Annotated in this window: 55 protein-coding genes (2 of these 55 cut by a window edge); 28 read left to right on the top strand and 27 right to left on the bottom strand. The window is 43.5% G+C overall.

What is annotated here, in order from left to right; genetic code table 11:
- The 3 genes in view from APB76_RS02870 to APB76_RS02860 are tightly spaced (at most 17 nt apart) and all read left to right on the top strand, a layout consistent with a single transcriptional unit that may run on beyond the window.
- Positions 1 to 324: the 3' portion of a YeeE/YedE family protein gene (locus tag APB76_RS02870; protein WP_049846267.1), read on the top strand. The gene continues 135 nt to the left of window position 1, outside the view; the window shows 324 of its 459 coding nt (coding positions 136–459); its start codon lies beyond the left edge, outside the window; its stop codon occupies positions 322 to 324.
- Between the two features lie 17 nt (positions 325 to 341).
- Entirely contained in the window at positions 342 to 3683 is a 3342-nt protein-coding gene (locus APB76_RS02865) for an efflux RND transporter permease subunit (protein WP_054962829.1), read from the top strand.
- On the top strand, positions 3676 to 4722 hold the full coding sequence (locus APB76_RS02860) for an efflux RND transporter periplasmic adaptor subunit (protein WP_049846265.1): 1047 nt from the start codon (positions 3676 to 3678) through the stop codon (positions 4720 to 4722). Before APB76_RS02865 ends, APB76_RS02860 begins: the two co-directional genes overlap by 8 nt.
- A 20-nt stretch (positions 4723 to 4742) precedes the next feature.
- Here the strand turns inward: APB76_RS02860 and APB76_RS02855 are convergent, their stop codons facing one another.
- Entirely contained in the window at positions 4743 to 5630 is an 888-nt protein-coding gene (locus tag APB76_RS02855; RefSeq protein ID WP_054962830.1) for an endonuclease/exonuclease/phosphatase family protein, read from the bottom strand.
- Positions 5631 to 5923: 293 nt separating this feature from the next.
- Between APB76_RS02855 and nrdD the strand changes: the two genes are divergently transcribed.
- The 5 genes from nrdD (at position 5924) to APB76_RS02830 (ending at position 11263) form a co-directional block, all read left to right on the top strand.
- Positions 5924 to 8044: an anaerobic ribonucleoside-triphosphate reductase gene (nrdD, locus tag APB76_RS02850; protein ID WP_054962831.1), complete on the top strand. Its 2121-nt coding sequence runs from the start codon at positions 5924 to 5926 to the stop codon at positions 8042 to 8044.
- Positions 8045 to 8113: 69 nt separating this feature from the next.
- Entirely contained in the window at positions 8114 to 8581 is a 468-nt protein-coding gene (nrdG, locus tag APB76_RS02845) for an anaerobic ribonucleoside-triphosphate reductase-activating protein (protein ID WP_054962832.1), read from the top strand.
- A gap of 174 nt (positions 8582 to 8755) precedes the next feature.
- Positions 8756 to 9937 (top strand): amino acid aminotransferase, encoded by a 1182-nt coding sequence (locus APB76_RS02840; protein ID WP_054962833.1) that lies wholly within the window; start codon positions 8756 to 8758, stop codon positions 9935 to 9937.
- 61 nt (positions 9938 to 9998) lie between these two features.
- On the top strand, positions 9999 to 10655 hold the full coding sequence (locus tag APB76_RS02835; protein WP_049846260.1) for an ATP-dependent zinc protease family protein: 657 nt from the start codon (positions 9999 to 10001) through the stop codon (positions 10653 to 10655).
- Between the two features lie 215 nt (positions 10656 to 10870).
- The gene (locus APB76_RS02830; RefSeq protein WP_049846259.1) at positions 10871 to 11263 is read left to right on the top strand and encodes an NUDIX hydrolase; all 393 of its coding nucleotides are present in this window, start codon (positions 10871 to 10873) and stop codon (positions 11261 to 11263) included.
- Between the two features lie 83 nt (positions 11264 to 11346).
- Here the strand turns inward: APB76_RS02830 and APB76_RS02825 are convergent, their stop codons facing one another.
- Entirely contained in the window at positions 11347 to 11820 is a 474-nt protein-coding gene (locus APB76_RS02825) for an FKBP-type peptidyl-prolyl cis-trans isomerase (RefSeq protein WP_049846258.1), read from the bottom strand.
- A 17-nt stretch (positions 11821 to 11837) separates the two neighbouring features.
- Complete coding sequence (locus APB76_RS02820) at positions 11838 to 12458, bottom strand: thiol:disulfide interchange protein DsbA/DsbL (protein WP_049846257.1); 621 nt, start codon at positions 12456 to 12458, stop codon at positions 11838 to 11840.
- A 277-nt stretch (positions 12459 to 12735) separates the two neighbouring features.
- Between APB76_RS02820 and APB76_RS02815 the strand changes: the two genes are divergently transcribed.
- Complete coding sequence (locus tag APB76_RS02815; RefSeq protein ID WP_049846256.1) at positions 12736 to 13353, top strand: OmpA family protein; 618 nt, start codon at positions 12736 to 12738, stop codon at positions 13351 to 13353.
- Positions 13354 to 13523: 170 nt separating this feature from the next.
- Here APB76_RS02815 and APB76_RS02810 read toward each other — a convergent pair whose 3' ends face one another.
- Both APB76_RS02810 and APB76_RS02805 read right to left on the bottom strand, forming a co-directional pair.
- Positions 13524 to 13769, bottom strand: a complete 246-nt coding sequence (locus APB76_RS02810; RefSeq protein WP_004749658.1) for a YgjV family protein — start codon at positions 13767 to 13769, stop codon at positions 13524 to 13526.
- A 299-nt stretch (positions 13770 to 14068) separates the two neighbouring features.
- Positions 14069 to 14386: a DUF496 family protein gene (locus tag APB76_RS02805; RefSeq protein ID WP_049846255.1), complete on the bottom strand. Its 318-nt coding sequence runs from the start codon at positions 14384 to 14386 to the stop codon at positions 14069 to 14071.
- A 184-nt stretch (positions 14387 to 14570) separates the two neighbouring features.
- Here APB76_RS02805 and APB76_RS02800 point away from each other — a divergent pair, with 184 nt between their 5' ends.
- The 6 genes from APB76_RS02800 (at position 14571) to luxQ (ending at position 20790) form a co-directional block, all read left to right on the top strand.
- The gene (locus APB76_RS02800; protein ID WP_054962834.1) at positions 14571 to 14765 is read left to right on the top strand and encodes a hypothetical protein; all 195 of its coding nucleotides are present in this window, start codon (positions 14571 to 14573) and stop codon (positions 14763 to 14765) included.
- A gap of 33 nt (positions 14766 to 14798) precedes the next feature.
- Positions 14799 to 15452: a YceH family protein gene (locus APB76_RS02795; RefSeq protein WP_049846253.1), complete on the top strand. Its 654-nt coding sequence runs from the start codon at positions 14799 to 14801 to the stop codon at positions 15450 to 15452.
- Positions 15452 to 15754 (top strand): GIY-YIG nuclease family protein, encoded by a 303-nt coding sequence (locus APB76_RS02790; RefSeq protein WP_049846252.1) that lies wholly within the window; start codon positions 15452 to 15454, stop codon positions 15752 to 15754. Before APB76_RS02795 ends, APB76_RS02790 begins: the two co-directional genes overlap by 1 nt.
- Before the next feature lie 85 nt (positions 15755 to 15839).
- On the top strand, positions 15840 to 16997 hold the full coding sequence (gene traF, locus APB76_RS02785) for a conjugal transfer protein TraF (protein WP_054962835.1): 1158 nt from the start codon (positions 15840 to 15842) through the stop codon (positions 16995 to 16997).
- 149 nt (positions 16998 to 17146) lie between these two features.
- A complete protein-coding gene (locus tag APB76_RS02780) occupies positions 17147 to 18244 on the top strand; it encodes an autoinducer 2-binding periplasmic protein LuxP (RefSeq protein ID WP_054962836.1) in 1098 nt (365 codons plus the stop codon).
- Entirely contained in the window at positions 18244 to 20790 is a 2547-nt protein-coding gene (luxQ, locus tag APB76_RS02775; protein ID WP_054962837.1) for a quorum-sensing autoinducer 2 sensor kinase/phosphatase LuxQ, read from the top strand. The genes APB76_RS02780 and luxQ overlap by 1 nt, the downstream gene beginning before the upstream one ends.
- A 61-nt stretch (positions 20791 to 20851) precedes the next feature.
- Here the strand turns inward: luxQ and APB76_RS02770 are convergent, their stop codons facing one another.
- From APB76_RS02770 to yccS, 4 genes are all read right to left on the bottom strand, one after another.
- A complete protein-coding gene (locus APB76_RS02770; RefSeq protein WP_049846326.1) occupies positions 20852 to 22111 on the bottom strand; it encodes a hydroxymethylglutaryl-CoA reductase in 1260 nt (419 codons plus the stop codon).
- A 91-nt stretch (positions 22112 to 22202) separates the two neighbouring features.
- The gene (locus tag APB76_RS02765; protein ID WP_054962838.1) at positions 22203 to 22484 is read right to left on the bottom strand and encodes a hypothetical protein; all 282 of its coding nucleotides are present in this window, start codon (positions 22482 to 22484) and stop codon (positions 22203 to 22205) included.
- 54 nt (positions 22485 to 22538) lie between these two features.
- Positions 22539 to 22700: a hypothetical protein gene (locus APB76_RS23070; protein ID WP_167350311.1), complete on the bottom strand. Its 162-nt coding sequence runs from the start codon at positions 22698 to 22700 to the stop codon at positions 22539 to 22541.
- Positions 22701 to 22904: 204 nt separating this feature from the next.
- Positions 22905 to 25070: a YccS family putative transporter gene (yccS, locus tag APB76_RS02760; RefSeq protein WP_054962839.1), complete on the bottom strand. Its 2166-nt coding sequence runs from the start codon at positions 25068 to 25070 to the stop codon at positions 22905 to 22907.
- Positions 25071 to 25324: 254 nt separating this feature from the next.
- On the opposite strand from yccS, the gene helD reads away from it, so the two are divergent.
- The 4 genes from helD (at position 25325) to APB76_RS02740 (ending at position 29510) form a co-directional block, all read left to right on the top strand.
- Positions 25325 to 27385, top strand: a complete 2061-nt coding sequence (gene helD / locus APB76_RS02755) for a DNA helicase IV (protein ID WP_049846247.1) — start codon at positions 25325 to 25327, stop codon at positions 27383 to 27385.
- A 9-nt stretch (positions 27386 to 27394) separates the two neighbouring features.
- Positions 27395 to 27715, top strand: coding sequence for a divalent-cation tolerance protein CutA (cutA, locus tag APB76_RS02750; protein ID WP_054962840.1), 321 nt, complete (start codon positions 27395 to 27397; stop codon positions 27713 to 27715).
- A gap of 210 nt (positions 27716 to 27925) precedes the next feature.
- The gene (locus tag APB76_RS02745; protein WP_049846245.1) at positions 27926 to 28765 is read left to right on the top strand and encodes an isopenicillin N synthase family dioxygenase; all 840 of its coding nucleotides are present in this window, start codon (positions 27926 to 27928) and stop codon (positions 28763 to 28765) included.
- Between the two features lie 127 nt (positions 28766 to 28892).
- Entirely contained in the window at positions 28893 to 29510 is a 618-nt protein-coding gene (locus APB76_RS02740; RefSeq protein ID WP_049846244.1) for a DNA-J related domain-containing protein, read from the top strand.
- Here the strand turns inward: APB76_RS02740 and APB76_RS02735 are convergent.
- The 5 genes from APB76_RS02735 to APB76_RS02715 all read right to left on the bottom strand — a co-directional run bounded on the left by APB76_RS02735 (position 29507) and on the right by APB76_RS02715 (position 35840).
- A complete protein-coding gene (locus tag APB76_RS02735) occupies positions 29507 to 30040 on the bottom strand; it encodes a GNAT family N-acetyltransferase (protein ID WP_054962841.1) in 534 nt (177 codons plus the stop codon). The two genes, APB76_RS02740 and APB76_RS02735, sit on opposite strands and share 4 nt — an antisense overlap.
- 62 nt (positions 30041 to 30102) lie before the next feature.
- The gene (locus APB76_RS02730) at positions 30103 to 31758 is read right to left on the bottom strand and encodes an ABC-ATPase domain-containing protein (RefSeq protein WP_054962842.1); all 1656 of its coding nucleotides are present in this window, start codon (positions 31756 to 31758) and stop codon (positions 30103 to 30105) included.
- Positions 31759 to 31836: 78 nt separating this feature from the next.
- Positions 31837 to 33759: a sensor domain-containing phosphodiesterase gene (locus APB76_RS02725; RefSeq protein ID WP_054962843.1), complete on the bottom strand. Its 1923-nt coding sequence runs from the start codon at positions 33757 to 33759 to the stop codon at positions 31837 to 31839.
- Positions 33760 to 33973: 214 nt separating this feature from the next.
- Entirely contained in the window at positions 33974 to 35164 is a 1191-nt protein-coding gene (gene fabV, locus APB76_RS02720) for an enoyl-ACP reductase FabV (protein WP_054962844.1), read from the bottom strand.
- A gap of 76 nt (positions 35165 to 35240) precedes the next feature.
- Positions 35241 to 35840, bottom strand: a complete 600-nt coding sequence (locus APB76_RS02715) for an arylesterase (RefSeq protein WP_054962845.1) — start codon at positions 35838 to 35840, stop codon at positions 35241 to 35243.
- Here APB76_RS02715 and APB76_RS02710 point away from each other — a divergent pair.
- The 3 genes from APB76_RS02710 (at position 35839) to APB76_RS02700 (ending at position 40688) form a co-directional block, all read left to right on the top strand.
- Positions 35839 to 36510 (top strand): ABC transporter ATP-binding protein, encoded by a 672-nt coding sequence (locus APB76_RS02710; protein ID WP_049846238.1) that lies wholly within the window; start codon positions 35839 to 35841, stop codon positions 36508 to 36510. The two genes, APB76_RS02715 and APB76_RS02710, sit on opposite strands and share 2 nt — an antisense overlap.
- A 2-nt stretch (positions 36511 to 36512) precedes the next feature.
- The gene (locus APB76_RS02705; RefSeq protein WP_054962846.1) at positions 36513 to 38954 is read left to right on the top strand and encodes an ABC transporter permease; all 2442 of its coding nucleotides are present in this window, start codon (positions 36513 to 36515) and stop codon (positions 38952 to 38954) included.
- A 288-nt stretch (positions 38955 to 39242) separates the two neighbouring features.
- On the top strand, positions 39243 to 40688 hold the full coding sequence (locus APB76_RS02700) for an FAD-dependent oxidoreductase (RefSeq protein ID WP_054962847.1): 1446 nt from the start codon (positions 39243 to 39245) through the stop codon (positions 40686 to 40688).
- Between the two features lie 19 nt (positions 40689 to 40707).
- Here APB76_RS02700 and APB76_RS02695 read toward each other — a convergent pair whose 3' ends face one another.
- From APB76_RS02695 to APB76_RS02685, 3 genes are read right to left on the bottom strand one after another with little or no spacing between them, the layout of a single operon-like run.
- Positions 40708 to 41640 carry a 5-oxoprolinase subunit C family protein gene (locus APB76_RS02695; protein WP_049846235.1) on the bottom strand — a complete coding sequence of 311 codons (933 nt, stop codon included), beginning with the start codon at positions 41638 to 41640 and terminating at the stop codon, positions 40708 to 40710.
- Positions 41637 to 42344, bottom strand: a complete 708-nt coding sequence (locus tag APB76_RS02690) for a 5-oxoprolinase subunit B family protein (protein WP_054962848.1) — start codon at positions 42342 to 42344, stop codon at positions 41637 to 41639. Before APB76_RS02690 ends, APB76_RS02695 begins: the two co-directional genes overlap by 4 nt.
- Entirely contained in the window at positions 42344 to 43096 is a 753-nt protein-coding gene (locus tag APB76_RS02685; RefSeq protein WP_054962849.1) for a 5-oxoprolinase subunit PxpA, read from the bottom strand. The genes APB76_RS02690 and APB76_RS02685 overlap by 1 nt, the downstream gene beginning before the upstream one ends.
- Positions 43097 to 43508: 412 nt before the next feature.
- On the opposite strand from APB76_RS02685, the gene galE reads away from it, so the two are divergent.
- Positions 43509 to 44522, top strand: coding sequence for a UDP-glucose 4-epimerase GalE (gene galE / locus APB76_RS02680; protein ID WP_054962850.1), 1014 nt, complete (start codon positions 43509 to 43511; stop codon positions 44520 to 44522).
- Between the two features lie 162 nt (positions 44523 to 44684).
- Here the strand turns inward: galE and APB76_RS02675 are convergent, their stop codons facing one another.
- The 6 genes from APB76_RS02675 to napF form a co-directional block, all read right to left on the bottom strand.
- A complete protein-coding gene (locus tag APB76_RS02675; protein WP_064429683.1) occupies positions 44685 to 44822 on the bottom strand; it encodes a TIGR02808 family protein in 138 nt (45 codons plus the stop codon).
- A 13-nt stretch (positions 44823 to 44835) separates the two neighbouring features.
- A complete protein-coding gene (locus APB76_RS02670) occupies positions 44836 to 45414 on the bottom strand; it encodes a NapC/NirT family cytochrome c (RefSeq protein ID WP_049846231.1) in 579 nt (192 codons plus the stop codon).
- Between the two features lie 26 nt (positions 45415 to 45440).
- A complete protein-coding gene (locus tag APB76_RS02665; RefSeq protein WP_049846230.1) occupies positions 45441 to 45896 on the bottom strand; it encodes a nitrate reductase cytochrome c-type subunit in 456 nt (151 codons plus the stop codon).
- A gap of 72 nt (positions 45897 to 45968) precedes the next feature.
- Entirely contained in the window at positions 45969 to 48458 is a 2490-nt protein-coding gene (gene napA, locus APB76_RS02660; protein ID WP_049846229.1) for a periplasmic nitrate reductase subunit alpha, read from the bottom strand.
- Positions 48455 to 48769, bottom strand: a complete 315-nt coding sequence (locus APB76_RS02655; RefSeq protein ID WP_049846228.1) for a chaperone NapD — start codon at positions 48767 to 48769, stop codon at positions 48455 to 48457. The genes napA and APB76_RS02655 overlap by 4 nt, the downstream gene beginning before the upstream one ends.
- Positions 48770 to 48783: 14 nt before the next feature.
- Complete coding sequence (gene napF / locus APB76_RS02650; protein ID WP_049846227.1) at positions 48784 to 49266, bottom strand: ferredoxin-type protein NapF; 483 nt, start codon at positions 49264 to 49266, stop codon at positions 48784 to 48786.
- Positions 49267 to 49509: 243 nt separating this feature from the next.
- Here napF and narQ point away from each other — a divergent pair, with 243 nt between their 5' ends.
- On the top strand, positions 49510 to 51243 hold the full coding sequence (narQ, locus tag APB76_RS02645) for a nitrate/nitrite two-component system sensor histidine kinase NarQ (RefSeq protein ID WP_049846226.1): 1734 nt from the start codon (positions 49510 to 49512) through the stop codon (positions 51241 to 51243).
- Positions 51230 to 51862 carry a response regulator gene (locus tag APB76_RS02640; protein WP_049846225.1) on the top strand — a complete coding sequence of 211 codons (633 nt, stop codon included), beginning with the start codon at positions 51230 to 51232 and terminating at the stop codon, positions 51860 to 51862. The genes narQ and APB76_RS02640 overlap by 14 nt, the downstream gene beginning before the upstream one ends.
- Before the next feature lie 65 nt (positions 51863 to 51927).
- On the opposite strand, the gene dcuC is transcribed toward APB76_RS02640, so the two are convergent.
- From dcuC to APB76_RS02625, 3 genes are all read right to left on the bottom strand, one after another.
- Positions 51928 to 53295 (bottom strand): anaerobic C4-dicarboxylate transporter DcuC, encoded by a 1368-nt coding sequence (gene dcuC, locus APB76_RS02635; RefSeq protein WP_049846224.1) that lies wholly within the window; start codon positions 53293 to 53295, stop codon positions 51928 to 51930.
- A gap of 254 nt (positions 53296 to 53549) precedes the next feature.
- On the bottom strand, positions 53550 to 54395 hold the full coding sequence (locus tag APB76_RS02630; RefSeq protein ID WP_054962851.1) for an EAL domain-containing protein: 846 nt from the start codon (positions 54393 to 54395) through the stop codon (positions 53550 to 53552).
- A 438-nt stretch (positions 54396 to 54833) separates the two neighbouring features.
- On the bottom strand, positions 54834 to 55469 hold the full coding sequence (locus tag APB76_RS02625) for a hypothetical protein (RefSeq protein ID WP_054962852.1): 636 nt from the start codon (positions 55467 to 55469) through the stop codon (positions 54834 to 54836).
- Between the two features lie 103 nt (positions 55470 to 55572).
- Between APB76_RS02625 and APB76_RS02620 the strand changes: the two genes are divergently transcribed.
- From APB76_RS02620 to APB76_RS02610, 3 genes are all read left to right on the top strand, one after another.
- Positions 55573 to 55827: a DUF2164 domain-containing protein gene (locus APB76_RS02620; RefSeq protein WP_054962853.1), complete on the top strand. Its 255-nt coding sequence runs from the start codon at positions 55573 to 55575 to the stop codon at positions 55825 to 55827.
- Positions 55828 to 55973: 146 nt separating this feature from the next.
- Positions 55974 to 56513, top strand: coding sequence for a cytochrome b (locus tag APB76_RS02615; RefSeq protein WP_049846220.1), 540 nt, complete (start codon positions 55974 to 55976; stop codon positions 56511 to 56513).
- Complete coding sequence (locus APB76_RS02610) at positions 56510 to 57079, top strand: YceI family protein (RefSeq protein ID WP_049846219.1); 570 nt, start codon at positions 56510 to 56512, stop codon at positions 57077 to 57079. Before APB76_RS02615 ends, APB76_RS02610 begins: the two co-directional genes overlap by 4 nt.
- Positions 57080 to 57189: 110 nt before the next feature.
- Here APB76_RS02610 and focA read toward each other — a convergent pair whose 3' ends face one another.
- On the bottom strand, positions 57190 to 57671 hold the 3' portion of the coding sequence (gene focA / locus APB76_RS02605) for a formate transporter FocA (protein ID WP_049846218.1). 967 nt of this gene lie beyond the right edge of the window; only the last 482 of its 1449 coding nucleotides appear in the window; its start codon lies beyond the right edge, outside the window; it ends in the stop codon at positions 57190 to 57192.

Genomic DNA, 57671 nt, shown 5'->3' with positions numbered 1-57671 from the left:
TTGTCATTTGTAATGGGTGGAGCCTTGATGGTGTTTATGCCATTTCACTGGATGTACATCAAGAAAAAATCAACGGCGATGGATGGCTCGTTTATGTCAACCCCTACCCAAAATAAAGTTGATGCCAAACTGGTAATTGGCGCAGCCGTGTTTGGATTAGGTTGGGGGCTAGCCGGTATATGCCCAGGGCCTGCGGTGGCAAGTTTGGCACTTGGTAATAGTGATATTTTGTTATTTTTCAGTTCGATGCTAGCAGGTTCGTTATTTATTAGTGCGTTAAGCTTATCAACTAAAAAGTTTACCTCGCCGGTCAAAGCGAATTAGAGCGTTAGGAGAACAGAATGAATAGAAGTTCGACCAAGGATGGTGTCGTTCATTCAATTATGAACAGCTTCTTTCCGCCCATTATCATTGTTTTTCTGTTGGCCGTCGGTGCGGTGTCTTTGTGGCTGACGCCTAAAGAAGAAGATCCTCAAATTGTTGTGCCAATGGCGGATGTGTTGATTGAAGCTCCAGGGCTCAGTTCACAACAAGTAGAAAGGCAAGTTACCGAACCACTTGAAAAATTGCTAAGTCAAATAGATGGCGTGGAGTATGTTTACTCCTCTTCATCAGATGGAGCCGCTCAGGTTATTGTGCGTTTCTTTGTCGGCGAACCGCGTGAAGATGCGCTTGTTAAGCTGTACAACAAACTTTATTCCAATCAGGATCATATTCCTCCTTCCGTCACTCGCTGGCTGGTAAAGCCAGTCGAAATAGATGATGTGCCTATCGTAGTCGCTGCACTGTATTCAACTGACCCTAATCAGGTAAATAGGCACGATCTCAAGCGCATCGCAGACCAGGCGACACTGGGCATTAAATCAATACCGTCAACAAATGGCGTTCAAGTGGTCGGTGGGGAATCTAAGCTCATTAGTGTCGAATTAGATTCAGTCGCGATGGAAAGCTTCGGAATCACCTTAAGGGATTTAAACTTTGCTTTTGACGTTAGCCACAATAAACAGCAAGCGGGTTCAATTCAGATTGACGGCAATCGGTATCTAATAGAGTCAGGCCGACTACTTACCAATGCTCAGGAGGTCGGTGATCTGGTTGTAGCCGTCGTCAATAACAAACCGGTGTTTTTTCGCGATGTCGCGAAGGTAATTGAGCGCGCAGCGGAGCCTTCCAATGACACTTGGTACATCGATGCAAAACAGCAAGTTGAACATCCGGCCGTATTCATTTCAGTGGCTAAGCAAAAAGGTTCGAATGCGGTAGATGTAGCGAGTCAAACTGTTGAGAAGCTTTATGCGTTGCAACAAAATCAGTTTCCGCCTTCTGTCAAAGTCGACATCATTCGAGACTATGGTAAAACCGCAGATGACAAAGTTTCCAATCTCGTCTCGAGTTTAGCCATTTCAGTCCTGACGGTTGTTGTGTTTGTCGGCCTATTTTTAAATTGGCGCAGTGCGCTGGTTGTCGGGATTGCGATTCCGTTGAGTTACAGCGCGGCATTAGGACTAGATTTACTGTTTGGCTACACGATCAATCGAGTCACCTTGTTTGCGCTAATTCTTGCTTTGGGTTTGATTGTGGATGACCCAATTGCCAGCATCGACAATATCGAGCGGTATTTGAAACGCAAAAATCTACCTCGCTCAAAGGCAATTGTACTTGCGATGGGAGAAATACGTAGTGCGCTGATAATGTCGACGGTTGCTATCGTAATTGTATTTACGCCAATGTTCTTCATTACAGGGATGATGGGGCCTTATATGGCACCATTGGCTTTTAATGTACCTGTGAGCGTTGTGGTGAGTACGTTAGTGGCGTTTTTTATCACGCCTTGGCTTGCTAAAAAGATCCTCAAAGGAGCAGCTTCGTCAGGTCAGTATGACTTCGAGTCATCAACGCTCTATCAGGGTTATGCGCGGTTACTGACACCGCTGCTTAAAAGTCGTAAAAAAGCGTGGCTATTTCTTACCTTTGTCGCTTGTTTGTTTATTGCTGCGGTACTGTTACCGGCAATGCGACTTGTACCACTGAAGCTTTTACCCTACGACAACAAAAACGAATTTCAGTTGGTGTTAAACATGCCTGAATCTTCAAGCTTTGTTGATACCTCTAATACGCTACGTGTTTTCTCTGACTATCTAGTGACTGTACCTGAAGTAGAGTCGGTATCTGGCTTTGCGGGTATTGCTTCACCAATGGACTTCAACGGTATGGTGAGGCATTACTTTATGCGTAACCAACCGCATCAGGGCGAGTTACGTATTGTTTTGGCAGAAAAAGATCAACGTGCAATGCAGTCACATGAGATAGTGACGCGACTTCGCAGTGATTTAGAACACATTGCCACTCGTTTTGATGCATCAATTCAACTTGTCGAAGTTCCCCCCGGGCCTCCGGTTATCGCAACAATTACCGCAGAAGTCTATGGTGAGGAGCATACCTCTTACCAAGAGTTAATGGGTCAAGCACAACGTGTTGCCGAGCGGCTATCTATAGAGCATTTTGTCACGGAAGTTGATACCAGCGTTGATCAACAATTAGAAGCTTGGCAATTTATCGTCGACCAAGAAAAAGCCGCCTTGTCTGGGGTGTCGATACAAGAAGTTAACGAGACCATAGCAGCGGCAAATAACGGCTATGTCATCGGTCAGTTGGGTTCCAATAGAGAGGTTAACCCACTAGCAGTAGAAATTCGCTTACCTCGTGACCAAAGGGATGAGCTTGATAGCCTATTGCGCCTTTATGTAAGGGGGCAGGCAGGGGTAGTGAAGACCCTCGAAAATGGCTCGCTGGTTGACGCGCCGCAACCATTAGTACAGTTAGGTGAAATAGGGCGGTTTGAAAAACGCATTGTACATACGCCGATTTATCATAAGAACCTAAAACCTGTTGTTTATGTGTACGCAGAAACAGCGGGCCGAGTACCCGGAGAAATCATTGCCGATGTCATAGCTGACCAAAATAGACCGATTGAAAAAAACTGGGTTGAATGGAATGAACGTACTTACTTAAACAACGGTTCTGGTAAACCTTGGCAGGTTAACGAAGACATTAATGTCGTCTGGAGCGGTGAAGGCGAATGGAAAATTACCATCGATGTGTTTCGAGACTTAGGTATTGCCTATGGCGCGGCACTATTTGGTGTGTTTATCGTTATGCTGGTTCAAACAAGCTTACCTGCGGTTGCCGGGATCATCATGTTAGCAATTCCCTTAACCGTTATCGGCATCATGCCCGGTTTTTGGCTGCTCAACAGTATGAGTCAAGAGATTAACGGTTATCCAAACCCTGCGCTGTTCACTGCGACCGCCATGATTGGTATGATTGCTCTCGCGGGCATTGTGGTGCGCAACTCACTGGTTTTGATTGAGTTTATACAGCAATCTCTTGCCAATGGGGAGCCACTACACAAGGCATTGATTCAGTCTGGTGCAGTAAGAATGAGGCCGATACTACTCACTGCCGGAACAACGCTTTTGGGGAATGTCATTATCACCCTAGACCCAATCTTTAATGGCTTAGCGTGGGCGATCATATTCGGGATCGCAGCCTCAACCATCTTTACCTTGATTGTCATTCCAGTCGTTTATAACCTCGCGTATGAGCGAGTTGAAGGGCATGGAATGCCGATATACAACAAAGAATTAAAACACCGAGAAAGCAGGAGAGACGACAATGAATAAGAAAACATGGCTGCTTGGTGGATTACTATTTAGCGGTTTAGCTGTTCTGTTTTTGTATATGGCGGGAGTGTTTACGCCAAAACTGCCTGTAGAGCGCCAAGTCCGTATGATGAGCGCTCCAAGCTTTGATACAGCTAAGCTTGTCGCAAGTGAAGAAACGATAAAAAGAGAGTTTTCAGGGCGTGTGGTTGCTGAACAAAAAGCAACGGTTGCCTCAAGGTTAACCGCCACCGTCGCCGAAGTGATCGTAAATGTCGGTGATCGAGTAAAGCAGGGCGATATTCTGATACGGCTAGAGAGCGGTGATCTCGATGCTAAGGTAGAACAGACTGAGCAAGCGCTTATCTCTGCCCAATCAACGTTAAACAATGCGAGAAAAGAGTATCAACGCGTTAAGGAACTCCTAAACAGAAAGCTTGTGCCTCAATCTCAATATGACCAAGCAGAGAATCATCTGCAAACCTCACAAGCAGCGCTAATGCAAGCTAAAGCGGCCGTTACAGAGGCAGAAACCACTTTTGGTTATAGTGTTATTACTGCTCCTTTTGATGGCATCATTACTCAGAAGATGGCGTATCAAGGGGATACTGCGACGCCGGGTTCCGCCTTGTTATCTATGTATAACCCCCAATCCCTTGTCGTTGAGGCAAATATTGCAGAATCTGCCTTACCTCATATCGAGCTGGGTAAAACACTGGCATTAGATTTACCTACTAATGGCATCATCATAGATTCTACTGTGAGTGAAATTACACCGTCAGCAGATGCTGGCTCTCGTAGCTATCTCATTAAATTGGCTTTTGAAACCGAGAAAAGAGTATACCCGGGTAACTTTGCGCGAGTGTCCGTCGAGCTAGGCACCCAGCAAGTGGTGCGTGTTCCGTTAGAGGCCATCTATCAAGTAGGGCAACTGGACTATGTCAAAGTAGTGCAAGGGGGAGAGGTGCATACACGGTTAGTTCAACTAGGTGAAGATTTCCGTGTACGCAAAGGACTTAAGGCGGGTGATATTGTGGTACTCAATCCGAGCGATATTTAACCACAAAAGATAAACAGCCCCTAATGTATTTGCATGCTCAGTGGACAGTGATCGCTCAGTGTATATTCGAGGACATCTGGCACTGGAAAAACGATTTGCTCAGGCTTTGTTGTCGCGAGTGCTTCGCTAACAACGATATGATCAATCAATGACCTGAATTGGTGAGTCCTTTTTGGGTTGTTACGCGATTTAACTTTGCACTCAGCTTTGGTCTGTTTTGATGCGAGGTGAGCAGAGGTACCTTGGGTCATTTCTTTCCATAGCCAGTCGCCTTGGTAACTGAGGTTATGGTTAAAATCGCCCAATATAACGTAAGATTCACCGCTCGACTCTCGCTCTTTAATCCAATGATTTAGGGTTTTCCCTTGTTGTTTTAGCGTTTTACAATCGCGACTATTACGATAAGCACCAGAGCAACGAGCTTTTAAGTGTACAGACAAAGCATGGATTGGATTACTACTGTTTGGGTTTAGCACAATATAAGTCGCAAATCTTAGTTTGCTGTTGCTACTGCTATCGAGATGGATATCTTCGCGATTAAAAACGTTTATTCCTTTCTTTACCGCAAATCCTGTGTATTGATTAATCTCATCAAACTGATGCTTTTTATTGGTAGGCAAGCTTCTTTGTGAAAAAAACAGCTGATAGTCTGAGCCAATCACGCGCTTTAGCGCGATAGGGTCGTTGACCTCTTGAAAGGCGAGAACTTGAGGAGCAATAGAAGCAAAATGACGGCTTAAGGCGAAGTAGTCATCTTCGTTTCGCTGTGAAGACGAAAATTTCTCTGAAGGCGTGTTGCTCAACCATTCGATATTCCAAGTCGCATAAACGGAGTCGTTGGCGCTAGAATAGAAAGACAGCAAACATAACAGCGAAACAAAAAGTGACCAACTTTTAGGGGGTAGCATAGGCTTAACTCAATGAAATATATTGCAGCCTTTATGCTACAAGACATCCCAAAAATGCAAGTAGGATTTGTTGCATTTTTCTAATTTTCATCATTTTCTTTCCAACTGAGATCAGTGCCACTAAGATCGATTTGATCTTGAGCGAGGGTCTAATTTTATTGATCGAAATCAATACTTTCTCCTGTGTCATTTCGTTAAATACGCCACAATATATAGTGTTAGTCGAATAATAAACCGCCCTATATAGTGTGTTTGTGGATAACTCTGTGAGTATGCTGGGGTAAGGAGAAAAGGTGAAACCAATCGTAATCAAGCGTGATGGCTCTAGAGCTCCGTTTAGCAGGGATCGTATTCAAGCTGCAGTGGAATCGGCAGCAGAGCACGTTGATAAAGAAATCGCAATTTATGCACTGAATGTAGCACTTGCGGTTGAGCTTCAGCTAAAAGATCACGATGAAGTACACATCAATGACATCCAAACCTTAGTAGAAAATGAGCTAATGCAAGGGCCTTATAAGTCGCTTGCCCGTGCTTACATCGAATATCGACATGATCGTGATATTGCGCGCGAAAAACAAAGTGCGTTGACCCGTGAGATCGAAGGCTTAATTGAAGAAAGCAATGTTGATTTAATCAACGAAAATGCGAATAAAGATGGCAAGGTTATCCCTACTCAGCGTGATTTACTGGCTGGCATTGTAGCGAAGCACTACGCGAAGACACACATTTTACCGCGTGATATCGTTCAAGCTCATGAAGTGGGCGATATTCACTACCACGATTTAGATTACGCGCCGTTCTTCCCAATGTTTAACTGTATGCTGATTGATTTAAAAGGCATGCTAACTCACGGCTTTAAGATGGGTAACGCTGAGATTGATACGCCTAAATCCATCTCTACTGCGACAGCGGTTACCGCGCAGATCATCGCGCAAGTGGCGAGTCATATATACGGTGGCACGACGATCAATCGGATTGACGAAGTACTTGAACCCTATGTGATGGCGAGTTATCACAAACACCTAGAGATCGCAAAAGAGTGGGATATTCCAAATCCAGAAGCGTTCGCTACATCGCGAACTGAAAAGGAATGTTATGACGCGTTTCAATCTCTAGAGTATGAAGTCAACACACTACACACAGCGAATGGCCAAACACCGTTTGTAACCTTTGGTTTTGGTCTAGGTACAAGCTGGGCTTCGCGACTCATTCAACAATCAATTCTGAAGAACCGTATCGCGGGGCTAGGTAAAAATCGTAAGACAGCGGTGTTCCCTAAACTAGTATTTGGCATCAAAGATGGTTTGAATCACAAGTCGGAAGACCCAAACTACGACATTAAGCAACTTGCGCTTGAATGTGCCTCTAAACGTATGTACCCAGATATTCTTAACTACGACAAAGTGGTTGAAATTACTGGTTCATTTAAAACGCCGATGGGTTGTCGTAGCTTCTTAGGTACTTATGAAGAAAACGGCGAGCTTATCCATGAAGGTCGTAACAACCTAGGTGTGGTGAGCTTGAATCTGCCGAGAATTGCTATCGCGGCTAATCGTGATGAGAAGCAGTTTTATAAACTTCTTGATGAGCGTTTAAATCTTGCTCGTCGCGCGCTTGAGACGCGTATCTCGCGTCTAGAAAATGTAAAAGCCCGTGTTGCTCCAATTCTATACATGGAAGGGGCTTGTGGTGTTCGTTTGAAGGGTGACGAGCCAATTGCCAATATCTTCAAAAACGGACGCGCTTCAATTTCACTAGGTTACATCGGCATCCATGAAACCATTAATGCGCTGTTCGGTGACGAAACGCATGTATACGATGATTCTGCATTACGTCAGAAAGCAGTTGATATCGTTAAGTATTTGAAAGAAAAAGTGAATCAGTGGGCTGAAGAATCTGGTTATGGCTATAGCCTATACGGAACGCCAAGTGAAAACTTGTGCAGCCGATTCTGCCGAATTGACACTAAAGAGTTTGGTGTTATCAAAGGGGTAACAGACAAGGGTTACTACACAAACAGCTTCCATCTTGATGTTGAGAAGAAGGTTAACCCATATGATAAGATCGATTTTGAAATGCCGTATCCGTACATCTCAAGTGGTGGCTTTATTTGTTACGGCGAGTTTCCAAATATGCAGCGTAACATTGAAGCGCTAGAAAACGTTTGGGATTACAGCTATAGCCGCGTTCCTTATTACGGCACCAATACACCGATCGACGAGTGTTATGAGTGTGGTTACAACGGCGAGTTTGATTGTACGAGCAAAGGATTCACCTGCCCAAGCTGTGGTAATCACGATTCGACCAAAGTTTCGGTTACTCGACGTGTTTGTGGCTACCTAGGCAGTCCAGATGCAAGACCGTTCAACTTCGGCAAGCAAGAAGAAGTGAAACGACGCGTGAAGCACCTGTAATTTTTCGCAAGAAACGACTTCTAATCGAGCCCTAGATGTTAGGGCTCATTTTATTTAAAGAGCGATATCATGAACTACCACCAGTATTATCCAATCGACGTTGTTAACGGACCGGGTACCCGATGTACGCTGTTTGTGTCGGGTTGCGTTCACCAGTGCCGAGGGTGTTACAACCAATCGACGCAACGATTAGATTCTGGTGTGTTGTTCACCCAAGAGGCGGAAGACCAAATTGTCGCTGATCTGAATGATACAAGAATAAAGCGCAGAGGTTTGTCACTGTCGGGCGGCGATCCGCTTCATCCTGCAAATGTGCCACATATTCTAAAACTGGTTAAACGCGTTCGACAAGAATGCCCGGATAAAGACATTTGGGTCTGGACGGGCTATACGCTTGCTGAGCTAAGTGACGAGCAAAGGGAAATTACTCAGTACATTGATAGCCTGATTGATGGCAAATATGAGCAGGACAAACGAGACTTAAACTTAGAGTGGCGTGGGAGCTCGAACCAAATCATCCATAGCTTTAAGCTGTAGTGTTCAAAATCGACCAGTAGATATCTCTATTGGAAATGCAAAAGTTAAATAATTGTTAACCCGAATGGTTTTTTATCCTGTTTTGCTCTGACAGGATGAAATTTTATTTCTAGATCTATCGATTAGATGGTAAGTTGAAGTCCGTTACTTGAATTTCAAAGGGTTGTGACTTTCATGTTCTCTCATTTACCGACTCCTACATTGGATCCTATTCTTTCTTTATCTGTTGCATACCGCAATGACCCGCGTGCTGACAAAGTTGATCTTGGCATTGGGGTATACAAAAACAGCGCTGGTGAAACGCCAGTCATGAAAGCAATTTCTCAAGCGCAAGATATCGTTGTCGCTGAGCAAAAAACTAAATCTTATGTTGGCCTTGCAGGCTGTGAAGAGTTTAACCAGTCAATGGTTAGCTTACTCCTCACTGGCACGTCAGCAATGGATCGTGTTGCTGCTATACAGACACCGGGCGCGAGTGGCGCGCTGCGTATGCTTGGTGACTTGATGAAAGTTGCCCAGCCAAATACCACGGTATGGATCTCTAATCCAAGTTACGTAAACCACCGCCCGGTTATGGAAGCTGCTGGATTAAAAGTTAAACACTACCGCTACTTTAGCCCTGAAACCAAGCAAGTTGATGTCGATCAGATGATGTTTGATTTGTCTCAAGCAGGCCCAGATGATGTCGTTTTACTACACGGTTGTTGCCACAATCCAACTGGTGCAGATATCGATTTTTCTGCTTGGCAAGCAATCACTGAACTGTCTCAGAAAAATGGCTTCATTCCTTTTGTCGATATCGCGTATCAGGGCTTTGGTGATGGCTTAGAGGAAGACGCAAAAGGTCTACGTTTTATGGCCGATAACGTCGAAGAAATGCTGATTACCACGTCTTGTTCTAAAAACTTTGGCTTATATCGTGAGCGTACTGGTGCTGCCGTTGTGGTAGGCAAGTCACAGAGTGATGTGAACAACGCAAAAGGTAAGCTATTGACGCTCGCACGCGCGACTTACACTATGCCACCTGACCATGGTGCGGCATTGGTCAAGACCATTTTGCAGAATGAGCGGCTGACTCAAGTTTGGAAACAAGAGCTAAGTGAAATGCAGCAGCGTTTAGTTAACCTCCGCCAGACTTTATGTGATGAATTGAGAAATAGCCAAAATACTTCACAATTCGACTTTATAGACAGTCACAAAGGTATGTTTACTGTGCTAGGCTTTAGCCAAGACCAGATGACGCAACTCCGTGAAGAATATGGCATTTATGGGGTAGGTGATGGTCGAATCAATATCGCTGGTCTGACTGAAAAGGACATACCTTACGTTGCAGAGGCGATAGTTAAAGTTTCTTAAGTGTAATGGGGTCGTTAGGCCCCATTTTAATCACTTCTGTTTTGTTGAGTTAGGTGAACAAATGAATAAAACGTGGAAAACACTGATTCCATTTTTTTTAAGTGGTGGTTTGATGGCGTGTTCAACCACAGGACAACAGCCCGTCGAACCAGAGCAGAAGCCACAAGTCGAACAGCCGAAAGAAGAGGCTGAAAAACCAAAGGTAGAGGAACCTAAAAAAGAGGTTGAAAAGTCAGCTAAACCTGAAGAAAAACCAAAGCCGCCCGTCGTTAAAGATCAGCCTAAGAAAACCCCTGATGGTAAATTGCTGCTAGGTGCAGAAGAATGGGTATACGTTCCTGGGCTTGAGGAAAGCTTTAGAGCGCGTGTTGATACGGGGGCGACAACTTCTTCTGTCAGTGCCATCGATATCGTCCCGTTTGAGCGCGACGGTAAAGACTGGGTTAAGTTTAAGGTTGAGCACGATGGAATCAAGAGCAAAGAAATCGCGCTTCCGGTGAAACGTTGGGTTAAAATTCGACAATCTAGCACTGACGATACCCATAAACGGGCTGTTGTCGAAGCTTGGGTTCAACTTGGTGATCTAAAAGAAAAAACAGACTTCACCCTAGCTGATAGAACGCATCTTACTTTCCCGTTGCTACTCGGGCGCAGCTTTTTCAAAGATGTCGCAGTCGTCGATGTTAGCCAGAAATACATTCAAGATAAACATAAATAGCCCGACTAATTGACTAATTACAAAGCCAGCACTCGAATAATGTGCTGGCTTTTTTAATTGCTGGATCATGTTTTTGTCGTTTACGTGTGGGAATTTTATGCGATTGAGTTAATATTTTCGCGAAAATGGTCGGTCATTCGAACATCTGCTACCACTCCCCCTATTAAACGAACAAGTGGCGATGTTACGAAAACATAACGAGAAAGGAGTCATATATGAAACACCTGTCGATGGCTGTCGTACGTAAAAATGGCAAAGTACTGGTTCAAGAGCGCTATAGAGCGAAGAAAGGTATGGTTTTTGAGTTTCCAGGCGGGGCTGTCAATGACAACGAGTCAGGTACCGATGCCGCAGCGCGCGAGCTATTTGAAGAAACCAAAATGAAAAGTGTTAAACACTCCGCTACGTTCAGTGCGATAAACGATTTTGGTGGGCGCATCTATTACGCAATTTTCAATGCAAGTGAGCAGCAAGAGCCACTTGCGTTAGAGGCGGATAGGAAGCAGACGTTTCATTGGATGTCGCCAGAAGAAATTCCATTGGATGATTTCTATCAAGCTGACGTTGAGTTTATTAAACGCCACTTAATGCAAGAGCAGCTTGCTTAGCTGTTGGCTGAGGTTATATGAACAAATAAAAAGCCAATCAGCGAAACGTTGATTGGCTTTTTTGTGCGTGTGGCGTAATCCAACTACTGGATTTCTAGTAGCTCAACGTCAAAAATCAGAGTCGCCGCTGGTGGGATAGGGCCAGTACCGTTCTTGCCGTATGCAAGTGGGCTAGGGATATACAGACGGAACTTGTCACCTACAGACATGTAGGTAAGGCCTTCTTGCCAGCCTTTTATCACTTGATTAAGCTTAAAGCTGATTGGCTCACCACGTTCAACAGAACTATCGAAAACAGTACCGTCAATTAGCGTACCGTGATAGTGAACTTTTACTGTGCTTGTGGTTGTTGGATGCTCAGTACCCTCTCCCTTATGCAGAACTTCATATTGCAGACCACTTTCCGTCATTACAACCGATTCTTTCTTTTCATTTTCGAGTAAGAAAGCTTGACCTGCCGCGAAGTTAGATTCGCTTGCCTTATGGTTTGTGTACGTACGGTAGATGAAAAAGCCCGCTAATATAAAAATAATAATCGGGAAAACAAATTTAGACATAAATACTATCCGTTGAATTAAGGTTGAGTAAGTAAGAAATTAATTGTGCTGGCAATGCCCGCTACATCCTGATGTCCGCTAGTCATGATTTGGTATTTGCCATTTACAATAAAAGTAGGAACAGCGTTAATTTGACCTTTGGTCGTAATATCGTCGGCAATTTGCATGGCAGCAAAAAGCTGTTGTTGCTGCTCTTCGTTAAAGTCATATGGGCTGATCAAGTCGCGGCTGTGGAAAACCAAATCCAGTGCAGCCTTTTTTTCTGCCGGAGTTGCACCGTCTCCCATTTGAATTGCAGTAAACATTTCGCTCATCATGGTATGATCGGGCTTGTTACCTAACTGCATCTCAGCGGCATAATAAATCATCGCTCCAATTTGAGCGCTTTCATTGAAGGTCACATGAACTTTGCCGATGCTTTGGCCTGTTAGCTTCTCTATCTCGGGAATTTCGTTTTCCATTTGACGGCAATGACCACAATTTAGCGAGAAAACCTCTGTCACCTGAGGAAGCTTAAACGTTGAGAGGTTGGTCGGCAATTGTTGGTATTGTTTTCCCTCTACGGGTTGAGAGTTATCGGAACAGCCTACGATCAAGGCCGCAACTACAATTATCAGAAATGACGCAATCTTTTTCATTTGGTTTCTCTATTTGTCGCAGGTAAACAAAGCCCCGTGGCTTAATTCGTTTACTCGTGAATTATCAGTGTATAGATTCTACTTGTTCCGAAGCCGAAGCGAAACTACGCCCATAGAGGATTGAATGATAATTGTATTTCGAAAGATGAAATTTGAATAAGGAATGTGCGATAGCCACTACATTTAACATGTAAGAAAAAAAGTTTGCCTGTTGGCTAAAGTAACAGCGAGATTGCCGATATAGATAATGTATCGGCATGGAACTTACGGTGAATCAATGAAGTACTTAATCTTTCCTTTAATTCTCGCACTTGCAGGGTGTGGCAGCCTACCAAAGGACATGACTCTATTAGGTGGTGATCTTCTCGATACTGCACCGACATCTGACTTTGAAGTTCGCTACCCTGAATGGGGTGTAGCGCCGGTAATTGTTTCGTCTGGTGTGAAAGGACCTATGGGGCAGCAGAGAACACAAAGCTACAGTGATCTGCAGAGCTTTTTGGTTAGCAACGGTGTCGATTATGAAATACTACCAGGGAATCACGTTATGGTTAAACTCAAAGACACCATAAAGTTTAATACTGGCTCATCACACGTATCACCAGACTCTAAATATTGGTTGAACATGATGGGAAGCTACCTCGCGACGCAGCCTGGTATCGATATCGTTATCGACGGACATGCGGATAGCACTGGTGCTCCTTCATTGAATGACAAACTTTCAGTAAAGCGTGCGACAGCAGTCAAACAGCAGTTGGTGCGTAACAATGTTGCGATGGATTCCATATTCACCCGTGGCTATGGCGAATATGTACCCGCCTGTAGCAATAAAACCAAAACAGGCAAAGCGTGTAACCGACGAGTAGAAGTCCTGTTTATTGTTGCCAATAATTAAGGACGTTAGGTTTTACAATCCTGTAGATACAATAATATGATTTGTCCGCAACGCCTTGGCTTTTCAGTCATGGCGTTTTGTCGTTGGAAAGTGACTCAAGCAAATTATACATAACGAAAAGCCCCAGATTAGCTGTCTAATCTGGGGCTTTTTTAAATAGTTAGGCTTAGTTAAGCGGCGCTTTTAACTTGTTCGCTTTTTTTTTCGCTTTGCATTTTTGCAAGGAAGTATACGTTAACGCATGCGATGAAGCCGTTAGTTACAACGACAGGCCATGCATCAATCATAAGCCCGTAAGCAGTAAATAATGCACAACCAATGAAGTTTAAAACTCGTAGTCTAACGATGTCTTTCATTGTTAGTGAAATCGCAACCATAATTGATGCTGCGTAACCTAAAATTTCAACCATATCCATAATTTGACCCTCTATAATTTTTGCCGAACTTAGTCGGTACCAATTCTTCTCGTCTTGAGATAAGTGAGGAAGCTCCGTGCCTCGAATGGTCTGAATGATTAACTGGTGTGAAATATAACAAGGCTAAATATGTGATAAAAGCCCGAAAAATACGAACGGAGAAGGTTAGCGATTACGCAAACGTTTTACGTTGTTTGCAGAAATATTATAACCATTCATGTTGGTTGGCTAATACTATATTAAGCTAAAAAATAAAGCCCACACGTAAGTGTAGGCTTGGCATTCGATTGGTGAAAAACTTACTTTTTCTTACCTTGAATAACCTTATCTTCTTCAGTCAATTCGCGGATACGGCGGCTGATGTCACGGCGTTCTTTTGAAATCTCCGCGCTCTTGATGATATGGTCGTCAACGCGGTCTTCGTAATCCGCTTTCATGTTTTTGATGATGCCAACGATCTCTTCGTTGCTCATATCTGGTTTAATGTAATCAATCAGGTTTTCTAGTAGGTCGACACGTTTACGGTTATCGCGTACTTTCTTTTCATTATCAATAAGCTCACGTTTTAGCTTATTCTTACGACGTGCTTGAGACACGATTTCAATTACACCACTCATAGGTCCCTTTCCTAATTTTTGAATAACTAACAAAGATTAAATCACAACAATCAGTGTGAGAACAGCCCTAAGATCAATCATTACAGTACGTTGACGCTTTTGTCACCAATCTGTTGGCATCTGATTGTGACGAATGAAACTTCGAGATATGATTTAAACATTGAAAGTCAACGTGTAATACAAAATGAGGACGTCGCAGATTATTATCCCTGTGGTTGAGTCTGATGAACAGATTCACCGATCAAAGAAGTTGCTTGATGCTTATAGAAAAGAGCGTGCTCAGCAAGAGATAACTGAAGTAGAGCTAAACCGTAGCAAAATAGTGATGATAGATGAGAACGGAAATATCAAGAAAGTTCCCATCCTCTCCGAGCACTGATGCAGTGTTTGTGAACAAGAATAAGGAAGTAACATGAATATCGAGCTTACGCCTATTGAAGCGCGTGTAATTGGTTGTCTTATCGAGAAAGAAGTCACTACACCCGACTACTATCCACTTACACTCAATAGCTTAACAACCGCATGCAACCAAAAAAGCAACCGTGAACCTGTTATGTCTTTGAGCGATGCAGAAGTCCAAGACGCGGTAGATGCTTTAACTGCACGCAGGCTGGTTAGTGATGAAAGCGGATTCAACAGCCGTGCCAACAAATATCAACATCGTTTTTGCAACACAGAGTTTGGTGACCTCAAACTAACAAAACAAGAAAAAGGGATAGTGTGCTGTATGTTGCTTCGTGGTGCACAAACTCCAGGAGAACTCCGTACACGCACTAACAGGCTTGCAGAATTTGTTGATGTAAAAGAGTTAGAATCTGTACTTGATAGAATGGCATCCAGAGAAGATGGTGCGCTTGTCGTTAAATTGCCGCGTGAAGCTGGAAAACGCGAATCGCGCTACATGCACCTATTCAGTGGCGAAGTGGATGTGGAGGTATTAATGAGCTCAACATTCACTCAAGCAAGCAGTAGCAGTGGTCGATTTGAACAGTTAGAACAGGAGGTAGCGAGCCTTAAGGTGGAACTCTCTGAATTGCGTGCGCTAGTTGAGCAGCTAACCAATTAATGCTGGAACAAGTATCGAATGATAAAGATGCGCGTTCGAATTGGTACGTTTACCTGATTCGAATGCGCAACAATGCTCTTTATTGCGGCATTACCACTAATGTAGAGCGACGCTTTAAGCAACATCAACAAGGAACGGGTGCTAAAGCACTAAAAGGAAAAGGACCGCTTATATTAGAGTGGTATCAAGGAGCCGGCGACAATCGTAGTAGTGCCTCAAAGCTCGAATATCAAATCAAACGCCTATCTAAGCAGAAAAAAGAGCAACTCATCACAAGTCAACAGCGTCTTACTATTGAATAATAAGTAACCAATTGATTGCTTATCCAACAATATCTTGAAATTGTATTAATCTTGATTATGAGTAATCAAAAAGGTTGATATGGATATGAATCAATTATCAAAACTATCAGTAGTGGTCGGTCCCTTAGTTGTCCTTTCATCCGTTCAGGCTGCGACCGTTGTACCGGACGGAAGAGGCAACGGTATGGGCAACACTGGAGTAACGAGTGCAGACTATGTCCTTGCCCCATTTTACAACCCGGCGCTAACGGCAGTGCATAGAGACGAAGACGACTTTGGCTTACTTGTTCCAGCTATTGGGGCGACATTAAGAGATACCGATGAGTCACTTGACACTATTGATAGCCTTCAAGATACGATTAAAGCATTTGAAAGTGGTGGCAGTACCGATCCCGTTCAAGCTGCTCAGTTGAATAGCTACTTAACCCAGTTATCCGATAACAAACCGCTTTCTGTCACTGGTGGGCTAGCCATTGCTGTAGCATTCCCAATAGATATCGTTTCCGCAAATGTCTTTTCACGCGGCTATGCAGAAGTGGTCGCTTCTCAAAAAATAGCAGTAAACGGCGGCGATACACCAACAGCGGTTAAAACTCGCTACGAGTCTTCAACTGTAGACATGATTGCATTTGGTTACACGGAGTTTGGTATCGCGTTTGCTAAGCGGTTAACGTTTAAAGGGCAAGATATTTCGATTGGTGTTAGTCCTAAGTACCAACAGTTAAAAACCTATAAGCAAAGTCTCTCTGTCGAGGATTTTGATGTAAGTGACTACGACGAAAGTGAGACCAAGCGTAACACTTTTAACCTTGACTTAGGTGCGATTTGGTTTGTCGATAATTACCGCCTTGGTGTGGCGATAAAAGACCTGTTCTCCAAAGAAATTGACACCCTCGATATTGCGGGTGTGAGTACATATAAGCTCAATACTCAAGTTACTGCATCGGGAGCTTACACGATGGAGTATCTAACCGCGACGATTGACTGGGATCTAACCAAGCAAAAAAGATTTACGAATGTCGCAGATGATACACAGTTTTTGCGGTTAGGTGTTGAAGGCAATGCGTTTGGCTGGGCGCAGTTACGTGGGGGTTACCAGTTTGATATTGAAGATACCCTAGATGATTCGATTACACTCGGTATTGGGATTAGCCCTGGCGATTTAGTAAGCATCGATTTAGCAGGTAGTTATGCAGGAGATAACCAATTTGGAGTATCAGGGAATTTGTCTTTTACGTTCTAAGGTGGATTAGGCATAATGAGAAAAGCCGAGAAATATTAATAAGTTGCATAATATTGAAGCAATCTTGGCTTACTCATTTACGTTGGTTATAGAAAAATTCTAATATAATAAATATATGTTCTGTTTGGCTAGAATTAAGAGAGAACTAGATGTCTAAAAAAGCGATATTGCCTTTACTTGCGCTGTGTACGTTTACGGCTTCAGCACACACCACCCAAGTCCTCAACGGATATTGGCAATATGATGAATATCTTGATGCTCATCCAGAGCAAAAGCAATTAACCGAAGCTCTAAGTCAAACGGTGAGAAAATATCCGACGCCATTGGCAGTGCATCAGGCTGATCCAGTGACCATTTCGGTCGTATACCCAGGTCAGCAGGTATCTGACTACTGGATTCGCAACATCAAGGCATTTGAAATGCGTTTGGAAAAGCTCGGAGTTGACTACGAGATAAACCAAGTGTTTACTCGTCCTAGTGTTGATGTAAGGCAACAAAGCTTATCGCTATTAGAGGCAGTTCAAAACAAGTCTGATTATCTGGTTTTTACCCTAGATACCACAAGGCACAGAAAGTTCATTGAACATGTATTGAGCTCTACTGATACCAAGTTAATTCTACAGAATATCACGACACCAGTTCGTGCTTGGGACGAGCAGCAACCCTTTATGTATGTTGGCTTTGACCATATCAAAGGGACAAAGGTGCTCGAACAGTACTACAAAAGCTCCGTGCCGAAAGAAAGCCGCTACTCGGTACTTTATTTTTCAGAAGGCTATGTCAGTGACGCAAGAGGAGACACTTTTATTGAGGAGATGAGCCATCACGACACGTATAAGCTCTCTTCATCTTTCTATACTAAGGCAACGCGCGAATCTGGCTATGACACTGCCAAGATTGCCCTAAATAAAGACCCAAACCTTAAGTTTATCTATGCTTGTTCAACCGACGTAGCGTTAGGGGCCTCTGATGCTCTAGCTGAATTAGGTCGACAAGATGTAATGCTTAATGGCTGGGGTGGGGGAACCGCAGAATTGAAAGCAATCAATGAAGGTACCTTAGATGTTACTGCGATGCGTATGAACGACGATACCGGTATCGCAATGGCAGAAGCAATTAAATGGGATCTGGAAGATCGTCGTGTACCACACGTTTATTCAGGAGATTTTGAGCTAGTGACTAAAAAGGATAGTCCGGCGCGTATCGAAAAACTAAAGCAGCGTGCATTTAGGTACTCTGATCAATAATGCGTTTTAATAATGAACATGGCAGAAAACGCCAACTCGCAACGATTCTAACCAATTCACTTTTTTTGTGTATTGGCGTATTGATTGTTGTTGTTGTGCTTCAGAACTACCAAGTTAACCGAGATGTGGTAGCTCAAGAGGTCGCGAGAACGAAAAAGCAAACTAAGAGCCTTGTTCAAGAGATCTTCAACTTACGAGTGAAATCGTTGGAGATTACGCAAGATAGTTACAGCAGAAATCGGATATTGGTCGAGGGTGCTCTCGCAAAAAATGTTCAGTCACTAGACCGTTTTTTCAACAGTATTGACCAACTATCTCCGGATGTTGCACCAGATTTTCGATATATACGCAGTAACGATAATCTGATCTGGGACGATGGCAATTTTCAATTCTATGGTATTTCGAAAAGCCAAATAAACCATTTGAGTGCAGAGATGAGCACGGGGCCGGATTGGCATATTTCACAAACGCCTTCATCTTTAGGGGTGAGGTATCTTGCAATGCGCCGTACTGCTATCGTCGATATCAATTCTGGTGAAGTGGTAGGGCACCTCTATATTGGCATTGTTTTAAATAATAACTTCTCGCTTGTTAATGCGATAGCGAAAGGGGGTAATGCGGACGAAATATTGCTGGCTGTTGGCTCGGAAGTTATCGCTGCGAGTACGAAAAATCAAAGCTTTAAGCATATTGAGTGGTTAGAACAATCTTCCAAGTCGCTTAATGCGAGTCGTTATATGGTTTCGAGAACTGATGTAACGATAAACAATGTACCGACTTTTCTGTCTGTTTATACCGTGCAAAGTAACGAACACATAATGGCTTTTGTACAAAGCCATTATGTGTGGATCTTGGTTACGGCAATGTTCGTTGTCGGGATCGCGATTTACACCCGGGTTTGGCTAGGGCAGAGGGTCTCAAATGAACTCCAAAGCTTGATGCGTTACACAGATGCAACAATCCAAGAACAGAAGGTGACTAAGTTTGAGGGGTCTAGCATTGAAGAATTTGATCAAATTGCGAGCTCATTCGAGCGTTCTTTCAAGCGATTACATGAGCAAGAAAAACAATTTGCGGATTTGTTCAATTTCTCACTGTCTCCCATTACTTTATGGGACTCCAATGGTGAATTAAACAGGTTTAACCCTGCAGCGGAGCGATCATTTCGCCAAGGTCGTGCCCAAGAGCAGCTGATCGACAGCCTAAGGCCGCATATTAGAATGTGTGCACAAGGGGCGACGTTAACTGGCATCAATACAACGATCGCGAGCAAGACATTCCGCTGGAATTTATCTCCGATATCCAATGATAACAACATTACTCATATCATGGCTCAGGGGCAAGATATCACCAGCTTTATTGAAGCTGAGAGACAAAGTGAAGCGGCGCGTGAACAAGCAGAGGAATCAGCAAGAGCACGAGCTGATTTCCTTGCTCGAATGAGTCATGAGCTTAGAACGCCACTGAATGGCATTCTTGGTGTCTCACAGTTGCTAAAAGGTAAAATGGAAGACGAACAAGATGTCGAACATATGGACATTTTGTGTAATAGCGGAGAACACCTACTAGCTGTGCTTAACGATATACTCGATTTTTCTAAGATAGAACAAGGTAAGTTTCATATCGAGAATAGAGTTTTCCGCCTTTTGGAGCTCACGACGACGGTCGACAAGATATTTAAACCTCTTTGCGACAGCAAGGAGGTTAACTTCATTGTTGCAAGCAATATCGATGACAAAATGTGGGTGTTTAGTGATCAGGTACGCTTGAACCAGATAATCTTTAATTTAGTAAGCAATGCAGTGAAATTTACTCATCAGGGACAAGTTCGAGTTGATTTAAATTGTGAGCTTAAAAATAATGGATATCTATTGTCGATAGACGTGCAAGATTCCGGGATAGGAATAGAGCACAAGCGATTAAGAGATATCTTCGAACCCTTTGTACAAGCGGAGGCGACAACCACGAGGGAGTACGGTGGAAGCGGGTTGGGATTAGCCATTGTCCATAGTCTTGTATCGATCATGGAAGGTAAGATAACCGTTGACAGCGAAGTCGACAGGGGAACACGTTTTTCTGCTAAAATGCCACTGCAAATTGGCAAAGAAAAAGTATTCAGTGTTGGGGATCTAGAGGCTGAACCAGCAACATTGTTCAGCGAACCCCTTCATGTGTTATTGGTTGAAGACAATCATACCAATGCTTTTATAGCCAAGGCATTTTGTGAAAAATATGGAATGAAAGTTTCTTGGGTCGAAGATGGTATCAATGCCATTGAGATGTTGAAAAGCGACAGTTCTATCTCTCTGGTGCTAATGGACAACCAATTGCCGAATCTTGGCGGAATAGAGGCAACAGAGATCATTCGTAATGACCTCGAACTGGCTGTGCCAATTTATGCTTGTACTGCGGATGGGATGCAAGAAACTAGAAACGAGTTTCTAAGAGCTGGCGCTAATTACGTGATCGTGAAACCGATCAAAGAGGCGGCGTTAAACAAAGCCTTTGTCTATTTCAAAGAACATCACTATTCTTTGGTAGAGTGAAACAAAGAGCATCATTATCTGAATATGATGCCCTTGAAACCGCAATATATTGGAGGGCTAGTTACCGCGCCAACTTTTGATGAGCACGCGAGAAGTGATTGGCACAAAAGGCCCCCACAATTGAAAGCTCTCCCGCTAAACAGAGCGCTGCTGCTACTTCAGCAAGTGCTTTAGCATTGCCATTTCCATGTAGTTTCATAATATCTAAACATGCTTTTTGCGTCGGCAACCCTGTTCCGCCTCCAACAGTACCGATCATTAAGTTCGGTAAGGTGACAGATGCGTATAAACCCCCCTGTTGATTGACTTCCATGCGCGTGATTCCGATTGCAGACTCAGATACACAGGCTGCATCTTGCCCGCAAGCGATATAGAGAGCGGCAAGTGCGTTAGCATAATGGGCATTTACACCGATTCCGCCACTGAGCGCGGAGCCCGTTGTTGTGACTTGTCCAAAACGCATCATCTTTTCTGGAGTAGTGTGCAAATACTTTTCAATTAGCTCTTTGCTCAAATGCACTTCAGCTGTAACTTTTTTACCACGCACATGACGCAAAGTATGCGAATTGGGTTTTTTGTCTCCCGATAGGTTGCCATCCAAAAATGCCTCGCTTGGTTCAACGGGTGAGTGTGCCAAAATAAAGCAGTAGACTTCGTTGGTAGCGATAGTGACCATGTTCTGCCCCGAGGCATCACCAGTATGGTACTCAAATACCAGATAGACATGGTTACCTTCAATATTGACGTTGATGTCGTGTAGCTTTCCATGCGAGGTTGTTGATTCAGCAATGTGCTTAAAATGATCATACTGGGTGACCACCCAGGCAACGAATTGACCAGCTTCTACCAGTGAGTCAAACATAAACACTGGTGTACGCGTAACCCCTTCATTGATCAACATAGTGCTTGCACCACCCGCGATGGTGATTAACTGAGCTCCGCGGTTATATGATGCGACTAAGGCAGCCTCAGTGGTGGCGAGTGGTACGAGGAAATCATCATTGGCATGGAGTCCATTAACTCGGAGTGGACCAGCAACCCCTACGGGAAGTTTCACTGTCCCGATAAAATGTTCGATGTTTTTATTATACAAGTTAGCATTGGCTAGTGTGTGTTCATCAAGCAAGGCTGATTGATCGGTTAGCGTATTTAACTTTGACCAGCGTTTAGACAAGTTTTTTTCAGATATATAGGGGCTGGGTGTAAGCCGTAGCTCGGGTTTGCCAAAGCGGGGACTGAGTTTTTGTTCTAATTTTTCGCCGTTTGAGTCTGGTAGTGTGAAGAGAGATTTATCTTTTCGAGCAAGGTTTAATTTCGGCATTACGATTTAAAACAGTAAATTTGCGAGCATTTTAGCGCATAGAGTAGGGAACACAATGGTTGCTTAATGGATTGCTACAATTTCGAGGCAGTTAAACGTGGATGTCGAGTAAGGTCCCAATCATCTCTTGGTCTCTTTGAATTACATTGGTGCCGATCTTACTATATTGCTGAGCACTATTTAGCTTAGTTAAAGATTCGATATCTGTCGGTGGTGGGGTAACCTTAAATTCAACCTGATTGAAATCATAGGTATTGTCTTTTGGTATCGATTGCAGTTGTTGGTTACGCTGGATTTCATGCGCAGCATCTTCGGCCATCTTGGATGACATATCAATGATTTGATAGCCAGATTGCACAGAAGAAACAGGCATAAGCACCTCCCTTAATTAAAGCTTAAGGTGTGTTTGCATTTTGGGCAAGTTGTGCTAAGAAAATAAACTTGAGATCATTTGCAACTCCTCATCGTTGACGATTATTCTGTCGTCGCCGTCAAGTTTACTGTTGATTTCGCCTCTCAGCATACGCAATTGTTGTGGCGTAAGTGATTTAATTTGAGCTTTCATTGCTTCAAATTGTTGTGGAGTCATATTTTTGCACCTGTTAATCGATGAGCTATCGGACTTATACAGGTAAGAGATGTCTCCTTTCATCGTCTTACTCTCGTACTAATAATGTACAAGTAATTTTATTTTGACGCTGTCGGCTTTTTGTCCGAATAATGTCAGAGGATGTTAAAAATAAGTAAGCGAGTTAGTATGGATAACTAACAAGTATGATGGCTCGCAGGTCTATTAGTTAGGTTTATGTACTACTCGCGCAGCAAATTTACTGGCTAACGAATGTAATTCAGGCAGCATTCGATAGACCAAATGAAGTTGCTGTAGCACCATTCTTACAGAACTATCGTCTTCTTCCCGCCACTCTGCGAGTCGTTGTTCGAGTACGGGGTCATCTATGCCGCTGGTATCGCAATTGTCACACTGTTCGTTGAGTTGAGTGTGAAGGACACTCAGATGTTGATGTATGACACGATGAGCATCGAGAATAAGCTTATGTGTGTGTTCGTCCGCAATTCTTGTTCTATGAGCGCCAAGAGCCGATATGTAACTTAGTAACGCGTGGTTCAGAGTTAAAAATCGGTAGCTTTCGTCAATGGCCGAAATGTAACGGCCTGGCTCTGCGAGCATATTGCTGATTGCTGAGGTCAGGTTCGCGTCCTCATTATGAGCATTACGTCGTGCCACTCGATAGCTAAGACTGTCTTTTTTGCCGACTCGGTACTGCCCAATGATTTGCCCCAAATAATGTTGATTCGCGCAAATTGCGTCAGCCATAACTCTGTGGAGTTTTTTCGATTGCCAGTCGGGAAGGATAAAGGTCACGGCAGCGACGGCAAGGATACAGCCAATCAGGGTGTCAGCGATTCGAGGCAATATTACATCATAGCCTTGACCCAATTGACTAAAACAGAACAGCACCAAAACAGTAATAAAACCAGTTGCGTAGCCATAATTTGCTAGTCTCAATGCGAAGAAAGCGACACCCGAAATAACTACCAGCAGTAGCTGGCTTTCTTGAGATGGAAACAAGGTGAGTAATGGAACACCAATAAAGATACCCGCAAAGGTTCCGAGTACGCGAGCGACGAGTTTTTGCCGAGTTGCACTATAGTTTGGCTGACAGACAAATAGTGTGGTCAACAGTATCCAATATCCCCGTTCTATGTCTAAAGCTTGAATAATTCCATAACCAAGGGTTAGAGCGATGGACATTCGAACAGCGTGTCGAAACAACATCGAATCTTTAGAAAAATTAGATTTAATGCGCTGCCACATGACTTTTAGGTTATGGGCTTCTGTGTCATCCAATACTTCTTCTTCTAGCTTATTAGCATCTGGATTATTGACGTTACTGAGCTGTTTTTCGACCGTAGCTAGGTTATTGAACAAATAGCCCAGTTGCGCGAGCAATGAGCGCCATTGAGGATTGTCTTGTTCATTTAAATAGGTCAGCGAGTTTTGTAACTCGTCAAGCGCGATAATAGAGTCATCGCGGTGTTGATACTCTTTGCCTAGTCGGATTGCTTTGGCAATATCTCGACAAGACTTAGCTTGATTTTGCAGCAGGTGTTTAAATCGAAACAGCACATCAAAACGCTCAAAGTGCTGTGCTAATTCTTGATAACGATAGTGGCTAGAGCTGATCCGCTCATGTATATCTTGGGCAAGAAAGTAGGTGTTTAAGAATCTATCGCTTGCTCCATCGACATGACCACGCTTAGAACGTGTCAAAAAGGTTGCTTTACAGGAGTTCAAGGCATGGACAGTGGCGGCGTTCAGTCTGGCTTCTTCTATGCGATATGGTTGAGGTTTGAGGTTAGAAACTGGGTAAAAAAGCTGACTCTTTGAATCGAGGTAGTTCGCTAACTGAAGAAACACGTTCGCCAGATTTTGCTGTACGGGTTGCATTGGCCATAGCGCGTGCCAAACCATCGATAAAAAATAATACCAGCTTGCACCTGTTAACAACATCAATGGTTGAAACCAGATATTGGTGCTCTCGTGGGCACCCAACATGGTGTAAATCGCGATCAACAATGAACCAAACGCAATGCTGGCATAGCGAGGCCCAACTGCGCCAAGCATAATAAACCCGAAAGTTGAGATAAAAAGCCCTAAGGCAAACAGCCAAGGAGTACTGAACAACATCTCAATTGATAAGGCTGCGATGGCAAAACAGACCAAGGTTAGCGATTGAGACTTTAAACGTCCGGTAAAACTGTCATCACTTTCAGCTAGAGCAGCGGCTATCACTCCCAAAATTAGAGGGACAATGAGGGAATTAAGTTGTAGATACCATGTAGGTATGACAACGCCAAGAAGAGTGACGAGTATCAGTAAACTATAGTTGAACGTTTTGTTTGCCCAGTAATGGCGAAGCTGACTTAATAAATTCACTATCAGATAACTATGTTTTGGTAATTGACGCTAAATTAGCACAGCTTCTATGGTAACGACCTGATCCAAATAAAGATACTATAGAGTTTGCTCGAGTTTTATGCAGGTCACCGATTGACGGATTAACGTCAGTCAGATATTGACTAAATTGTGTTTTAATTTAGAACTCTTACTTGCAAATTTTGCCGGAAACTTGTCAAAAGCAAATTCAATTGCGTTATGATGTTGATAAGACAGATTAAAGGCTTAACAGAATGCAGCTAACCGCAAACAAGACTGCACAGTTTTTTATTCAGCACGAATACTATCATATAAAGATTGCTTCAGACTCTCTCATTCTTGGTTCTGAAATGAGTGAAGAACATATACCATTTAATGTTTGGAGCGGTCGCGTACAGATTAAAAGTGGCCTTATTTGGGGCGGGCTGCTGTTTTTCGCCCATGAACATCAAGGAAAGCAAAGAGCTTGGTTGGTTCAAGGTCTCCCGTTAAATAAGTGTCGTGAGTTTGCCAGATATGCTGTGGCTGCCTATCAGCAATGGCACAGACACCAATGCCAACAATTGAACGAGTATTTACCTCAGTGGGAGGAGAGTGTTCGACGCTTTCATCTTCAGCCGTCATTTTTGACACATTCAAAAGTCGCAAAGTGGCGCGAGCAAATTTCACATAACTTCCAGACAATGAATATGACGCTTAATGATGCAAAGCTGCGTATGCCTGAGCGTATGGCATCTGTCGAGCCTTGGATTGATAATTCTGACACTGAGTTAAATGCAAGAAACGAGAGCTGGATAGAAAACGAGCTAGAGAATTGGCAAGTACTGTTTTCACAAATCGAGTCGTCTCCACTGAATTATTCTCAAAAGCGTGCAGTATTGCTTAACGATGACAATAACTTGGTACTGGCGGGGGCTGGCTCCGGAAAAACAAGTGTTTTAACGGCGAGAGTGGCCTATTTGTTACAAAGCCATTTGGCGCGCCCTGAAGACATTCTTATGTTAGCGTTCGGTCGAGATGCCGCTGAAGAGATGAGCCAACGTTTAAGCAATAAGATTGGAGCGGGTGAAAAAACCGCTAAGGTTAGTACCTTTCATAAGCTTGGTTTACAGATCTTAAATCAAGTAGAACAAAGTGATGTCACTATTTCGCCGCTTGCGTTGAACGACAATCAGCGCCAGAACTGGTGTATTGACTGGCTGAAAAAGCATTGGATGACTCCTACCAACTTTAAGCGTTGGCAAAAACATTTATCTAAGTGGCCAATTGCCTACCTGGCAGGCGATGATGAACTAGGGAGCCATGTAGAAAACCCCAAGCTTATTGCTTGGCTTGAAAAGCAAATGATGCAATTAGCCTCTATGGGCGCCACGAAAAAAGAGATCCAACAACGCTTAGTCGAAAATCATGAATACACACGGCTTAACAGTGAGCTCGCATTGGTATGGCCATGTTACCAAGCGTGGCAACAACAATTGAAAGAACAAGGCCATATCGATTTCAATTTGATGATTACACGTGCGACGCAATATGTTGTGAAAGGTAAGTTTAAGTCACCATGGCGCTATATCATGGTTGATGAATATCAAGATATTTCCCCGCAGCGACTCGCGTTAATTGAAGCTCTGTGCAATCAAGATGAGGCTTGTGTTCTGTTTGCTGTCGGTGATGATTGGCAGTCTATCTATCAGTTTGCGGGGGCTGATGTCGACCTGACAACAGGTTTTGCCGAACGATTCCCAAATTCCACAGTTCACTACTTGGATACGACGTATCGATTTAACAATAGGATCGGTGAGGTGGCGAATCAGTTTGTGCAGCAAAACCCCGCACAACTGGAGAAAGCGTTAAATAGCCATAAACAACAAAAAGCAAAAGCAGTCACGCTAATGCCACTTGCTAATGTTGAGAAGGTGCTTGATCAGTTGAATCGAAGTGCTAAATCGTTGCAAAGCGTTTTGTTATTAGGGCGGAACCATTACCACAAACCTGAACTGCTTTCAGATTGGCAAAAACGCTTTGCTTTACTCTCGATAGAGTTTATGACTTGTCACGCGAGTAAAGGAAAAGAGGCAGACTTTGTGATTATTCTCAATGTCGATGAAGGTCAGTTTCCAGCAAGAGTGAAAGCTTTGCATGTCGAGGGAGCCTTGACTCAATCAAATGATCAATTTCCTTATGCCGAAGAACGAAGGCTTTTCTATGTGGCCATCACCCGAGCGAAGAAAAAAGTCTGGATCGCTTATACTGGAAGTGGTTCAAGTTTTGTCAAAGAGCTTGTCAATGATGATTACCCAGTCATCGTACAGAAGTAAGGAATCGTAATGAATGGTCCATTTTGTATTGTACTCACCACGACCAATTGCCGTGAAAACTGCAAGCAGATCATTAACACTGTGTTGGGTAAGCGACTTGCTGCATGTATACAAACGATGCCGATTGAAAGCCATTACCTGTGGCAGGGGAAAGTATGTTGCGACAATGAGACATTGTTAATTATGAAGACCACAAAGGCTTGTTATGCGCAACTTGAACAAGCTATCGCGTCCATCCATGAATACGAAGTACCGCAGATTGTTCAAATCCCATTTGTCGAAGGATTTAACCCTTACTTGGCATGGATTGAAGAGAATACCCGCTGCTGAAAGGCTTCCTCTCGCGACTGATAATATAACGGCTTTCAACTGCTCTATTTGCGGCTAAAATCTGCACGTAGTCACAAATACTGTTGGAATTTAGCCTTTTTGCACACTCTATGTCCAAATGACTGTCACCCGTGGCTTATCGTTTGCTTTACCAAATTGTCACAATTACAATCGTTTGCTCATATACATAACGATTAGAAAGTAAAAGTCATGAAACTGGAAACTGTCGATTATCAAGCGGAAAATGCTGCCGAACTGTTTGTTACGTCTTTACGTGAAACAGGCTTCGGTGTTCTAAAGAATCACCCAATTCCAAAAGAGCTCGTTGAGTCTATTTACGAGAATTGGTACAACTTCTTTATGTCTGAGCGTAAAAATGAATTTCATTTTAACGTTGAAACCCAAGACGGCTACTTCCCACCGAGTGTTTCTGAAGTGGCAAAGGGCCACACAGTTAAAGACATTAAAGAGTACTTCCACGTTTACCCTTGGGGCCAAATGCCAGAAGAGCTGAAAGAGCAAATCATGGATTACTACAACCGAGCGAATGCATTTGCTGAAGAGCTTTTAGGTTGGGTCGAAGCTCACGCTCCTGCGGAAGTTCAAGAAAAGTTCTCTGTTGCACTTTCAGACATGATCAATGGAAGCAACAAGACACTACTACGTATTCTTCACTACCCACCAATGACCGGTGATGAAGAACCAGGAGCTATTCGCGCTGCTGCACACGAAGATATCAACTTGCTGACGGTGCTACCAGCGGCGAATGAGCCTGGATTGCAAGTGTTAGGCAAAGAGGGTGAATGGCTAGATGTTCCTTGCGATTTTGGCAACTTGATCATCAATATTGGAGATATGCTACAAGAGGCGTCGGGCGGCTATTTTCCGTCTACAACGCACCGCGTAATTAATCCAACAGGGGCGCGTCAGGAGCAGTCACGAATCTCACTACCACTGTTCTTACACCCTAAGCCAGAAGTGGTGTTGTCAGAGCGTCATACCGCAGATAGTTACCTTATGGAACGTTTGCGCGAACTGGGCGTTATCTAAAAAACGAATAGGAACAGAGTCGCGAGAGCGGCTCTTTTTTTATGGCTCAGGCGACATTTATCGTAGCAGAAACTCGACAAAAGGTTCTTTATGTCATTTAGTGAATAGGAAGGAGATTAAGTAGTTTATGCAAGAACGACAAGAGCTCACAGCACAGTTTCAGCAATACATGGAAAACCCATTGCTTTGGCCAATTCTTGAAGTACTAAGGAAAAAGTCAAGCGGATGGAAGGTGCACACTTTGGCGTCTCATCTAGGTGATCTTGGTTTTATCCCTTTGCTTGATGAGTCCCCAGAAAAGGACCTGTTCAAACGCAACTTTCTGATAATGAATGCTTTATACCAACTTCAGGAAACGCTTTATCCCGATAACTGGCTCCAGGTACAGGCAATGGATATTATCCTTATGCCATCTCATCAAGTTCCCGGCCATGAGGTGGATCATCACGATCCATTAAGGGATTACTACATCCATTGGAAAAACTACGAGGCTGATGAAGGAGAAGTCAAACGTCTTCTTAATGAGTTCTGGAGTCGATATCGTGAATTTGTCGGTAGTACTAACGGTAAAGAGATGGATCGTGCCAAAGCCTTGAGCTTGTTTAAGTTACCACATGATGCAACACGGTCTGAGATTCGTAAGACATGGCGCAAGTTAGCATTGAAGTGGCACCCAGATAGGGACAATGGAGACAGTGATAGATTTAGAATACTGTGTGAAGCCTGGAATGTGCTACGCCATTAACCAAACTCATTTATGGCTAGGGTTAAAACCGTTGTGTTCCACCATTTGTTTTTAAAGAAACGATCATTAACACGTTCTGTGTCTATCTTCATTCCGACACGTTGGCAGAGTCGAATAGCCGCTTTATTTTTGGAAATGGTTTCCGCGTAGACTCGTTTTACACCAAGTTCAGTAAAGCCGAAGTGAATCAAGCTTTGCATGGCTTCTTCACTCACGCCTTTTCCTTGGTTATACCGAGTTAAACCGCAGCCAATTGAAGCCTGATGATTGGCCTCTAAGCGTAATGCAGCGAGGCCCAAATACTCTCCGCTATACTTGCATTCGATGGCTAGGTGATATTGGGTTCTTGGATAGTAATTAGCTTGCTCAATAAACAGGTTCGCTAGGTAGGTGCTCTTTGCTATTGAACAGTCTTCCACGTTATAAAAGCGTTGATATTTGGGGTCTTGGCACTGTTCAACATAAAGTCGAATGTCGCAAAGGGTAAAGTCTCGAAGAATCAAGTTTGAAGTAGGTAAAGTAAGACTCATTTTATCCACATAATAAAGCGCCCAAACAACGGGCGCTTTATACAATGAATGCGTTTTAAATACTATTTAGATGCGCTGAATTGAGACTTACGCATACGATTGAGTGCCGCCATAACATCCAAAACGCGAGGTTTGGCTAAGTCACCTTGATTTGGCATACACTTATCCCAATCGTCATTCAGATACTGAGCGATGTCTCTTGCTGGGATATTTGACCAGCTAGGCTGTTGAGCAAACTGAAACCAAACCCAACCAATCGCGTTAAGTTCGTTGTTTGATTCTAATTGTTCGAGGGCAGTTAAATCAGTGTATTCTTTACCAAACCTTAACGAGTCGCAGCCTTTAGCGGCAATTCTGAACTTGCCTTCAGCGAGCATTTTCTGTAACGCACCGCAGTTGAAGGCACGAGGACGAAAAGACTCAAGACTTGCTTCACTTTCATTTTTTCGCAGGGTAGGGTGAAGTTCGGCCACTTGTTTAGCTTTTTCAGTTACGTCTACGGGTTGATAGTCATGCATTTGAATTACGGTATCAGCGACATCAAGGTAATCCCCCGATCCTCCCATGACAATAACGGTAGAAATCTCTAATTGTTCGCTAAGTTGGCCAATACGATCGACGAGAGGAGTAATCGGTTCTGCCCCTTTACTCACTAGCGCCTGCATTCGCTCGTCACGGATCATGAAGTTGGTGGCCGAGGTATCTTCGTCAATCAAGATTGCTTTGGCACCAGACTCGATCGATTCCTGTAACCACGCCGCTTGTGAGGTTGAGCCCGAGGCATCTTGGGTAGAAAAGTCGGTTGTTTTTCTGCCCATAGGTAAATGATTAATGTAATTTGAAAGGTTGAGTGAGTGAACGCAGCGACCGTCTTCCGCTTTAATTTTCATAGCCAGTGCATTGGTCACAACCAGCTCGCGGCCATCACCTGGAATATGATTGTAAACAGAGCGTTCAATCGCATTGAGCAAAGTTGATTTACCGTGGAACCCACCACCAACAATTAGCGAGATACCCTTTGGAATACCCAGGCCTTTAATCTCACCACGATTAGGGGCGTTTAAAGTTACTTCCAACGATTTAGGGGCGATAAACTCGACTGCATTTTTCATAGGCAGGTCACAATTGCCTGATATGCGGGGCAATATTGCGCCATTACCCACAAACGCTAGTAAGCCATTTTCCTCTAATTGAGCACGAAGAGCAGTTTGGTCTTCTATTGCTTCACAATGTTGAATCAGCGTTTGTTTATCGATTTCACGCTCAAGTGTCGCTTTGCGAATAAACTTAGGCAAATGAAAAGTTAAGATATTATCTGCTTTTTTGCCCAGTACAGATCGACCTTCAGCAGGTAGATTGACTCTAAACCTTAACTCTATTCCTTGCTCAGTAAATAATACGGCGGTGTTATCCAGCACTGTTTGGCCAGTTAACGCGATGCTGATGCTACTGTCTTGCTTAGCAAACTGCGCAAAACTACGCGCGATAAAGTCGCGAGCAGCAATTTGATAAGATGGTGACTTATCACGTATCCAGACAAGCCCTGTTAGTGACCAAGGGCGTATTGCCCGCACGCGAGATGCGGAGGCGTATGGGTCACCTTGTACGTAATCAATATGGAAAGCATAATCGCCAAAATCATACTGGCCTTTAATCTGTTGATAGGCGTGGTAGTTTTGTTTTTCTATTTTTTTTAGTGCGGCGGATAGTTGATCCATATTGAACTCTATTGTGGAAACGAGAAAGACGAGGATTATAGAAATCGCTCGTCTAGGAGTAAAGCAATAGTGGAGTGTTTACGAATATGAGAACTTCGGCGATAGGTTATTTTGGTTTAGAAGGTGAGTTTCGAATTCATCAAAGGGCATAGGTCTACCGTATAAGTAACCTTGACCAATATCGCACCCTTCAGAAAGGATGAACGATTCGTGCTCTGAGTTTTCTATACCTTCAACAGTAACTTTTAGGTTGAGTTTCTTTGCAATTGAAATGATAGATCGCACGATCTCCTTGTCTTCGTTGCTATGTGACAGTTGATGAACAAAGCTTTTATCAACTTTAATTGCATCGAATGGAAATTTCTTTAAGTAATTAAATGACGCGTAGCCCGTACCAAAATCGTCGAGGGAGAGGGTGATGCCCAGCTCGCTTAAAGAGATTAGAGTGTTACGAGCGACGACTTCGTTGGCTATCAGACCGCTTTCTGTCACTTCTAGTTCGAGATAGTGAGCCGGCAGCTGATAAGCTATGAGTAAGTCTTGAACTTGGTTGACAAATTGCGGGCTCTGAAGCTGTACGGCAGATACATTGACACTGACTTTAAAATCATCAACATGAATAGCCCATTCTGCGGCTTTTTGTATCGCGGAGCGGAGAACAAAACTGCCGACTTCGAAGATGAGACCATTTTGCTCCGCGAGGTGGATGAGTGTTTCGTTTGAGATATCGCCAAGAATGGGGTGGCGCCAGCGAAGTAACGCTTCAGCACCGATCCAACGATGAGTTAAAGGCGAAACTTTTGGTTGGAAATAGAGCAATAAGTCATCATTACGTACTGCTTGGAGTAAATAACTTTCAAGCTGACTGATGTTTTTTTGCGTATCCGAAATATCTTGGCAATAGAAGCTAAATTTATGTCCCGAGTCTTTACAAGACTGCATCGCTTCTGCCGCGTATTTGAGTAAAGATTTAGAACATTGGGTATCGTCAGAGCTTGTTACCCCAATATAGCTATGAAGATGAAGGTGTTCGCCTTCAACAGTAAACTCAGTTTGACTGACTTCGACTAACTCTTTGCATAAGGTGTTGATGTCATCGTCGTAGTGGTGTGTTTTAATTAGAAACGCTAGATCAGTAGACGAAGGCCTAGCGGTGACGACATCAAGTTGTGTGTGTTGGATTAAGCGAGTGCGGAACTCTTTGAGGATGTCTTCCCATGCACCGTAACCATATTTAGCTTGTATTCTGCGCCCATTAGTAAAGCCAATATGCAGTAGTCCGATTTTATAATGTGTTTCCAGATGTGCTGCTAAAGGTAGGGTGTCGAGCAGTTGCTGTGCTTCAATTTCTAGCGCATTGCGGTTTAAAAATCCGGTTCCTAGGTCATGCGACTGTTGGTAGCGTACTTTTCGTTCTGCGGCGCGTCTTTTGTCAATTTCTATATTTAACGAATAGTTAAGATCAACCAAATCTTGAGTACGTGTGTTTACTCGTGATTCTAACTCGAGATTAAGCTGTTGAAGATAGTGATTTTGGTAAAGTGTTTTAAGCTGTGCTTCTACAGAATCGCGAAATGATATGAGTAATTGTTGATAGGTGTCAGCAAAAGGGTTTTCTCTATCATCGAGCACGCAGATTGTACCGAACATGTTATCGTTAGGCCAACGTAAAGGTAAGCCGCAGTATGCGAGCAAGCCAAACTTCATATCGGGGTTAGTACACCATTTTTTGTCGGCACTTGCGTTAGGAACAACAAGTTGGCGGTTTTCATTGACAACCATTTCACAGTAGAGTCCTTGATTTAAGCTTTCGCTATCTCCGACATGATAAGGATGATTACGGTTATTATTGGCAGAGAATACTTCAATGTGTGCCTTGTGAACTCTCATAATCAATGCCGCAGGGACGTTAACTATCTCTGCGAGTAGGTTGACGATTTTTTGCCAATTGTCACTCATGTCTTCAGGAATAATAATTGTTCCCGTGTTCAATTTAGACATATTTGATCCCTGTGGGCTAGTGTACCAATCCGAGCATTCCTTGCTCTCTTTAATAATAGTCGTAGAAATAGTCATTGAACCAAAGATTAAGAGTTTGGTGCGAACTTGTCAGATAGCATGCCCCAAGGTATCGCCAAAAAAAAGTCCCAAACGCATGTTTAAGACTTTGTCTTAATGTGCGTCTCAAGAATGAGACCCCTTGAAACCAAAGACTTTAAGTGATGTATGTGTTAATATCCACATCTTCACTGTAATCAATGTTATCGAACCCAAACCCATTGAGATTAAGAAATTCTTGCTTGAATCCTGAATAGTCTCCGAGCTGCTTAAAGTTAGACTGATCAATCTTATCTAGGATTTCCGACACGCGTTGCTGGGTGTTTTTATCCAGTTCCCAATCATCCATACGAATTAATCTTTCACTGTCTACAGGGGGCGGGGTAGTGGCATAAAGCTTGGTACTGAAAAGGCGTTGCATTTGCTCAATGCACCCCTCATGGGTTCCCTTGTCCTTCATTACTTTGTAAAGAGCGATGATATAGGGGCTCAGTGCTGGAATAAAGACGCTCGCTTTAGTCACCAATGCCTTACAAACCGTTGCGTAGGCATTACCAGCATAGTTGGCGAGTTTTAGGTTCAAGGAATGACTGGTTTGGTGAAGGTCGATTTTGGCTCTACCTAATGTGCCATCAAGGTAAATGGAGTGAGTACATTCAGGTCCGACATAAGAAAATGCGATCGTCTTGCAACCTTGTGCGATTGATTCAGAATTAATCAATGTATCAATCCAGTGTTCCCAGTCTGCTCCACCCATGACTTTCAGTGTTGACTCAGCTTCTTTGTCTGTCGCAGGTGGTAATGTTGTTTCGTGCCATTGGTCTGTGTCAAGTAACAATGTGCTACCTGTTACGGGGTTTCCAATAGGTTTGATTGCAGAGCGCCATAGCTCGTTGGTGGTGGGATTTGGTCGGACTCCGCTAGCTAAGCTATAGATGACTAGGTCTACTTCTCCTTCAAAGTAGGTTTCTATTGCTTCAACAACTTGATCTTTAATTTGTTGAGAAAAACCATCGCCTTCTATGTTTACCGCAATACGCCCTTCTTGCTCAGCGAATTTCTTGAAATGGTAGTTATTGTAAAAGCCCGCTGAACCTGAACTTATTGATGACGGCGATTTTTCATAGGAAACGCTAATTGTATCTGCTTTTGCACCGCCAAAGGTGAGCGCTATGCGCGAAGCTAAACCTAATCCAGAAGAGCCGCCAATGATCAAAACTCGCTTGGGGCCACCCTTTATCGCAGGTGCAGATCTTACCGTTTCTATTTGATTGGCTACCGCTTGCTTGCAGCCATTTGGATGCGCACTACGTGCTACGACCCCATCAATGATAGGTTCAATAATCATACATACTCCTTAAGCCAACGCTTGGCAACAACCCAAGCTAACGTAAAGCTATGTAAAGTTTATTGAGCTAAAGCAATTAGAAGTGATTTATTAACGACTTTGCAACAAAGTTAGATATCCACGGTTGCGCTTCTGGTTTGGGGTGAAGGCCATCGGTCATCATCCATTCGGGATTGATGATGACACCTTCAAGTAAGAAAGGCAGCAGTGGTACATTGAGTTTTTGCGATACGTCAGGGTAGACAGCGGCAAACGCTTCGGTGTAGCGTTTGCCATAGTTAGGAAGAATATGAATTTGCATTAATAATGGAGTCGCATCGGCATTACGAATCATACCGATCATCTCGGTTAGGTTGTTTTGCACAATACCAACAGGAAAACCGCGTAAACCATCATTAGCGCCTAATTCAATTAAAACATAGTCAGGTTCATGTTTGTCGAGTAAACCGGGTAAGCGAGCGATTCCGTTGCCTGTTGTATCACCAGAAATACTGGCATTAATAACCGAGACCTGCTGTCCGCTTTGGGCCAGCTCATCGGCCAGAAGGGAGGGCCAAGCACGCTCAATTGGCATTTGATATCCAGCACTCAAGCTGTCGCCTAAGATCAATAGAGTTTTGCTATAAGCTGGATTTACTGACAAAAATAGAAGAACAAGGGAAAGTATTCGAAACATGCAAACATCCGTAATTGAAGCACAATCATTGTCCAAGATAGTCTCTACCAAACAAGAGCAATTAACAATCCTTGATGATGTAAATCTTGACATCAAAAAGGGGGAAAGCGTTGCTATTGTCGGCACCTCGGGCGCAGGTAAATCGACTTTAATGACACTCCTCGCAGGGCTTGATGTGCCGACAACAGGTAAGGTTGAGCTTCTTGGGAGACCACTTCAAAGTTTGAATGATGAACAACGCGCAGCAATAAGAAGTGAATCAGTTGGCTTTGTGTTTCAAAGTTTTCTGTTAATACCAAGTTTATCAGCGCTCGACAATGTGACTCTGCCATGTTTATTAAAGGGCGACCCTGAAGACAAAGAAAGGGCGATAAATCTGTTAGAGTCAGTTGGATTAGGAAATCGTATTCATCACTCTCCTACTCAGTTATCAGGTGGAGAACAACAGCGTGTGGCTTTAGCAAGAGCATTCATGATTCAACCCACGATTCTTTTTGCCGATGAGCCGACAGGAAACCTTGACCAACAGACAGCTGCCACCGTTATAGAGTTACTTTTTTCTCTAAACCAGGAGCATGGAACGACACTTGTTCTTGTTACGCACGATACTAAGTTGGCGCAGCGGTGTGATCGTATCATTAAGATGAAAGCGGGCAGGTTAGAGGATTGATCATGTCAAATTCCACGGCTACATCTTTGAACAAGCACCTAATTAAGTGGAGTGTCAGTGAGATTAGGCAAGGCCAGTTGTGGCCTGTCACGATTGCTCTGATACTGATTATTGCGTGTATATTTGCGCTCACAGCTTTAGCTGAGCGGATGGAACAAGTGGTTGTAAAGCAGGGTAAACAAGCGTTAACTGCGGATACTGTATATGTCTCCTCTAACCCAATTGACAGTGATTTTGACACTATAGCAGCAAGTAACCAGCTTGTGATTTCAACACAAACTCGCTTTGGCACGATGGCTTTTAGCGATAACGCAATGAAGCTCATTACCGTAAAAGGGGTCGATAGCCTGTACCCCCTACAGGGCGAGATGATTTTATCTGATGACAAGCAATTGTTCACACGAGTGAATCCCGGAGAACTGTGGCTAGATGAGCGACTATTTTCACAATTAGATGTCTCGGTCGGTGACGCTGTCACGTTGGGCGATGCCGACTTCATAGTAACGGGACGTATTGTCGAAGAGCCAGGTTTAAGTTTTAATCCATTTCAACAAATGCCATCAGCTTTTATCCATAGTAATGATATTGAAAAAACCGGGGCGGTTCAGTTGGGTAGCCGCGTACGCTACAGCAAATTTATTAATGGAAGCGCCGCCAATATTGAACGCTTAAAGGAGAGTATAGCGATAACAGCTAGTGATCGTTGGCGAGATCAGAATAGTGCAAGTCGTACCAACGAGGTATTTCAACGTACCGAGCAGTATTTGTCGCTGACCGTTGCTATTGTGGTAATCATGGCCGCGACAACCTTAGTATTGACTTGTCAGCACTATGTCACTACACGTCGAAAAACCATTGCTATGCTCAAAAGTTTGGGAGCAAGTAAAAAGTGGCTGATACGCTGGCTACTGACTCAAGTGACGATGTTGCTTGTGTCCGCTGTCTTGGTCGGTGTGTCATTAGGTGTAGTCCTTGAGTATCTGTTGAGGATTCCACTGGTAGAATTACTTCCCAACCCTTTACCGAGTTACGGCATCAAGCCGCTTGTGATTTCGGTACTCACCAGCATTGTGATTGCTGTTCCCGCATTAGGTATACCACTAATTGGGTTAACTAACGTCAGTGCTGTTAATGTGATGCAACCTCAAGCTGAATATGGCTCGTCAAAAGTACGTTACGCATTGGTACTGGTCCCGATTATTCCTATGCTTCTGGCTTATTATGACAATCAGTTGGTATGGATAGTATTGGCGGGTATCGTCGCTTTATTTGCGATATTGGCGTTAGTGAGCGTATTGATCACTCGTACGTTAGTAAAAGTGCCACTGAGCGCAGCGTTGAAGCTGGCTTTGAGTAGGATTAACCGCTCCTCAGTTGCAACTGGCATTCAATTTGGAGCGTTAGCTTTGTCGTTAATGCTACTTTCGACTATGTGGCTGGTGAGAACCGACTTACTAACCGATTGGCAGAGGACGCTACCAAAAGACGCGCCCAACGCGTTTGCTTTGAACATTGCACCATATGAAAAAGACAATTACTTAAAAGTGCTTGATGACAATAAAATTCAACGTTCGGAAGATTACCCAATTATACGTGGCCGTTTGGTTGGCATAAATGGTCAAGATGCCAAGTTACGTTCTAAGGGGGAAGAGGGAAGCGATGCACTTAGGCGGGAAATCAACTTTACTTTTAGTTCCGCTATTCCTGAGCACAATGATGTCGTAATGGGGCGGTGGAGCGAGGTCGGCGGTGTGTCAGTTGAATCCGATGTAGCGAATGATCTAGGCATAAGCATTGGAGACCAACTTGAATTTGTCATCAATAGTATTGCAGTCAAAGCCAAAGTGAACTCGATTCGAATGGTTGAATGGCGAGACATGAAGCCAAACTTCTACTTTATCTTTACACCAGATGTGCTGAAAAGCATTCCTGCGACTTATCTAGTTAGCTTTAGAGTCGAAGATGAACATGATGCTTTACTAAACCAGCTTTCTCGCCAACATCCAACGGTGAGTTTGATGGATATTCGGGTCATGGGGGCTAAGATTCAAGAACTGTTGGCGCAGATCGTATGGTCAATTACTCTTTTAGCGGGTATCGGCGTTTTATCGGGACTACTGCTTATTTTTACATTACTACGATTGAGCTTAGGTCAACGACAGGAAGAAATTCAGCTTTATAGAACACTTGGCGCCAGTAAAAAGCGTGTAGAACAAACCATATGGGCTGAGTATGGTTTGATGGCTTTCGTTGCGGGTATTATCGCTATAATCGGCTCTGAGCTGGTCGTCAGCGCCATTATGGTGTTTGGTTTCGAATTGCGACCACAGATACATTGGATGCTTTGGATACTGTTACCTGTCGGGACTTTTTTCACACTTGCTCTAGTTGTGAACAGTTTGATTAAACGCCTGCTAACTCCCATTAACAAAGCGATTGGTTAGTTTTTAACGGGTCAAGATGTCCAGTTATCCACAAAAACAGTGGATAAAGTTTGGGATAACTTGGCCTGTAGATAACTTTAATTTTCTCGCAGGCCCGGGTCTGCGTAGGCCTGCACAGATTTGTTATTCACAAAGGTAATTATTTCTAAGTTCTCCATTTTTGAGTCAAGCAGTTTTTTTCATTTTTTTTTCGAAAAAACGTCATAATTTCTCCATAAAAAATTTGTGATTTTATTCATTTCGTATTACCAGTAAAATGCACTGAGAATGAACGAATTAGCCGCATAAATGCAATTGAAAACGCAAACTCAAAGCTCGTCTAAAATCGCGATAATTGGTGGTGGTATTGCTGGTGCAACCACAGCTGTACACTTGGCTGAGCTGGGCTTAAATGTCCATCTATTTGAAAAAGGATCTGGGCTTGTTAGTGGGCCTCCAATCTGCCATTTGCACGCTGGTGGAAATTTATACAGAGAGATTTCTACAGATCAGTGCCTTGAGTTGCTCAAACAATCCATTGACACTGCGCGCCTTTATCCACAGACCATTAACCGTCGGCCTACGGTGATTGCTGTCCCGTACTCAGATGGAGGAAGCCCCGAGGAGTTGTATGAGCGCCTGATCACTATTCAGTCGTATTATACTGAGCTTGTGAAAGCAGATCCCGCCAACAAGGTGTTGGGAGAGCCTAGTGACTATTACAAATTTTACAGTCGTGAAGATCTCGAACAACTGATTGAACAACAACAACCCTCCCTACCTATTTCGATCGACGACTGGATGATTCCTTTTGCTAAGCATGCTGATCTTGATGTTCTGAAATTTCCTGTGGTTGCTGTTGAAGAGCATGGCTGGAGCGTCTTCCGGATTGGTGCATCTGCCACGTTAGCATTAGAAGCGATCCCTAATTGCACCATGATGACCAATACACAAGTTATTGGGGTAGAGGAACAGTCTAACAGTTGGAAGATTGAGTATATTGATCAAGAAGATCAGCTTCAGTTTCTCGAGTTCGACTATTTGGTCAATGCTTGCGGTTATGAAACTGGTTCAATCGATGACCTAGCCAACAAGCCACGTGAACGACTTGTTGAGTTTAAAGCGGCCTATGTGACTAAGTGGGATGAGTGCAATGAACTTTGGCCCGAGGTTATTTTTCATGGCCCAAGAGGCACACCAAATGGTATGGCTCAGCTAACACCTTATCCAGGCGGTGTATTCCAACTTCATGGGATGACTAAAGATATTACACTGTTTGAAGATGGGTTAGTCTCATCGACGGAGTCTACGTCACAGCCTCATTTACCCATGCGCTTGAAGCGAAAAATTCAAAAAGGTTGGGATGATGAGGTGATTACGGAAAGAAGCCGCAAAGCAATCGACCATATGTCTCGATTTATTCCTAACTACAAGCAAGCAACTGAACATGGCACACCACTTTTTGGTGCGCAGCAAATCCCGGGTCGTGATGACACGCTACGTGCAGCAGATGTGACTTTTGAAGGTGCACACTATGCCAGAGTCGAGGTGGTAAAAGGGTCATCGGCTCTAGAAGCTGCAATGAAACTGGTTCAAGAGTGGGGGCTATTTGACTACCAGGGTGCGAGTATTGAACTAATGCACCCTGTCATTATGAGCTTATCGGCAGAATCTGTAGAGGCCAAAGCACGAGAGCTTGCGAAGGAGCGAAACTATCCACAACAGTTGGCCGAATACTACGGAACACCAGCATAGCAGGGGCGGGTCTGTCGCCCTAATAGCCGAAATATCGTGCCCATTGTCCCCACACGTCTTGTAGTCCGAGCAAGTCGCCCCGTACGAACCTGACTTTTTGTCCCGGTTTTGCTTGAGCTAAGCGAGGTAAATCAATCCGAGCAACACAACCGATTTTAGGGTAGCCACCTATAGTTTGTCGATCATTGAGCAATATGATCGGCTCACCACTTGGTGTGACCTGTATCGAGCCAAGCGCTATGCCTTCACTTAAATACTCTTTTTGGGGTGGGGGGACAATGGCACCGGATAGTCGATATCCCATTCGGTTGACTAATTGGCTTATCTCAAATTGTTGAGAGTAAAGTGAAGCTACCGCATCTCTAGAAAAATCGTTAACTTGATAGCCTTCAATGACTCGCAGTTCAAGAGGCAAATTGTAATTTGGCTTATACCTAAATGTCATTTGCACTTGCTTAGACCCGATTGAATGCTGATTGAAGGGCAAGGTATCGCCTGCCTGAACGGACAAGCCGTTATTCAATCCACCGAGTTGGTCCCTCTCCACTGTAGCAGCGCTACCAAGTTGAGTTGAGACGGCAAATCCGCCTTTAATGGCGAGATAGGCGCGCAATCCGTTCTTAGGCAAACCAAACGAAAGAGTTTGCCCTTTTAATGCACGAAATGTTGACCAGTTGCCAATAATCTCGCCGTCGAGTTTTGCATTTAAGTCACCGCCCGCAATGGCGAGTTCGCAGGAGTGGTGAACAAAAAATTCTGCCTGACCTAAGGTTATTTCCAGCGTAGGCATGTTAATTGTGTTGCCCAATAGATGGTTAGCCCAGCTGTAGGCATAATCATCAACAGGTCCACCTTGAGCAATGCCGTAGTGAGCAAGCCCAAACCGACCAAAGTCTTGAATTAATGTCTGTTGTCCGGGTTTGATGACTTCGATATAGTTCTCAATTGTCATTGCCAACCCTCGCTTATGATACCACCTAATGATAAATACTCTTCTCGCTCGATAGCGTTGAATCTGATTTTAGTGCCTATATTGAACGGCAGTATTTTTGAATTGGTTGGGTCATAAAGGTCTACTGGACAATTACCAATAATATTCCAGCCTCCAGGTGTCTCACTCGGATAGACAGCAGTTTGATTATTAGCGATGGCAACGCTTCCTTTCGGTACGCGAACTCTGGGTGTCCGTTTTCTTGGTCGCCGTAAAGGCACATCCACTTCTGTTAGAAAGGCAAAACCTGCAGTGAATCCAATGGCTCCGACCGTGTATTCAGGCTTGGTGTGCGTAGAGATGATCTGGTTGCATGATAGACCGGAGTCTAAATAGTCCTGTAGATCTGGGCCAACTGACAGATCATAGTAAACGGGTAGATCTAAAATGTCCGCTTCGTGTGCTTCCGGCATACTGAGTAAAGCTTGAGTGACGAGCTTTTCAAGGTATGGAACAAATTCGAAAATGGAAATTCTATGCGGCAGATAGTCAACGAGTATGGAGTCAAAAGAAGGGGTGACATTCATAACCCAAACGCCTAGCTGATTGCTCAGGTAGTGGCTGATTTCGCCAATAACCCAAGAAAGGTGATCATTGGGTTCACTATGGAAGCGGATTAAGATTGAACACTCCGCAACAGGATCGATAGAGGTGTCTATACGCATTAAGTAAGATTCTCCTTATCAAGCATGGCCCTAATTTGCTTGATTACATTCACTGCTTGTTCGTTATCACCATGTACACAAATGGTATCAGCCTCTAATTCAACAGAGAATCCGTCAATAGTACGAACCTTGCCGTAGCGAGCAATTTGTAATACTTGGTTGAGAATATCTTCTTGTTTGTTGAGTACAGCATTTTGTTGTCCACGTGGCGCTAAGAAACCATTTGCTTGGTAACTTCGATCCGCAAATGCCTCGAATAGCAGTGGGACGTCATATCTATCAGCAATGTCTAAGTATGGTTGGGTATCGGCTATTGCAAGAGTCATTAAGGGCAACCCAAAACTTGCGACAGCATCAACAACAGACTCAAAAACAACTAAATCCTTAAGCATGTCATTGTAGAGTGCGCCATGTGGCTTAACGTAACTTAGATCTTTGTTGTGGCTGTCGCAGAGTCCTTTAATCGCCCCAACTTGATAAATGAGCATATTGGTGATTTCATCAGCAGTGAGTTTGATACTTCGCCGTCCAAATCCTTGCAGATCGGGATAGCTTGGATGAGCGCCGATTTCGACGTCGTGTTTTATTGCAAGTTTAATTGTTTCATTCATTACTTGTGGGTCTGAGGCGTGAAAACCACAAGCGATATTAGCCATATGGATATAAGGCATCACGCTGTCGTCGTTACCCATTTTCCACGCTCCGAAACTCTCACCCATATCACAATTAAGACTGATCGAACGTTTTTCCATTGGCGTCAAATTTCCCTAATCAAATCATTTAGTAAGATGTTTCAAATAGCCGCACTAAACAGTGATCTAACTCATTATTTGATGAATATTTAACAAAAACAGTTCAATCCATCGAGCTATCACAAGTTCAAGCGGCTATGGTCAATGGAGAGAGGAGTGCGGAGCGCCACATACTGGGCCATAAAAACGGCTTTTTGTTTGTGAGAGCATTGATACTTCGTACAGCGAGAGCCAAGAAAGCAATTCGGAAACCCTGATAAAATCAGCGGATACCGCAATACATACAGCGAAAACAAACGGTAAAGGTCGATTTGTCATCAGAAGTGAAGAGCGAGCACTCGATAGAGCATAAGAGCTTCGCTTAGGATCTAATTGACTTAGCATAACAGCGTGTTTTTACAAGGCTAGTGACATGAACGTATTAGTAACTGGTGGAATGGGTTACATAGGTAGCCATACTTGCATCCAAATGATTGAGGCTGGCATGACTCCTGTCATTTTCGATAATCTATACAATAGTAAACATTCAGTGTTAGATCGAATTGAGAAAGTGACGGGTTTTAGACCACTCTTTATTCGCGGCGACATTCGTGACAAATCAGAGATTGTCGACGTATTGGAACAAAACAACATTGAAGCCGTCATCCACTTCGCTGGCTTAAAAGCGGTAGGGGAATCAGTAGAAAAGCCACTCGAGTATTATGATAACAATGTAAATGGTACGCTGGTTCTGGTTGATGCAATGCGACAGGCTAAAGTTCACTCGTTAGTTTTTTCTTCGTCTGCAACGGTTTATGGTGATCCTGCCTCGGTGCCTATTCGTGAAGATTTTCCTACAAGTGCAACTAATCCTTATGGTCGCAGTAAGCTCATGGTTGAAGATTGCTTGACCGACTTTCAAAAGGCCAACCCAGACTGGAGTATTACTTTGCTCCGCTACTTTAATCCTGTTGGATCACATCCGTCAGGTGAGTTAGGTGAAGATCCTCAGGGCATTCCTAATAACTTGATGCCTTTCGTTTCGCAAGTGGCAGTAGGGCGCAGAGAGTGTCTATCTGTATTTGGTGATGATTACCCGACACCGGATGGTACTGGAGTACGTGATTACATTCATGTTATGGATCTATCTGATGGTCATATTGCTGCTTTGCAGAAAGTTGGACAAACTTCAGGTTTACATATCTACAACCTAGGAACAGGTAATGGATCTAGCGTTCTTGATATGGTCAAAGCATTTGAAAAAGCATCGGGTAAAACCGTTGCTTATAAAGTGGTTGAACGCAGACCGGGCGATATTGCTGAATGTTGGGCAGATCCGGCAAAAGCGAAACAAGACCTTAATTGGCAGGCGGTACGCAGTTTAGAGCAAATGACTGAAGATACTTGGCGTTGGCAATCCAATAACCCCAACGGCTATCCAGAGTAATACCAGTAAGAATGACGAGATATTTATTCTGGTTGGTATAAGTTCTAAAAACGACAAAGCCACCTTTGCGAAAACTAAGGTGGCTTTTTTATGTTCGATACAAAATAGGCAAAATTGGACCGAAATGAAAGGGCAAGGTGAGTCGCCCTTTTGGCTAGCGGCTTACTCCACTTCTTTATCTTTACCTAATGACAATAGCCATACAGACACGCCTGCTACTACTGCAAAACCAGACAAGATAATGACAGGCATAGCGCTGTAACCAAGAACATGCCAAATAACCGATTCAAAAGTACTCATTATTCAGTGCTCCTTATTGCCAGCCTTTAACGCCGTGCATATCTGGTAGTTTATGCGCGATACCTTTGTGACAGTCTACACAGGTTTTCTCACCAGACGCCAGCGCAGTAGAGTGCTGCTTGGCACTTCTTGAGCCTTGCTCAGAGAAATCCATGTACTCAAACTGGTGACAGTTACGACATTCGAGAGAGTCATTCTTCTTCAAGCGCGCCCACTCGCGTTCTGCAAGGTGAGCACGACGCTCTTGGAATTTCTCCGGCGTATCAATAGTCTTAGTAACAAAGTGTGCAAACAGCTCTTTAGATGCTTGAACTTTACGTACGATCTTATCTGTCCACTCGTGCGGTACGTGACAGTCTGAACAGATAGCTCGTACGCCAGAACGATTAGAGTAGTGCACCGTTTCTTGAATTTCCGCAACGATAGGAGCGTGACAACCTGAACAGAACTCTTCAGAGTTGGTTGCTTCCATACCCGTGTTAAATGCGCCCCAGAATAGAAGACCGCCAGCGAAACCCATGAATAAAACCACACCGACTGCAGCTTTACTCGGGCTTGCTAACCGCTTCCAAAACGCTTTCAATAATTTCATAGATAACCTCTTATTTACTCACGTGATTACTTAAGCGCATCCACACTCTTGAAATCGTTCTCGATTAAAGGTTTTGCGTTTGCTTGAGGTACGTGACACTGAAGACAGAAGTAACGACGAGGAGACATATCAGCAAGAACAGCGTCTTCACGGTTAACATAGTGGGTTACACTGATCTTCGTCGCGCCCATCTCTTTGGCGTTTTTCCAACTGTGACACGATAGACACTTGTTCGCGTTCAAAGATACTTCATAGCTACGAATGTTATGTGGTATTAGAGGTGGCTGGTAAACAAAGCTACTGTCTAAAACCTGCTCACGTGGGTACTTTTTAAAGTCATCAGCTGAGCGTGTCGCTTCAAGTTCACTTGCTCCACGTAGTGATTCAAGACCACCAATACCGCCTGGATTTTCCAGTTCAGCTACAGCAGTTCCACTTACTAGAGCACCGACAGATAAAAGTGCAATTAGAAATTTCTTCATTATTAATTCTCCGCCTAATGGCTAAATTCTTGATTCTGACCACCCTAAATAGGGCGGCCAGAGCATTCATAATTAAGCGATCTTAGTGATCTTAACTGGACACTTCTTGAAGTCTGTCTGTTTAGAAAGCGGGTCAGTCGCATCAAGAATCAACTTGTTAATCAGAATACGTGCGTCAAAGAATGGTACGAATACCAAGCCTTCAGGTGGACGGTTACGGCCACGTGTCTCAACGCGAACGCGAACTTCACCACGTTGGTTCTCAATAAGAACCTCTTCACCGCGTCGTACGCCGCGAGCTTTTGCGTCAGCAGGGTGAATGTAGACCACTGCATCAGGTACCGCTTTGTATAGCTCAGGTACACGACGAGTCATCGTGCCGGTATGCCAGTGCTCAAGAACACGACCAGTACATAGCCACATATCATATTCAGAATCTGGAACCTCAGGTGGCGCTTCATATGGTGCTGAAATGATCCACGCTTTACCATCTGGTTTACCGTAGAAGTCCCAATCAGAACCCGTTTTAGCATATGGATCTGAGCCTTCTTTATAGCGCCATAGGGTTTCTTTTCCATCTACGACAGGCCAGCGAAGACCTCGAACCTGGTGGTAAACATCATATGGTGCCAAGTCGTGTGCTTTACCGCGGCCGAAAGTCGCATACTCTTCGAATAGGCCTTTCTGCACGTAGTAACCGAAGTGGTGCGCGTCATCGTTTAGCTCTCGAGATTCTTCGATAGGGTATTTATTAATCACACCGTTTGCGAATAGCATGTCGTACATGGTTTTGCCTCGGTACTGAGGTGCTTGTGCAAGCTGCTCTTCAGTCCAAACTTCTTCCATCTTGAAGCGTTTTGAGAACTCCATTACCTGCCATAAGTCGGATTTCGCTTCTCCAACAGTGCCCACTTGTTGATACCAAGCTTGAGTACGACGTTCTGCGTTACCGTAAGCACCTTCTTTCTCGATCCACATTGCTGTAGGAAGGACAAGGTCCGCAGCTTGTGCAGTCGCTGTTGGGTATGGGTCAGAACAAACGATAAAGTTTTCTGGGTTACGGTAACCCGGCAAACGTTCGCCATTGATATTTGGACCTGCTTGCATGTTGTTGTTACACATTACCCAGTAAGCGTTTAGTTTACCGTCTTTGAGCATACGGTCTTGAAGAACCGCGTGGTAACCTGGTTTTGGTGGAATAACACCATCAGGAATGTTCCAAATCTTCTCTGCAACTTTACGGTGTTTAGGGTTTGCAACGACCATATCTGCTGGTAGGCGGTGTGCAAACGTACCCACTTCACGAGCTGTACCACATGCTGAAGGCTGACCTGTTAGTGAGAATGGGCTGTTACCAGGAGTCGAAATCTTACCTGTCAATAGATGGATGTTGTAAATCAAGCTGTTCATCCATACACCGCGAGTATGTTGGTTCATACCCATAGTCCAAAGAGACATAACTTTAGTCTTTGGATCAGCGTATTGCTTAGCAAGCTCTATTAGTTTTTCTTTCGATACACCTGACATTTCAGATGCCTTCTCTAGAGTGTACGGCGCAACTGATTTCTTGTATTCCTCAAAAGAGATCGAAGACATTTTTCCTGAGTTAGGGTTAGCCGCTGCTTTTTGTAGTGGGTCATCGTCGCGAAGGCCATAGCCGATGTCAGTTGCAGTTTGCTTGAAATTGGTGTGCTTGTTAACGAAGTCCCAGTTAACTGCATCGTTTTCGATGATGTAGTTTGCAATGAAGTTAGCGATTGCCAAATCTGTCTGAGGCTCGAAAATATAGCCTTCGTCTGCCAACTCAAAAGAGCGGTGGTAGTAGGTAGAGAGTACATTTACCTTAACGTGAGGGTGACTTAAACGACGGTCTGTAACACGAGTCCAAAGTACTGGGTGCATTTCAGCCATGTTTGAACCCCAAAGTACGAAAGAGTCCGCATTTTCGAAGTCATCGTAACAACCCATTGGCTCATCAATACCGAAGGTACGCATAAATGCACCAACCGCTGATGCCATACAGTGACGAGCATTAGGGTCGATGTTGTTTGAGCGGAAACCTGCTTTCATCATTTTTGCAGCAGCATAACCTTCCATGACAGTCCATTGGCCTGAACCAAACATCCCAACACCAGAAGGTCCTTGTTTCTTAAGCGCTTCTTTCCACTTGTCTGCCATAGTGTCAAATGCGACATCCCAAGACACTGGAGTGAAGTCACCTTCCTTGTCGTACTTACCGTCCTTCATTCGAAGAAGTGGTTGAGTCAAACGGTCTTGACCATACATGATTTTTGATAAGAAGTAGCCTTTGATACAGTTTAGGCCCTTATTTACTGGTGCCTCTGGGTCACCTTGCGTCGCTACGACTTTGCCGTTTTGCGTACCTACAAGAACTGAACAGCCAGTACCACAGAAGCGACAAGGTGCTTTGTCCCACGTGATTTTTGTTTGGTCTGAGCTCGCGATCAGATTAGTAGCAGACGCAGGCAAGGTGATGCCTGCAACCGCTGCTGCTGATGCTGCTGCGTTTGCTTTAACAAACGCTCGTCTTGTCATCTTCATACTTCACCCTCGGTTTGGGAATATTGAGTTCCAGTGTTGTTATTTTGTGATTCATCATCTTCAAGCCCAGTTTCGATTTGGTGATAAACCAAAGCTGTGCTTAACACATTCGGGAGGTTATTGATGGTTTCGATCGTATCGGTGATAAAGCCCTGATTTTGAGTTTCCAACACCACTACGATTTTTCCTTCCGGACTATCACCGTAGATTTCTGCGTTATCATTCTTTTCTATCTCAGCTTTCACTTCGTTGAGGTGTTCAGGCGAACAATGTACGACCAAACTCGAAATGTGCACTTCATTCAGTGACATAAACTTCTTCCGTATTAAACTAAATTGCTCACATTGATGGATGAAGTAGGGCAAACTGCAACGCATGCGCCACACCCTGTACATTCATCAAGTTCTAATTTTGGTTGTGCGACTTTGCCGATTTCTAATCTGAATTTTATTGCCATGGTGTCACACATATCACCACAGCTACGGCATTCAACATTTTGCTTTGCCAGGCAGCTTCCTTCTATTGAAGCCTTTGCATTCCAAGGGGGAGCGATTTCATCTTTAAACAATGGCTCAGGGCACACGTCGGCACATTGATAGCAAAATGTGCATTCACCTTGAGCAAAGTCGACTTGAGGAAAACCACCATCGCCTTTAATAATTATATTCGTTTCGCATACTTCACTGCATTTGCCACATCGCGTGCACATGTCAGTGAAAGTGTTACTGTTAATAAGCCATGGCAGGCGAATAGTGTTATCGTCAGCGAGACGTTTTGAAAAAAGGCGTCTTTTAGAAAGGTCTACCACTTCGCTACCCAGTTTTGTTAGATATTGTTTTTATGGCTAAATAACTGTTCATAACTTGTAATTTGCCCTTACATAAATTGTAGTTTTTGACATATTCGTATAAATACCCCCAAGGGGGTAATTGGCATTTAAAGTTGTTTTAGATCAATAAACTTACGCGTAAGTGATCACATATTGTCATCTTAATTAGTAATAAGCTTAGTATCTAATCACCGATTTTCTATTAAAGGTTGTAACCTACCCGTGTTAAAAAATGTGAAAAGCTCTGTAACCACAACTGTCGCCAAAGCAATGGTGTTGATTTTGCTTCTTTCGGTAACGACGACAGGGTTCGCAATTTTCACTCTGGCATCGAGTTTGAACGACGCTGAGGCGGTAAATGTTGCAGGCTCAATGCGCATGCAAAGCTATCGACTTGCCCATGATATTCAATCCCAGTCTGTAGACTATTCGTATCACATCACTCAGTTTGAGCGCTCAATCTATTCTGATTCAATGAAAGCGTTACAAAACTGGGCTGTTCCTGAAGACATTACACATGACTATTACCGATTAATTGTACGTTGGCATGAACTAAAGCATCTATTACGAAGTGAACAAAGAGAACGCTATCTTGTTTTGGTCGCGGGATTTGTAAATCAAATCGATTCTTTTGTATTTAAGCTGCAAGACTATTCTGAGAAAAAACTCATATCTTTGGCCTGGGTAGGTGGCTTGGGACTCGGCGGTGTTCTTTTGATCAGTATTTTTATTGTTCACTACACTCGTAAGCATATCGTTAAGCCGTTAAATTCACTCGTTATCGCCAGCGAACAGATCCAATCACGTTCATTTAATGTCGAACTAAATATAGATAGCGAAAATGAAATGGGTATTCTGTCTAAGGCGTTCAATAACATGGCCCGTGATCTCGGCAACCTTTATCGCGGGCTAGAGCAGGCGGTAAATGAAAAAACCCAGAAGCTTCAGCATGCCAATGATTCGTTGCGAGTGCTTTACCAGTCATCTCAAGAGCTTACGGTCTCTCGTATCACTCAAGATAACTTTTCCGCCATTCTAAAGCATATCGCGAGCCTAGAGGGCATATCTTCCGTACGTCTTGAAATTAATGAACCTGGGGAAAGAGCAATATTATTGACAGAAGGCGAAGGTTGTAAAAAGTGTACCAAGCAGTGCCAAAGCCAAACCTTGTCGCTTGATGGCGTTAAATTAGGTACCTTGTACTGGAAAGTCTCTCTACCGTGCCCAGATCAAGCATTGATCGACAATTTTGTACAAATTTTATCGCGTGCGGTATATTACAATCAGGCGCAGAGGCAAGCAGAGCAGCTTCTAGTCATGGAAGAGAGAGCGACTATCGCCCGTGAACTACACGACTCATTAGCCCAAGCACTCTCTTATTTGAAAATTCAGGTTTCTATTTTAAAGAGAGGGGTGAAAAAAATCCCAGACTCGCCTGAGCTTGCTAAAACGACACCTGTATTAACTGAGCTTGATACTGGTTTGTCGGCTGCCTATACACAGCTTAGAGAGCTGCTGACGACATTTAGACTGTCTATAAAAGAAGGCAGTTTTGGCTCGGCTCTACATACAATGACAGAACAGCTATCTGATCAGACAGATGCTGAAATTAAACTAACAAATGAGCTTTCTTCAATCGAGCTCGATACTAATCAGCAAGTGCATTTGCTGCAATTGATCCGTGAAGCTACGACTAATGCGATCAAACATGCAAAAGCCGAGACGATATCTATAGAGTGCAACGAAAGTGATACTCATATCAAAGTTGCTGTCCGAGATGATGGTATAGGCTTTGATTCTACTGTGGAAAAAGCGAACCACTATGGTCTAAGCATAATGCAAGAAAGAGCATCTAGGCTAAAAGGACAATTGAAAATTTCGACAACCCCAAACTTAGGTTGTGAAGTATATTTAGAGTATCCAAAATTAAAGGATTCAAACATTGACAGAATTTAGAGTTTTATTGGTCGATGACCATCCATTGATGCGTCGTGGTATTAACCAGTTATTGAGTTTTGAAGATGAATTCAACGTTGTCGCAGAAGCAAGCAATGGGGCTGAAGCTGTTGCCCAGAATCATGAACATAAACCCGATTTGATCCTTCTTGATTTGAATATGAAAGGAATGTCTGGGCTAGATACTTTGAAAGCACTTCGGGCTGATGAGTGTGACGCGACGATTGTAATTTTGACTGTCTCTGACAGTCCAGCAGACATTGAAGCGATTGTACAAGCTGGGGCTGATGGCTATTTATTAAAAGACACTGAGCCGGATGAACTCATCGAACTACTAAAGAGTTCGTTACAGGGTAATAAGTCATACAGTAAGGAAGTTGCAAAATACTTGTCTGAGCGCCAGAACAGCACAACGGTTTTTGATGAGCTTACAGATCGTGAGATGCAGATATTAAAAGAAGTAGCTAAAGGGCTAAGAAATAAGCAAATTGCCGACACCTTGTTTATTTCTGAGTCTACCGTAAAAGTCCATATGAAAAGCCTGTTAAAAAAGCTTCAGGTCCCATCTCGCACGGCAGCGACTGTCCTATATTTAGAGCGTTATGGTGAGATAAAGTAAATCGAATACCGTAAAAATTAAAGGGCGCTCAATTGAGCGCCCTTTAATTTTACTAACTTGTTGAATTAGGCTGACATTGGAACAAGGATCAGTGTACCAACGATCACTGTAGCTAAACCACACAGGACTGGCACAGAGGTTCGCTTAACAACCTCAAATGGACTGATCTTAGCCATACCTGATGTCGCGACGACAACACCTGATACTGGTGAGATAGTACGGCCCAAGTTAGAGGCTTGTAGCATTGGAATGATTAAGAAAGCCGGGTTAAGTCCCATTTTAGCAGCAAGCGAAGGCGCTAACTCAACAAAGGCATAGAATGGAGCATTTCCTGACCCCGTTGCAATAGCTGCTGCGACTGTTAGAGCAGTGAGGATAAACATCAACGCAATACCGCCAGCTCCTGCAGTTTCGGCAAGGTGAAGCAGGTTGTCGATTGCGCCAATAGACATAAGTCCTTGTGCAAATACACCAGCAGCAACTAACAACATTACCACGCCTTTAAATGCGTCTGCCATACCTTGGTAGCAAGACTCAAGATCTTCGAGTGTTTTCTCTCCATCGAAACGCTTAACAACAAAGTTCACCAACGCGCCGATAAAGATCGACAATACTACAATCGTGTAGATATCGAGTGATAGACCCGGAATTGTACGGCCATTAAATAGGAAGACACCGATTATAGGTAGAAACGGTAAAACAGCGTAGAAGGCTGGAGCATTCACTTCGATTTCTGAAACATCAACGCGCTCCATTGGAGAATTGTCTTTCTTGTCTAGATATTTGTTCCAGAAGAATGCAGCAACTGCCATCACAATAATCGCACAGATTGAAACTGGAAGAACAGTTTGTACGGCAAAAACGTCAAGTGCTAAACCCGACTTTTCGGCAGCGATAACAACATCACCTGAAGTCGGTGAGAGAATAATGGCAGCAGGGGATGCACACACAGCAACAGCAGCAGGGCGTGAAATGCCCATCGCGGTCATCATAGGGAACAACGTTGCCATTAACAGCACACCGAGACCTGTTGCAGAACTTACTGCTAAAGACATCAAACACGCAACGATGTAGGCAGCAACTAATAATACGTAGGGAGACTTAATGAATGAAAGCGGCTTAGAAAACTGTTTAACAACCACATTGTTTGCGCCAATGTGTGTCATGTAAGAAGCGAAACCACATAGCAGCATGATTTGCATCCCTAAGCCGCCACCACGGTATTGAAGCATGTATTTTACATACTCTAGAGCATCGGTAAACATATTACCTGTTGAAGCGACTTTTGAAGGTAAAACCGTATGGCCAATTAGACCTGTAATTATGAGTAGCAGTACACCTGCAGTTAAAAGAACGCCGGCTGGTTTATAGCCTTTGACGATGAAATAGCCAACCGCGATGGTCACGACTAATCCAATTAAGAGTTCCAGCATAGAATTCTCCTCCGAATATGAAAAATAGATAGAAACTGTTTCAAACTATGTCAGGGAATGTACAGAATTCTATGCTGTAGCACGAGTGCTAGTTTCTGTTCTGATGATCTAGAACAAAAAATCGTAATGAGTATTAAAATGCAAGGAATATCATGTATTTCGATGGTATATAGGATGTTAATAATATTGTTGCGGATAGTATTGGAACTAATAACTAGATCTATTGTTGAGGGTGTGTGCGGCTTGTTGACAGCTTATTGATATAGCTGGTGATAAACGATGCTTGGATCACCAATTGAGCTCAAGTTATTCGACTCATCAATGTAAACGGCAGGTAATGGCTCTGGCACACCTAAGAAATAGCCTTGAAATAAATCGATGTCTAAGTTACGCATTGCTTCAAGCTGCTGGCTGGTTTCTACCCCTTCGACAACCACTTTTGAGCCCAATATTTTGGCCAACTTGATACCAGACATTAAACGGAACTGGTCACCAGCCATATAAGCAAGCAATAGCGAACGATCTAGTTTAATGATGTCGGGTTTTAGACGCTCAGCCCTTTGACGGTTTGAGGCGTTAACTCCGAAATCATCGACGGCTATATTAAAATCACTCGCGGATAGTTTTCTCGTCGCGGTTTTTAGTGTTTCCTCGTTTGAAGCATTGAGTTCAACGATCTCCATCACCAATTGTGAGTTGTCTAAGTTTAGGGCTTTTAACCGTTGAGCGAGTAGACTCGCATCTATGTTTCCTAAAGCTAAGTATTCTCCTGCTGACGGAAGAACGTTGAGAAAGAGCTTAAGATGTCTATATTGTGAACGGGCAAAGTTTCGAATATGAATGACTCGGCTCAAGCGCTCAACGCTGATTTTGTCGTCAAAATTGATGTCTTCGTTGTGGAAAAACTGATCAGGGCGAATTGGGCCTGCCAATAAGTCGTGAATTCTAACCAAGGCTTCAACGCCAATGATGGTATTTGTAGTATCAAAAATAGGCTGGAATACACTATTGAGAGTCAGGTGTTTATATGTGCCAATGTATTGAGAATCCTCGTTCATCGAAAGACAATCCACAAACTGCTGCCTAGTGGAAAGAATCATATTTACTACTGACCTCTGTGCTTACCTAAATTATTCCGCATGAAATGGTGCAACGTTTTGACATATTATTGACACAGACTCGAATCTGTCAACGGTTGTCTATAACTAGATGGACAAGTTTTGAATCAGTCCCCGTTTTAAAAGGAGTTGCGTCAAAATAAAACAGTCAGATGGACTATGCTATCTGTCATTAAAGTCACCTTATCATCAAACTGTATTATTTAGAGCTGAGAAAAATTAATTCAACATAATTGGGATGGTTTTTAGGCGAAGTTCTCATCAGCACGGGTTAGAGGCGTTTTCATTGCGGCCATACTTTGACATCACAAGAAAAGAGAAAATCCTACTAATGAGTGATACAAATGTCTAGGTCAGCCTGAGCTGTGTTGGGCGTATCTTCATTTGATATACCTAATGGATGATAGGACTGTCCGGTATTTAGCTAAGCTGAATGACAGAGTACAATTGTATGTACTTTCTCACCAATTGTTTATCTGTCGCTCTTTTCAAAGGGTGCGTGAACTTTACAAAGTAGGGGCTAATACTAAAGTGCTGCTCTAATGACTGAGCAAGTAATGATTCACTCTCATAAAGGGTGATCCCTTGAACTCGGTATTCGTCAATTTCGTCGGGCAACTGACCCGTCCACCAATGAAGTAATTCTCGGCTCTGTTTGTTTCTAGTTATCCAGTGATCGGTGAGCAGAAGCAGTAAGTCGTTTGGTTGCACCGCGTAGCCGTATTCTTCTTGCCATTGAGCGATAGTACGAAACAGCTTTTTGCGGCATGAAGGTCCAGCACTGACGAGGTGAGAGGTTAGTACCCAGACAGTGCCAATTTCAGAGCTAATACGGTAGTGATGAGGAAAATCAGTACTAGGGTTACTATCTAGGGCCTTGTAGTCGTAATCATGACCGAACTCAGTCAGGGTACGTGAAAGACGTCTTGAAAAAGCCAAACCTAGATGATGCTCGCTCATTCCTTTATTGTGAATGGTCGGATAGTGTTTTTCACACAACGCCATACAATCGGCCTGAAATTCATTAACACTTTGAACCAGCACATCCAATAACAAGATCCATCTCTCCATAATGAGCAATATGCGACACTAGCCTAACACGCGCTAGTTAACTTTCGTTACACTTAATCGGCAAAATAATAAGGGACTTGAAGGGTTTATGTCTAAGATTGAATTTACATCACAACAAAAGCAGACGATGTCGCGAGAGCTACAACGCTACATGGAAGATGAGCTTGAGATAGAGATTGGCCAATTCGATGCCGATTTTCTGTTTGACTTTATTGTGAGTCGATTTGGAGCGGCTTTTTATAACAAGGGTCTTGCCGATGCTCAATCTATTATTGAGAGGAAGATCATTGATATTGCAGACGAAATTTATGAAATAGAGCAAGAGAGTTATTTTGAAAAGTGACGAAATCATTCGTTCAAGAATTTCGAACGACTCAATCAAGCGAAGGATATTTCTCTATTGTAAAGAATGGTAAATAATCTGTTGCAAGAAAGATGAGATATGTACTCTAAATTAAAACAAGAGTCATTAACCTTTAGGGCAATCAGATGAAATCGGAAGTTAAAAACTATAACCCAGTTGCACGAGCTCTTCATTGGCTTTCAGCGCTGGCCATTATAGGGTTGTTTGCTGTAGGACTATGGATGGTTGATTTGTCGTACTATAGTGAGTGGTATCGCACCGCGCCACATTGGCATAAATCAATCGGTTTGTTACTGGCAGGATTAACCTTATTTAGACTCTTTTGGAAAATAGTGACGGCGTCACCTAAAGTTGAAGGGGCCGCCTATGAGATCATCGGTGCCAAGCTGGCTCACTTGGGGATGTACGCGATACTTTTGGCACTCTTTGCCTCAGGGTACTTAATCTCTACGGAAGATGGGCGAGGCATTGATGTATTCACTTGGTTTACTGTTCCTGGGTTAGGAGCCTTGTTTGAAAACCAAGCCGATATTGCTGGACAAGTTCACTTTTACGCCGCTTGGGCACTCATTATTATTGCTGCAGTGCATGCTATTGCGGCTTTGAAACACCACTTTATTAATAAAGACAACACGCTACGCAAAATGATAGGAGCTTCAAAATGAAAAAAACGTTATTTGCTACCGGATTAGCAATGGTAATGGCATTACCATTTGGTGCAAGCGCGGCGGATTACATGATCGATACAAAAGGTGCTCATGCTTCGGTGAACTTTAAAGTCAGTCACCTAGGCTACAGCTTTATTCAAGGTCGTTTTAACACATTTGATGGCGAGTTTTCTTATGACCCAGCTAATGTTACAGCATCAAAAGTGATGGTAAATGTAGACACTACGAGTCTAGATTCAAATCATGCGGAGCGTGATAAGCACATCCGCAGCTCAGATTTTATCGATGCGTCGAAGTATTCTACTGCGACCTTCACAAGTACAAGTGTTGTCGACAAAGGTAACGGAAAGCTTGAAGTTAATGGTGAACTAAACCTACACGGTGTTACCAAACCAATTACTATTGATGCGATCTTCATTGGTGCAGGTCAAGACCCTTGGGGTGGGGAGCGCGCTGGTTTCTTAGGTTCAACTCGCTTGGAGCTTGCTGACTTCAATATTCCAGTAATGGGTGCATCTAGCTACGTTGATATGGAACTTCACGTAGAAGGTATTAAGAAGTAAGCCATTAACTGCTAAACGATAAAGTAGCCCCCAACTTGCGTTGGGGGCTTTTTGGTCAAGCGACTTATTTCCTAACCAAAATCCTAGCCTAGCGTTGTTATGTTTTATTGTTACGCCGACTCAAGCTCACGCTCTTCCACAACCGTGATACGCTCACCGTAAATAGGACGCAGGGCAATTAGCACGTTTTCTCGAGTGATCACACCAACTAACGATCCATTGTCTAAAACCGGCAATACGTGAGGCTTGCTTACTTTCATTGCTTTCGCACGTTCTTCTAAAGAAAGCGTGGTGAACTGAGTAGCAATACCCATGCTAGTTGTTGGATAAAGTTGCTCTTTATCGATACAGAGGAACTCAGCAATGTCGACGAGCTTGTCATTAGCATCGATAGCAACAACGTCTCGTGACATAATGTCGACCACTTTCTGTTCTTTGGCTGGTATGTAATCTTGGCACCAAAGATCCACCATTACGTCATGAGCAGAGAAGAACCCAACTAATCGGCCTTCAACGTCACAAACAGGTGCACTGACTTGATGGTTGTCTAGTAGAGTATCGATCGCCACTGATGTTGGCATTTCTGCGCGCA

It is taken from the genome of Vibrio bivalvicida (assembly GCF_001399455.2).
GTDB classification, from domain to species: domain Bacteria; phylum Pseudomonadota; class Gammaproteobacteria; order Enterobacterales; family Vibrionaceae; genus Vibrio; species Vibrio bivalvicida.
Note: the sequence above shows the minus strand (reverse complement) of the source record. Positions and strands in the feature narration are given on the sequence as shown.

Coding starts and splice junctions, on each gene's coding strand:
- APB76_RS02690 (WP_054962848.1), bottom strand. CDS start 42,344: ATGCGTATAGACACCTCTATCGATCCTGTTGCGGAGTGTTCAATCTTA.
- APB76_RS02665 (WP_049846230.1), bottom strand. CDS start 45,896: ATGAAGAAATTTCTAATTGCACTTTTATCTGTCGGTGCTCTAGTAAGT.
- napA (WP_049846229.1), bottom strand. CDS start 48,458: ATGAAGATGACAAGACGAGCGTTTGTTAAAGCAAACGCAGCAGCATCA.
- dcuC (WP_049846224.1), bottom strand. CDS start 53,295: ATGCTGGAACTCTTAATTGGATTAGTCGTGACCATCGCGGTTGGCTAT.
- fabV (WP_054962844.1), bottom strand. CDS start 35,164: ATGATTATTGAACCTATCATTGATGGGGTCGTAGCACGTAGTGCGCAT.
- APB76_RS02865 (WP_054962829.1), top strand. CDS start 342: ATGAATAGAAGTTCGACCAAGGATGGTGTCGTTCATTCAATTATGAAC.
- APB76_RS02730 (WP_054962842.1), bottom strand. CDS start 31,758: ATGGATCAACTATCCGCCGCACTAAAAAAAATAGAAAAACAAAACTAC.
- APB76_RS02835 (WP_049846260.1), top strand. CDS start 9,999: ATGAATAAAACGTGGAAAACACTGATTCCATTTTTTTTAAGTGGTGGT.
- APB76_RS02825 (WP_049846258.1), bottom strand. CDS start 11,820: ATGTCTAAATTTGTTTTCCCGATTATTATTTTTATATTAGCGGGCTTT.
- APB76_RS02740 (WP_049846244.1), top strand. CDS start 28,893: ATGCAAGAACGACAAGAGCTCACAGCACAGTTTCAGCAATACATGGAA.
- APB76_RS02655 (WP_049846228.1), bottom strand. CDS start 48,769: ATGTCACTGAATGAAGTGCACATTTCGAGTTTGGTCGTACATTGTTCG.
- nrdG (WP_054962832.1), top strand. CDS start 8,114: ATGAACTACCACCAGTATTATCCAATCGACGTTGTTAACGGACCGGGT.
- APB76_RS02815 (WP_049846256.1), top strand. CDS start 12,736: ATGAAGTACTTAATCTTTCCTTTAATTCTCGCACTTGCAGGGTGTGGC.
- APB76_RS23070 (WP_167350311.1), bottom strand. CDS start 22,700: ATGACTCCACAACAATTTGAAGCAATGAAAGCTCAAATTAAATCACTT.
- APB76_RS02795 (WP_049846253.1), top strand. CDS start 14,799: ATGAATATCGAGCTTACGCCTATTGAAGCGCGTGTAATTGGTTGTCTT.
- APB76_RS02615 (WP_049846220.1), top strand. CDS start 55,974: ATGAAATCGGAAGTTAAAAACTATAACCCAGTTGCACGAGCTCTTCAT.
- APB76_RS02620 (WP_054962853.1), top strand. CDS start 55,573: ATGTCTAAGATTGAATTTACATCACAACAAAAGCAGACGATGTCGCGA.
- APB76_RS02830 (WP_049846259.1), top strand. CDS start 10,871: ATGAAACACCTGTCGATGGCTGTCGTACGTAAAAATGGCAAAGTACTG.
- cutA (WP_054962840.1), top strand. CDS start 27,395: ATGAATGGTCCATTTTGTATTGTACTCACCACGACCAATTGCCGTGAA.
- APB76_RS02770 (WP_049846326.1), bottom strand. CDS start 22,111: ATGCCGAAATTAAACCTTGCTCGAAAAGATAAATCTCTCTTCACACTA.
- APB76_RS02735 (WP_054962841.1), bottom strand. CDS start 30,040: ATGAGTCTTACTTTACCTACTTCAAACTTGATTCTTCGAGACTTTACC.
- APB76_RS02840 (WP_054962833.1), top strand. CDS start 8,756: ATGTTCTCTCATTTACCGACTCCTACATTGGATCCTATTCTTTCTTTA.
- APB76_RS02715 (WP_054962845.1), bottom strand. CDS start 35,840: ATGTTTCGAATACTTTCCCTTGTTCTTCTATTTTTGTCAGTAAATCCA.
- APB76_RS02800 (WP_054962834.1), top strand. CDS start 14,571: ATGAGGACGTCGCAGATTATTATCCCTGTGGTTGAGTCTGATGAACAG.
- helD (WP_049846247.1), top strand. CDS start 25,325: ATGCAGCTAACCGCAAACAAGACTGCACAGTTTTTTATTCAGCACGAA.
- APB76_RS02765 (WP_054962838.1), bottom strand. CDS start 22,484: ATGCCTGTTTCTTCTGTGCAATCTGGCTATCAAATCATTGATATGTCA.
- luxQ (WP_054962837.1), top strand. CDS start 18,244: ATGCGTTTTAATAATGAACATGGCAGAAAACGCCAACTCGCAACGATT.
- APB76_RS02630 (WP_054962851.1), bottom strand. CDS start 54,395: ATGATTCTTTCCACTAGGCAGCAGTTTGTGGATTGTCTTTCGATGAAC.
- APB76_RS02675 (WP_064429683.1), bottom strand. CDS start 44,822: ATGAGTACTTTTGAATCGGTTATTTGGCATGTTCTTGGTTACAGCGCT.
- APB76_RS02790 (WP_049846252.1), top strand. CDS start 15,452: ATGCTGGAACAAGTATCGAATGATAAAGATGCGCGTTCGAATTGGTAC.
- APB76_RS02820 (WP_049846257.1), bottom strand. CDS start 12,458: ATGAAAAAGATTGCGTCATTTCTGATAATTGTAGTTGCGGCCTTGATC.
- APB76_RS02860 (WP_049846265.1), top strand. CDS start 3,676: ATGAATAAGAAAACATGGCTGCTTGGTGGATTACTATTTAGCGGTTTA.
- APB76_RS02855 (WP_054962830.1), bottom strand. CDS start 5,630: ATGCTACCCCCTAAAAGTTGGTCACTTTTTGTTTCGCTGTTATGTTTG.
- APB76_RS02695 (WP_049846235.1), bottom strand. CDS start 41,640: ATGACAATTGAGAACTATATCGAAGTCATCAAACCCGGACAACAGACA.
- APB76_RS02810 (WP_004749658.1), bottom strand. CDS start 13,769: ATGGATATGGTTGAAATTTTAGGTTACGCAGCATCAATTATGGTTGCG.
- APB76_RS02725 (WP_054962843.1), bottom strand. CDS start 33,759: ATGTCTAAATTGAACACGGGAACAATTATTATTCCTGAAGACATGAGT.
- APB76_RS02710 (WP_049846238.1), top strand. CDS start 35,839: ATGCAAACATCCGTAATTGAAGCACAATCATTGTCCAAGATAGTCTCT.
- APB76_RS02745 (WP_049846245.1), top strand. CDS start 27,926: ATGAAACTGGAAACTGTCGATTATCAAGCGGAAAATGCTGCCGAACTG.
- APB76_RS02805 (WP_049846255.1), bottom strand. CDS start 14,386: ATGAGTGGTGTAATTGAAATCGTGTCTCAAGCACGTCGTAAGAATAAG.
- traF (WP_054962835.1), top strand. CDS start 15,840: ATGAATCAATTATCAAAACTATCAGTAGTGGTCGGTCCCTTAGTTGTC.
- APB76_RS02685 (WP_054962849.1), bottom strand. CDS start 43,096: ATGGAAAAACGTTCGATCAGTCTTAATTGTGATATGGGTGAGAGTTTC.
- APB76_RS02670 (WP_049846231.1), bottom strand. CDS start 45,414: ATGAAATTATTGAAAGCGTTTTGGAAGCGGTTAGCAAGCCCGAGTAAA.
- APB76_RS02700 (WP_054962847.1), top strand. CDS start 39,243: ATGCAATTGAAAACGCAAACTCAAAGCTCGTCTAAAATCGCGATAATT.
- galE (WP_054962850.1), top strand. CDS start 43,509: ATGAACGTATTAGTAACTGGTGGAATGGGTTACATAGGTAGCCATACT.
- APB76_RS02780 (WP_054962836.1), top strand. CDS start 17,147: ATGTCTAAAAAAGCGATATTGCCTTTACTTGCGCTGTGTACGTTTACG.
- APB76_RS02705 (WP_054962846.1), top strand. CDS start 36,513: ATGTCAAATTCCACGGCTACATCTTTGAACAAGCACCTAATTAAGTGG.
- APB76_RS02610 (WP_049846219.1), top strand. CDS start 56,510: ATGAAAAAAACGTTATTTGCTACCGGATTAGCAATGGTAATGGCATTA.